At 32.1% G+C, this 57,671-nt stretch carries 48 protein-coding genes and 1 tRNA gene (1 of these 49 running past the window's edge); 20 read left to right on the forward strand and 29 right to left on the reverse strand.

What is annotated here, in order from left to right; all coding sequences use genetic code 11:
* The 3 genes from ACIQ2Z_RS00005 to ACIQ2Z_RS00015 all read right to left on the reverse strand — a co-directional run.
* On the reverse strand, positions 1 to 646 hold a 646-nt coding region (locus tag ACIQ2Z_RS00005; RefSeq protein ID WP_396182127.1), incomplete at its 3' end, for a hypothetical protein.
* Between the two features lie 4 nt (positions 647 to 650).
* Positions 651 to 1,844, reverse strand: coding sequence for a hypothetical protein (locus ACIQ2Z_RS00010; RefSeq protein ID WP_396182128.1), 1,194 nt, complete (start codon positions 1,842 to 1,844; stop codon positions 651 to 653).
* A gap of 20 nt (positions 1,845 to 1,864) precedes the next feature.
* A complete protein-coding gene (locus ACIQ2Z_RS00015) occupies positions 1,865 to 3,172 on the reverse strand; it encodes an OmpA family protein (protein ID WP_396182129.1) in 1,308 nt (435 codons plus the stop codon).
* Positions 3,173 to 3,306: 134 nt separating this feature from the next.
* Between ACIQ2Z_RS00015 and ACIQ2Z_RS00020 the strand changes: the two genes are divergently transcribed.
* Both ACIQ2Z_RS00020 and ACIQ2Z_RS00025 read left to right on the forward strand, forming a co-directional pair.
* Positions 3,307 to 3,849, forward strand: coding sequence for a sigma-70 family RNA polymerase sigma factor (locus tag ACIQ2Z_RS00020; RefSeq protein ID WP_396182130.1), 543 nt, complete (start codon positions 3,307 to 3,309; stop codon positions 3,847 to 3,849).
* A 3-nt stretch (positions 3,850 to 3,852) separates the two neighbouring features.
* Positions 3,853 to 4,557 (forward strand): tol-pal system YbgF family protein, encoded by a 705-nt coding sequence (locus ACIQ2Z_RS00025; RefSeq protein ID WP_396182131.1) that lies wholly within the window; start codon positions 3,853 to 3,855, stop codon positions 4,555 to 4,557.
* Here the strand turns inward: ACIQ2Z_RS00025 and ACIQ2Z_RS00030 are convergent.
* A complete protein-coding gene (locus ACIQ2Z_RS00030) occupies positions 4,537 to 7,596 on the reverse strand; it encodes a CHAT domain-containing protein (RefSeq protein WP_396182132.1) in 3,060 nt (1,019 codons plus the stop codon). The two genes, ACIQ2Z_RS00025 and ACIQ2Z_RS00030, sit on opposite strands and share 21 nt — an antisense overlap.
* Before the next feature lie 120 nt (positions 7,597 to 7,716).
* Between ACIQ2Z_RS00030 and ACIQ2Z_RS00035 the strand changes: the two genes are divergently transcribed.
* From ACIQ2Z_RS00035 to ACIQ2Z_RS00045, 3 genes are read left to right on the forward strand one after another with little or no spacing between them, the layout of a single operon-like run.
* Complete coding sequence (locus ACIQ2Z_RS00035) at positions 7,717 to 8,577, forward strand: MBL fold metallo-hydrolase (RefSeq protein WP_396182133.1); 861 nt, start codon at positions 7,717 to 7,719, stop codon at positions 8,575 to 8,577.
* 57 nt (positions 8,578 to 8,634) lie between these two features.
* Positions 8,635 to 10,236 (forward strand): S8 family peptidase, encoded by a 1,602-nt coding sequence (locus ACIQ2Z_RS00040; RefSeq protein WP_396182134.1) that lies wholly within the window; start codon positions 8,635 to 8,637, stop codon positions 10,234 to 10,236.
* 5 nt (positions 10,237 to 10,241) lie between these two features.
* Entirely contained in the window at positions 10,242 to 12,128 is a 1,887-nt protein-coding gene (locus ACIQ2Z_RS00045) for a M1 family metallopeptidase (protein WP_396182135.1), read from the forward strand.
* A gap of 107 nt (positions 12,129 to 12,235) precedes the next feature.
* Here the strand turns inward: ACIQ2Z_RS00045 and ACIQ2Z_RS00050 are convergent, their stop codons facing one another.
* Complete coding sequence (locus ACIQ2Z_RS00050) at positions 12,236 to 13,519, reverse strand: porin (protein ID WP_396182136.1); 1,284 nt, start codon at positions 13,517 to 13,519, stop codon at positions 12,236 to 12,238.
* 152 nt (positions 13,520 to 13,671) lie between these two features.
* Positions 13,672 to 14,715: an isoaspartyl peptidase/L-asparaginase family protein gene (locus ACIQ2Z_RS00055; RefSeq protein ID WP_396182137.1), complete on the reverse strand. Its 1,044-nt coding sequence runs from the start codon at positions 14,713 to 14,715 to the stop codon at positions 13,672 to 13,674.
* Between the two features lie 99 nt (positions 14,716 to 14,814).
* On the opposite strand from ACIQ2Z_RS00055, the gene rnpA reads away from it, so the two are divergent.
* The 3 genes from rnpA (at position 14,815) to ACIQ2Z_RS00070 (ending at position 17,790) form a co-directional block, all read left to right on the forward strand.
* Complete coding sequence (gene rnpA / locus ACIQ2Z_RS00060) at positions 14,815 to 15,192, forward strand: ribonuclease P protein component (RefSeq protein ID WP_396182138.1); 378 nt, start codon at positions 14,815 to 14,817, stop codon at positions 15,190 to 15,192.
* Positions 15,193 to 15,331: 139 nt separating this feature from the next.
* Positions 15,332 to 16,969, forward strand: a complete 1,638-nt coding sequence (locus tag ACIQ2Z_RS00065) for a S41 family peptidase (protein WP_396182139.1) — start codon at positions 15,332 to 15,334, stop codon at positions 16,967 to 16,969.
* On the forward strand, positions 16,966 to 17,790 hold the full coding sequence (locus ACIQ2Z_RS00070) for an OmpA family protein (protein WP_396182140.1): 825 nt from the start codon (positions 16,966 to 16,968) through the stop codon (positions 17,788 to 17,790). Before ACIQ2Z_RS00065 ends, ACIQ2Z_RS00070 begins: the two co-directional genes overlap by 4 nt.
* On the opposite strand, the gene ACIQ2Z_RS00075 is transcribed toward ACIQ2Z_RS00070, so the two are convergent.
* The 5 genes from ACIQ2Z_RS00075 to ACIQ2Z_RS00095 form a co-directional block, all read right to left on the reverse strand.
* Positions 17,787 to 18,233, reverse strand: coding sequence for a GNAT family N-acetyltransferase (locus ACIQ2Z_RS00075; RefSeq protein WP_396182141.1), 447 nt, complete (start codon positions 18,231 to 18,233; stop codon positions 17,787 to 17,789). The two genes, ACIQ2Z_RS00070 and ACIQ2Z_RS00075, sit on opposite strands and share 4 nt — an antisense overlap.
* 30 nt (positions 18,234 to 18,263) lie before the next feature.
* Positions 18,264 to 19,235, reverse strand: coding sequence for a DUF4837 family protein (locus ACIQ2Z_RS00080; protein ID WP_396182142.1), 972 nt, complete (start codon positions 19,233 to 19,235; stop codon positions 18,264 to 18,266).
* A gap of 29 nt (positions 19,236 to 19,264) precedes the next feature.
* A complete protein-coding gene (locus ACIQ2Z_RS00085) occupies positions 19,265 to 21,193 on the reverse strand; it encodes a LysM peptidoglycan-binding domain-containing protein (protein WP_396182143.1) in 1,929 nt (642 codons plus the stop codon).
* 100 nt (positions 21,194 to 21,293) lie between these two features.
* Positions 21,294 to 22,481 carry a phosphoglycerate kinase gene (locus tag ACIQ2Z_RS00090; protein WP_396182144.1) on the reverse strand — a complete coding sequence of 396 codons (1,188 nt, stop codon included), beginning with the start codon at positions 22,479 to 22,481 and terminating at the stop codon, positions 21,294 to 21,296.
* 87 nt (positions 22,482 to 22,568) lie between these two features.
* Positions 22,569 to 24,455 carry a hypothetical protein gene (locus tag ACIQ2Z_RS00095; protein ID WP_396182145.1) on the reverse strand — a complete coding sequence of 629 codons (1,887 nt, stop codon included), beginning with the start codon at positions 24,453 to 24,455 and terminating at the stop codon, positions 22,569 to 22,571.
* 212 nt (positions 24,456 to 24,667) lie between these two features.
* On the opposite strand from ACIQ2Z_RS00095, the gene ACIQ2Z_RS00100 reads away from it, so the two are divergent.
* Both ACIQ2Z_RS00100 and ACIQ2Z_RS00105 read left to right on the forward strand, forming a co-directional pair.
* Positions 24,668 to 25,816, forward strand: a complete 1,149-nt coding sequence (locus tag ACIQ2Z_RS00100) for an ATP-binding protein (RefSeq protein ID WP_396182146.1) — start codon at positions 24,668 to 24,670, stop codon at positions 25,814 to 25,816.
* A 4-nt stretch (positions 25,817 to 25,820) separates the two neighbouring features.
* Positions 25,821 to 26,204: a DoxX family protein gene (locus ACIQ2Z_RS00105; RefSeq protein ID WP_396182147.1), complete on the forward strand. Its 384-nt coding sequence runs from the start codon at positions 25,821 to 25,823 to the stop codon at positions 26,202 to 26,204.
* Here the strand turns inward: ACIQ2Z_RS00105 and ACIQ2Z_RS00110 are convergent.
* The 4 genes from ACIQ2Z_RS00110 to ACIQ2Z_RS00125 form a co-directional block, all read right to left on the reverse strand.
* Entirely contained in the window at positions 26,201 to 28,489 is a 2,289-nt protein-coding gene (locus tag ACIQ2Z_RS00110; RefSeq protein ID WP_396182148.1) for a helix-turn-helix domain-containing protein, read from the reverse strand. The genes ACIQ2Z_RS00105 and ACIQ2Z_RS00110 overlap by 4 nt on opposite strands.
* 128 nt (positions 28,490 to 28,617) lie before the next feature.
* Entirely contained in the window at positions 28,618 to 31,233 is a 2,616-nt protein-coding gene (locus ACIQ2Z_RS00115; protein ID WP_396182149.1) for a hypothetical protein, read from the reverse strand.
* 28 nt (positions 31,234 to 31,261) lie between these two features.
* Positions 31,262 to 32,059, reverse strand: a complete 798-nt coding sequence (locus ACIQ2Z_RS00120; protein ID WP_396182150.1) for a GLPGLI family protein — start codon at positions 32,057 to 32,059, stop codon at positions 31,262 to 31,264.
* 59 nt (positions 32,060 to 32,118) lie between these two features.
* The gene (locus tag ACIQ2Z_RS00125; RefSeq protein ID WP_396182151.1) at positions 32,119 to 32,349 is read right to left on the reverse strand and encodes a hypothetical protein; all 231 of its coding nucleotides are present in this window, start codon (positions 32,347 to 32,349) and stop codon (positions 32,119 to 32,121) included.
* Between the two features lie 113 nt (positions 32,350 to 32,462).
* Between ACIQ2Z_RS00125 and ACIQ2Z_RS00130 the strand changes: the two genes are divergently transcribed.
* Positions 32,463 to 32,702, forward strand: coding sequence for an XRE family transcriptional regulator (locus tag ACIQ2Z_RS00130; RefSeq protein ID WP_396182152.1), 240 nt, complete (start codon positions 32,463 to 32,465; stop codon positions 32,700 to 32,702).
* Between the two features lie 56 nt (positions 32,703 to 32,758).
* Here the strand turns inward: ACIQ2Z_RS00130 and ACIQ2Z_RS00135 are convergent, their stop codons facing one another.
* The 5 genes from ACIQ2Z_RS00135 to ACIQ2Z_RS00155 form a co-directional block, all read right to left on the reverse strand.
* Positions 32,759 to 33,334 (reverse strand): OmpH family outer membrane protein, encoded by a 576-nt coding sequence (locus ACIQ2Z_RS00135; protein ID WP_396182153.1) that lies wholly within the window; start codon positions 33,332 to 33,334, stop codon positions 32,759 to 32,761.
* A gap of 237 nt (positions 33,335 to 33,571) precedes the next feature.
* Entirely contained in the window at positions 33,572 to 34,417 is an 846-nt protein-coding gene (locus ACIQ2Z_RS00140; RefSeq protein WP_396182154.1) for a class I SAM-dependent methyltransferase, read from the reverse strand.
* Positions 34,418 to 34,540: 123 nt separating this feature from the next.
* Positions 34,541 to 36,412 (reverse strand): tRNA uridine-5-carboxymethylaminomethyl(34) synthesis enzyme MnmG, encoded by a 1,872-nt coding sequence (gene mnmG / locus ACIQ2Z_RS00145; protein ID WP_396182155.1) that lies wholly within the window; start codon positions 36,410 to 36,412, stop codon positions 34,541 to 34,543.
* A 54-nt stretch (positions 36,413 to 36,466) separates the two neighbouring features.
* Positions 36,467 to 36,889, reverse strand: coding sequence for an rRNA maturation RNase YbeY (gene ybeY / locus ACIQ2Z_RS00150; RefSeq protein WP_396182156.1), 423 nt, complete (start codon positions 36,887 to 36,889; stop codon positions 36,467 to 36,469).
* Entirely contained in the window at positions 36,882 to 40,274 is a 3,393-nt protein-coding gene (locus ACIQ2Z_RS00155) for a hypothetical protein (RefSeq protein WP_396182157.1), read from the reverse strand. Before ACIQ2Z_RS00155 ends, ybeY begins: the two co-directional genes overlap by 8 nt.
* Positions 40,275 to 40,385: 111 nt before the next feature.
* On the opposite strand from ACIQ2Z_RS00155, the gene ACIQ2Z_RS00160 reads away from it, so the two are divergent.
* Both ACIQ2Z_RS00160 and gltX read left to right on the forward strand, forming a co-directional pair.
* The gene (locus ACIQ2Z_RS00160) at positions 40,386 to 41,414 is read left to right on the forward strand and encodes an alkane 1-monooxygenase (protein WP_396182158.1); all 1,029 of its coding nucleotides are present in this window, start codon (positions 40,386 to 40,388) and stop codon (positions 41,412 to 41,414) included.
* A gap of 70 nt (positions 41,415 to 41,484) precedes the next feature.
* Positions 41,485 to 42,990: a glutamate--tRNA ligase gene (gltX, locus tag ACIQ2Z_RS00165; RefSeq protein ID WP_396182159.1), complete on the forward strand. Its 1,506-nt coding sequence runs from the start codon at positions 41,485 to 41,487 to the stop codon at positions 42,988 to 42,990.
* 33 nt (positions 42,991 to 43,023) lie between these two features.
* On the opposite strand, the gene ACIQ2Z_RS00170 is transcribed toward gltX, so the two are convergent.
* Positions 43,024 to 43,680, reverse strand: a complete 657-nt coding sequence (locus tag ACIQ2Z_RS00170; RefSeq protein WP_396182160.1) for an outer membrane beta-barrel protein — start codon at positions 43,678 to 43,680, stop codon at positions 43,024 to 43,026.
* A gap of 74 nt (positions 43,681 to 43,754) precedes the next feature.
* Between ACIQ2Z_RS00170 and ACIQ2Z_RS00175 the strand changes: the two genes are divergently transcribed.
* Positions 43,755 to 44,723 carry an SPFH domain-containing protein gene (locus ACIQ2Z_RS00175; protein ID WP_396182161.1) on the forward strand — a complete coding sequence of 323 codons (969 nt, stop codon included), beginning with the start codon at positions 43,755 to 43,757 and terminating at the stop codon, positions 44,721 to 44,723.
* Positions 44,724 to 44,752: 29 nt separating this feature from the next.
* On the opposite strand, the gene ACIQ2Z_RS00180 is transcribed toward ACIQ2Z_RS00175, so the two are convergent.
* Complete coding sequence (locus tag ACIQ2Z_RS00180; protein ID WP_396182312.1) at positions 44,753 to 45,211, reverse strand: helix-turn-helix domain-containing protein; 459 nt, start codon at positions 45,209 to 45,211, stop codon at positions 44,753 to 44,755.
* A gap of 60 nt (positions 45,212 to 45,271) precedes the next feature.
* Here ACIQ2Z_RS00180 and ACIQ2Z_RS00185 point away from each other — a divergent pair, with 60 nt between their 5' ends.
* Positions 45,272 to 45,685: a hypothetical protein gene (locus tag ACIQ2Z_RS00185; RefSeq protein WP_396182162.1), complete on the forward strand. Its 414-nt coding sequence runs from the start codon at positions 45,272 to 45,274 to the stop codon at positions 45,683 to 45,685.
* Positions 45,686 to 45,690: 5 nt separating this feature from the next.
* Entirely contained in the window at positions 45,691 to 46,128 is a 438-nt protein-coding gene (locus ACIQ2Z_RS00190; protein WP_396182163.1) for an RDD family protein, read from the forward strand.
* A gap of 563 nt (positions 46,129 to 46,691) precedes the next feature.
* Here the strand turns inward: ACIQ2Z_RS00190 and ACIQ2Z_RS00195 are convergent.
* Positions 46,692 to 48,374, reverse strand: a complete 1,683-nt coding sequence (locus ACIQ2Z_RS00195) for a glutamine--tRNA ligase/YqeY domain fusion protein (protein WP_396182164.1) — start codon at positions 48,372 to 48,374, stop codon at positions 46,692 to 46,694.
* A gap of 630 nt (positions 48,375 to 49,004) precedes the next feature.
* Here ACIQ2Z_RS00195 and ACIQ2Z_RS00200 point away from each other — a divergent pair.
* The 3 genes from ACIQ2Z_RS00200 (at position 49,005) to ACIQ2Z_RS00210 (ending at position 49,910) form a co-directional block, all read left to right on the forward strand.
* Positions 49,005 to 49,364: a type IX secretion system membrane protein PorP/SprF gene (locus tag ACIQ2Z_RS00200; RefSeq protein WP_396182165.1), complete on the forward strand. Its 360-nt coding sequence runs from the start codon at positions 49,005 to 49,007 to the stop codon at positions 49,362 to 49,364.
* Positions 49,365 to 49,376: 12 nt separating this feature from the next.
* Positions 49,377 to 49,736, forward strand: coding sequence for a dihydroneopterin aldolase (gene folB, locus ACIQ2Z_RS00205; protein WP_396182166.1), 360 nt, complete (start codon positions 49,377 to 49,379; stop codon positions 49,734 to 49,736).
* A gap of 103 nt (positions 49,737 to 49,839) precedes the next feature.
* Positions 49,840 to 49,910: transfer RNA gene (locus tag ACIQ2Z_RS00210), tRNA-Cys, on the forward strand.
* A 498-nt stretch (positions 49,911 to 50,408) separates the two neighbouring features.
* Here the strand turns inward: ACIQ2Z_RS00210 and ACIQ2Z_RS00215 are convergent.
* The 5 genes from ACIQ2Z_RS00215 to rnr all read right to left on the reverse strand — a co-directional run bounded on the left by ACIQ2Z_RS00215 (position 50,409) and on the right by rnr (position 55,642).
* Positions 50,409 to 51,056, reverse strand: a complete 648-nt coding sequence (locus ACIQ2Z_RS00215; RefSeq protein WP_396182167.1) for a hypothetical protein — start codon at positions 51,054 to 51,056, stop codon at positions 50,409 to 50,411.
* A 55-nt stretch (positions 51,057 to 51,111) separates the two neighbouring features.
* A complete protein-coding gene (locus tag ACIQ2Z_RS00220) occupies positions 51,112 to 51,798 on the reverse strand; it encodes a LysE family translocator (RefSeq protein ID WP_396182168.1) in 687 nt (228 codons plus the stop codon).
* A 72-nt stretch (positions 51,799 to 51,870) separates the two neighbouring features.
* A complete protein-coding gene (locus ACIQ2Z_RS00225; protein ID WP_396182169.1) occupies positions 51,871 to 52,542 on the reverse strand; it encodes a head GIN domain-containing protein in 672 nt (223 codons plus the stop codon).
* Positions 52,543 to 52,611: 69 nt separating this feature from the next.
* Positions 52,612 to 53,034 (reverse strand): hypothetical protein, encoded by a 423-nt coding sequence (locus ACIQ2Z_RS00230; RefSeq protein ID WP_396182170.1) that lies wholly within the window; start codon positions 53,032 to 53,034, stop codon positions 52,612 to 52,614.
* Between the two features lie 430 nt (positions 53,035 to 53,464).
* Entirely contained in the window at positions 53,465 to 55,642 is a 2,178-nt protein-coding gene (gene rnr / locus ACIQ2Z_RS00235) for a ribonuclease R (RefSeq protein ID WP_396182171.1), read from the reverse strand.
* Between the two features lie 109 nt (positions 55,643 to 55,751).
* Here rnr and ACIQ2Z_RS00240 point away from each other — a divergent pair, with 109 nt between their 5' ends.
* Positions 55,752 to 55,988 carry a DUF2007 domain-containing protein gene (locus ACIQ2Z_RS00240; protein ID WP_396182172.1) on the forward strand — a complete coding sequence of 79 codons (237 nt, stop codon included), beginning with the start codon at positions 55,752 to 55,754 and terminating at the stop codon, positions 55,986 to 55,988.
* A gap of 738 nt (positions 55,989 to 56,726) precedes the next feature.
* On the opposite strand, the gene ACIQ2Z_RS00245 is transcribed toward ACIQ2Z_RS00240, so the two are convergent.
* Positions 56,727 to 57,671, reverse strand: the 3' portion of a protein-coding gene (locus ACIQ2Z_RS00245; protein WP_396182173.1) for a lycopene cyclase family protein. 207 nt of this gene lie beyond the right edge of the window; the window shows 945 of its 1,152 coding nt (coding positions 208-1,152); its start codon lies off the right edge, out of view; the stop codon is at positions 56,727 to 56,729.

The raw sequence follows: 57,671 nt of genomic DNA on the forward strand, positions 1-57,671 counted from the left end.
CTGACATTTCGGTTGTGATTTGAAATTCTAAACCTTTATAGAATACTTTTAGTTCTTTATATTTATTGTTCCAAACAGCGTACTCGCCAACACCTTTAATTTCATCAAACGAAAGTCCTTTTGCCATATCGCTTGCCATTCCTTTCGCCATATTGGCTAGCGAAGCATCGACTTTTCCTTGTTGTTGCATTTCGTTTGCTTTTTCACTCATCGCTTTATTGGCATTGGCAAGTTCTTCGGCAGTTGGTGTATGATAATTGAATTTGAATTCTTTCAAAGTGGTGTTTTTTACCCAAGAAAGTTGAATGAAATCAGCTGTTGGAATATCCATCATTTCGCTGTTCATTGGATTTTTGATTTGCTTGTTTCTTCCTTTTTTCCATCGATAGGAAACCGAATGTGTAGCAGGACTTTTTAATACTTGATTATAGTCTTTTTCGGCCTCTGTTGAGGTATAACCCGAAACTTCTGAAGCCATTTCTAAGGTTAACAATTGATCTAATTTTCCATTAAATTCATCGGCAGATTTGCCAACAACTTCATCAATAGCTTGGTTGGCTTGACTTTCGAGATTTTCTTTTTTATCGCCAGTACAGGTAAAAGCAAAAAGGAAAATGCTTAGTAAGGATAGGAGTGCTGTTTTCATTTGATTAAAGTTTTGTAATTTTGAAATTATAATAACCCGCACCACCAGTAAAAATAGTTGCACCATCTGCAACAAAATCTATTCTAATATTTTTATTAAATTCGATGTTGTCAAGGCGATATATTTCTTTTTTCTTTCCATAATCTATATTGGCTCCAATTTGTCGGTTTTTGGCGTGAATATATACTTCAAGTTCATATTTAATAGCTGGATTTGTTAAATCAGCGTTTGGAATGATAAACTCTCTAAAAAATTCTGGGCTATTTGGAAAGGTGTAACTATCCGTTTTGATAACTTTAGTACCGTTTTCAGTTTGATTAAAAACATCCGAAGGTTTGTTGCCAAAATTTTGTACTTGTTCTCTGCCAGATGTTGTAACTTTAAATAATTTGAAACCCCAAAAGCCATAGATATTTTCTTTGTATGCTTCTATGTTTACAGATGAAACAATAAACTTTGTAGTACCTGAATTAGTTGTTGCAGTAGTACTCGTAGTCACCACAACCTTATTATTCTTAACATTTTTTGTCCCGTTCCAATTTCCATCAGTCATGGCTGCTGTCCAACCCCATTTTCCTTTGAACGTGTTTCCTTCAAAATCAAATTCAAAATGACCTGTTTTTTTGGTGGTATTGTTGTAGAAAGTTCCTTTTAATTTTCTGGTTTGTGTATTGTAAATGCCATCAACTGTGCCAACATTTTTATAGGTTCCAGTTACTTTGTTTCCTACTTGTTGTAGTATTAAATTGCCATCGGTAGTATTCCATAAACCATTAAAAACGGCGGTTTTAGTATCTGTTGGCGAAGTATTATTCGCTTTTGTTCCATCCCAAAGCCATTTGGCATCAAAATCAAACTTCATTTGAAAAATAGCATCATTAGTAATGTCATTTAAAGTGATGTTGTTATCGTAATTAAAATGACCTCTTATGTCTTTGCTACTCGTTGTCTTTTCAAAATAAAACTTTCCTCTATCGGCACCATTATGAAACAATCCACAAAGTCGTGAACCACCATTGAATTTTTTTTCGACAGCTAGGATTGTGCCACCATTAGCATAATCACCATAAATAAATCCATTTTCGGTAACTAGTTTTAAATCACCATATTTTGTGCTAAATGTTCCTGTCCATTCTTGTGCAAAAACGCACAGTTGTGTTAAAAAAATAAGGACGAATGTGCTATACAATTTTTTCATTTTTTAATGTTTTTTAGTTATTATAATTTTATAAATTCTACTCTTCTGTTTTCTGCCTTTTCTGATGCAGTAGCGTTTTTGTTGAGTGGTTGGCTTTCGCCTTTTCCATCCGTTTCTATTCTTGAACCATCAATACCATAGAAGCTCGACAACGCTGTTTTTACTGCTGCAGCTCTTTTTTGAGATAAAGCTAAATTGGCAGTATCAGCACCATCACTATCAGTATGACCAATTATTTTTACTCTAACTATTGGGTTTTCTTGTAATGTAGTTGCCATTTCTTTTAGCACGGTTCCGCTTTCGGGCTTGATATTATCACTGTTCACGTCAAATAAAATTCCGTTGGTTACAAATCTTCCTTCGGTAATAAGTTTATTTCGATTATCAGCACCAGCAACTGCGAAACGAATGTTAGTTAAGTAAACTTCACATTCTTCAAAAAAACTTCTAAAAAAGGCAAAATCATAGGTGTTTTTATCTGCAAAAAATCTGGGAACGTCAAACAACTTGTCTTCATTTACATAAACCCGAAGGCGTCCCTCTTGCCTCCAAACAGATACTTTTGCAAAATTTTGGTCATTTCTGGCGTCCCATTGCGGCATTTTTACACTATTATTGATTTCAGTTCCAGATATTGGATTTACATAAATTGAAGCTTCACCAGCGCCAGGATGCAAATAGACAATAGAGTTGCCTTTGCTGAAAAACATATCTAGCATCAAATTATCGGGTACGGTACTAAAATTGAGCCCAAAACCCGAATAATTATTTGTTGGATCTTTATCTATACCTATTTCAAATTCTAACGTGAAGTTATCTGGAAGCTTTTTAATGTTATCCGGAACAAAAGCACCATTTTTGGTCATATTGAGCCATTTTTCGTTTTTCTCATCAACATTTACTATTTCTCCGCTAGCATTGGTGTTGAATTCCATTGGAAAATCGCCAACGGCTAGTCGTTCAAAATTGTCGAAATACAATTGTTTTTCACCTGCAACGAAATCAAATTTCGAGTTGGATTTAACTGATTTTGAAGCTTTAGTTGGATTATTTTCCTGACTTTGTTGTTGATTTTGTTCTTGGTTTTCCGATTGGTTTTCTTTTTGCGGTTCGTCGGTTTTCTTTTTCTTATCTTTTTTCTTAAAGATATTATCAATTTTATCCTCAACCTTATTTAGAGCGCCATCTACTGTTTGGTCACCTTTTTGCTCGCCTCGTTGATAGGTTTTGTCTTTGGCATTTTTAAGAACTTTTTCTCCCACTGTTTCTTGTGAATAACTGGTTACTGTCGTAAAAATTAGCAACATCATGGTAATGAGTGTTTTCATAATGGTATTGTTTTTTAGTTGTTAATTACAATTCGTTTTTAGTTTAGTGCTAAGAAGAAAAAAAAGTAAACATCGATCTAAAAAAATTATTTTTACATTGATAAATGTTTACTTTTGATTAAATACTTGCACTAATGGGTAAACCAAATCATCTGTTGATTATTGAAAAGCTTAAAAAAGGCGATGAAAAAACCATTCATTCTATTTATGTAGAAAATAAAAATGGGTTTTCTCTTTTTGCAGCACGATACAATTTACCGGCTGATGATGTGCTTGACACTTACCAGGACAGTATTATTGCCTTGTGCGAAAATGCCAAAAAAGGAACGATTGATACTTTAGAAAGCAGTATATCAACTTATCTTTTTTCGATTGGTAAATACATGATTTACAAAAAATTAAAATCGAAAAATAAAGCGGTTTCTATAGATTATGATGCACAGTTGACACAAGTAATTGAAGATAATGAGGAAGACGAAAACGATAATGAAATGATACTTTTACAAAATAATTTTAAAAAATTAGGAGAGCAATGTCAAAAAGTTTTACGCCTATTTTATTATGAAGAAAAAAAACTAGATGCCATTCAAATCGAATTAAATTATACCAATAAAGACGTTTTAAAAAGTCAAAAATCACGTTGCTTGAAGCAATTGAAAGATTTGATAAAGAAATAAAAAATGGATAAAGAAACACTTATAAGCAACTATTTTGAAAAAACGCTTTCCACAGAAGAGCAAATACAATTTGATTTTTTGATGGAAACCGATGCTGATTTCGCTAAAGAAGTTGCCTTTCAAAAAAAGGTAAAAAGAGCAATTACCTCAGCTGAAAGAACAGCATTAAAGAAAAAACTACAAGCATTTGAAGAAACAAAACCCAAAGTAAAATCCTTCAAAGTTTGGTATGCTGCAGCATGTATTGTTTTGATTTGCGGTTTAGGATTTTATTTTACACAACAATCAACTACAACTATTTATGACGATTATTACCAATCTTATCCTAATGTTGTAGCACCAACGGTTCGTGGAGAAAATAGCAATGACATCAAATCAGAAGCTTTTTTTGAATATGATAACGGAAATTATGCCAAAGCGCTCGAATTATTTTCTAAAATTTATGATGTAGAACAAGATGATTACGCCTTGTTTTACAAAGGATTATCTTTGATGGAGCTACAGAAAACTAAAGACGCGATTGCAACTTTTAATCAATTTGACGTAAAGAAAAACAACAGTTTTACGCCTTTTGTAAAATGGTATTTGGCGCTATCATACATAAAAGAAAATCAGCTAGAAAATGCCATTCCGTTATTGAAATCACTTTCTGAAACGGAAAACCAGCAACAAGAAATGGCGAAAAAATTATTGTCTGAATTGGAGTAATTTTTTTCTGAAAACAAATCCAAGAATAACGATTAAAATTCCTCCAGCAAGAACAATCCAAACCCAATTATTTATTGGATTTGCTATAGGTGAAACATCGCCATTTACAACAAATCCTGCCCAATAAAACGGATGTTGCTTCATAGGATTGTTTGCCAAAAATTGTTTTTTAGCGTTTGCTAAGGCTTTGTCTTTTGGTTGCCCTTCTTTTAAATTTTTATAAAAAGAAACAATAATCTCCGAAGTTTCTTTGTCTGGAACTTGCCACAAACTATATACAGACGATTGTACACCTGCATAGGTTAATGCACGTGACAAACTCATTATGCCTTCACCCGATTTTAAATTTCCGTTTCCAGTATCGCATGCGCTTAAAACAACCATTTTTGCTGGAAAATTAAGTTGGTACAATTCGTTGAAAAACACTTTTTGATTGTTTGTAAAAACCAAAGACGATTGATTGTAATCATTTTCCATAAGGGAATGCATGGCCAAATGATGAAAATTGTATAAGGTAGTCGATTGCAAAAAATTGGCACGTGTCGCTTTTTCGTTCAAAAATAATTCTCCTTCAAATAATTCACTCACGGCTTTAGCTTCATTTTTGGCTTCGATCAAATCAAACAAATTGCCCCTTCGTAGACCTCTACTTTGATTCGCTGTTGGAATTTTTGAATAATTGGGTGCAAAAGATACAAATCGGTTCGAGTCGACTCCGTTCATTTTTTTTTGCAAAAAATTCCATAATTTGATGGAATAGGCATAACTAACTAAATGATATTCTGCCACCCATTTGCGGTTTCTGTCTTGTAAACTTTCGAAGGAAATTCTGTTTAAAAAATCTTCCGGAATGATAATAAGCGACGCGTCCAATCGATTTTTTAAAATGGGTTGAAGTAGCTTTTCATGTAATTTCCCAGCACTTTCTATGTAATCATTTGTAATTAAACGAATGCTTTTTAGATTTTGCTCGACCAATAATTTTAAAGATTGAGTTGTTGATAAATAGGTTAATCCGACGGTGTTTTTGTCTATGATAAAAGCAAACGTTTTGGCATCCGTAACCACGTATTTAATCATCAATTGATTGTTTTTCAACTGATTTTGAATCTCATTCACATCAAAATTATTTGATTTAAATTGCTGATATGACGGGTCGAATTTATTTATTACATTACGTTTTTGCTCAATTTCCCTATCGATAGCTAATAAGCTTTTGTCCAACTCTCCTTTTTGAACTTTGGATTCTTTGGTTTCTAACAAACTGTTTTTTTCAAATACCAATTGGTTGTATTCCTGAATCAAAGCTGGCGGAACTTTTAGATTTTGACTGTTTTTGGATTCGAAAATATTCCATAAATGCTGCGATGAATTATTTTCAATTCGATTTAAAATAGCTTTAATTTTCTTGATGTCGTTCGGATTGATTAGCAATTGCGTTTGCAAAAGTCCTGAAGCAATTTCTTTATTAAATTCGTTCAAACGATAGTTGTATTTTCCTTTTTGATAAAATTCGCTGAACATGTCTGAAACAATAAAATACAGATTATTTGCAGTAATTAAATCGTCTGTACTTTTGTTCTTTTCATAGCTTTTATAGTATATGTTTGCTGTATTTAAAACATTTCTAATAAAAACATCGCTGTTGAACTTTTTGAAATCAGCGTATTTTAAACTTTTTAAATTCTTGAGTGTTTTTTGTTTCGCTAATAACTTTTGATACGACTTTAAAAAGATAGTCTTCGACTCATTGTCTTGATTTAAATTATGATGCAACGTGGCTTCCAACACTTCAATCGTAAAACGTGAAGCATTGAAAAAAGGCTCTTTTATTTTTTTGGATTCCTCAATGATGGCGAATGCTTCTTTATATTTTTTATATCGCGCATAAGCATTGGCTAGTTTTAAACAGGCAACCAATTCATCGTGTTTGGATTCACTTTTGCGCGCTATTTGAAGTGTTTTTAAGTTGAATTCGATGTGATTTTTGCTGTTCACAGCATCGTCGACTGCTTTGGAAAAATACACCTCTTCATATGCATACCGACTGAGCAACAAAGTATTATCCTTCTTTTTTCGGTCATTCAGATATTTATCAAAAACTAAAGCTATCGAATCAAGGTATTTTTTAGCTTCGGTTTCCTTTTGGTCTAAAAGATTCATTCTAAGATTGGATAAATAAAGCAGCGATCTAAAATGCAAATTCCAATTTTGCAGCGTTCCGACATCGGTTGTTGCAAATTCTTTGCGTTTGAACCACTTGTAAAAATTTTGATTTAGATAGGTTAAAATTTCCCTTGCTTTGGTTTCATCTCCATACTTCAAACTTTCCCAAATAGTGTTATTAGCCGAATTAACTACGTAAGCCTTATCTGCTCTATCCGATTTAATGTGAAGCGCTAAGCTTTTGGAATAGTGATGTAAAGATTGGTTGTAAAAGTGCAAATTAGAATACGATACTGCCAAAAGATTGTGAACATATCCCAATTCTTCATACTCTGTAGGTGCCAATTTATAAATGGATTTTAGTGCTTTTTCTAAGGAAACAATCGATTGCTCGTAGTTTCTCATGCGCCTTTGAACATCGCCAATGTCAATCAGAGAAAGGTATAAATTGGCATCTACTGGAAGGTTTTTTAAAGTATAATCATAACATAGTTTTAAGTATTTGAGTGCTTCGTCCCAATCATCTAAACAATATGACAATTCTAAATAAGTGTTACTGATTAATTTTTTGTTTTGAGGAGTTGGTTTTAATTTTGAATGAAATGGAATGACTTGCTTAAAATAAAGTGCCGCTTGTTCATCATTTCCTTTATTTACCTCATTTAACGCTTTACAGTAAAAATAATTTGCCGAATAAAGAGCTGAATTCTTGTCGTTTTGGTTGTTCAACAATTGTTCCCAAATACGAATTGATTCGTCGAATTTTTGAATATTGGTCAGTGAATCTGCTTTTTTTTGCAACAACTGATTTGCAATATTTTGACCGTAAAAAACAACGGGTACGACTAAAAATAGAATACAAAGTTTTTTCATTTTTAGCTATGATTTAACTTATTGGTGTTCGTTTCACTAAAAAGTAAACATTTATGCTATAAAAGTAAACATTGTTTTCGGATTCTTAAAACAGCAATAATTATCTTTGTAAAAAAAACAATGAAAATCTACCCTATAGAAGCAGGTAATTTTAAACTCGATGGTGGCGCTATGTTTGGTGTGGTGCCCAAAACTATTTGGAATAAAACCAATCCCGCAGACGAAAACAACCTCATCGATATTGCTGCCCGCTGTTTATTAATTGAAGAAGGAAAGCGATTGATTTTGATCGATACTGGAATGGGAAGTAAACAATCGGATAAGTTTTTTGGTTATTATTCACTTTGGGGGGAACATTCTTTAGATAAATCTCTGGCTAGCTATGGTTTTCATCGTGATGATGTGACGGATGTTTTTATGACGCATCTTCATTTTGACCACTGTGGAGGTAGCGTAAACTGGAACAAAGACCGCACAGGCTATGAAGTCGCTTTCAAAAATGCAAAATTTTGGACAAATGAAAATCATTGGGAATGGGCTACTAAACCCAATTCACGTGAAAAAGCTTCTTTTCTGCACGAGAATATCATTCCAATGCAAGAAAGTGGTCAGTTAAATTTTATTAAAAGACCCAACAGTGATTTTGGTTTTTCGGAAGAAATGGATTTCGGTATTTTTTATGCTGATGGTCATACTGAGAAGCAAATGCTTCCACATATCAAATACCAAGATAAAACCATTGTTTTTTGTGCCGATTTATTGCCAACTGCTGGACATTTGCCTTTGCCTTATGTGATGGGTTATGACACCCGACCACTGTTAACATTGGATGAAAAAGCTAAATTTATGAATATTGCTGCTGAAGATAATTACTACTTATTTTTAGAACATGATGCTCACAACGAAATCATCACTGTTGAAAAAACAGAAAAAGGCGTTCGCTTAAAAGAAGTTTTCAAATGTGAAGATGTCTTAAGATAGTGTTAATCTCCTAATTATACTTTAATAAAATTATATTTTTACCTCAAAATTTTCAAAATGAATCATTTAAAGTACATTGCTATTGTTGCCGTATCAGGTTTGCTATTAACCGGTTGCGGAACCTCAAAAAATATTTCTTACACACAAATTAGTCCGATTTCTGCAGAAACAGTTCCCTTAAAAAACAGTAAAATTACAGATGCGGAATTACTTCGCTGGAGTCATTTAGACTTGCTAAAGGATACTATTCCCGGAATGAGTGTAGATCGTGCCTATGAAGAATTATTAAAAAACAAAAATGGACAAAAAGTCATTGTTGCCGTAATTGATAGCGGCACCGATATTGAACACGAAGATTTAAAAGGTCGGGTTTGGACCAACCCAAAAGAAATTCACGGAAACGGAATCGACGATGACAAAAACGGTTATGTTGATGATATTCATGGTTGGAATTTTCTAGGAAACATTGTGAATGAAAATTTAGAGTTAGTTCGCATTCTGAAAAAAGGAGACGATGGCTCAGAAACATTTAAAAAAGCCCAAGAAAAATTTGAAGAAAAAGAACAGGAAGCTCTTCAGGGTAAACAACAGTTAGAGTTTATTCTAAATGCTGACAAAGCTTTGACAGAGCATTTAAAAAAGGAAAACTACACCCTTGAAGATGTCAAGTCTATATTAACAACAAACCCGACTTTAGGAAATTATAAGTTGTTGATGACACAAATTCTTTCCAATACACCACGCGAAGAATTTATCAAAGAATTAGATGCTTATCAAGAACAAATTTTTGATATGTTGAATTACAATTTAAAGATGGATTATGATGGTAGAAAAACCTTAGGTGATAATGCTGAAGATTTTTCAACAAAAAATTACGGCAACAATCAAGTTTGGGGTCCGGATAAAAAACATGCGTTGCACGGAACTCACGTTGCCGGAATCATTGCACAAGTGAGAGGTAACAATTTAGGAGGTGATGGTGTAGCAAGTAATGTGGAAATTATGGCTATTCGTGCCGTTCCAAACGGAGATGAATATGATAAAGATATTGCGTTGGCCATTCGTTATGCCGCTGATAATGGTGCAAAAGTCATTAATGGTAGTTTTGGAAAAGGATTTTCTCCTCAAAAAGAATGGGTATACGAAGCCATCAAATATGCTGCTAGTAAAGACGTGCTTTTTGTGCATGCAGCCGGAAACGATGCAGAGGATCTGAATGTTGTTGAAAGTTATCCAAACGACCGTGAAGGTGAGGCAGAAATCGCGTCAAATTTTATCAAAATTGGTGCATTAAATTATGAATATAGTACACGATTAGTAGCTGATTTTTCTAATTATGGCAAAAAAGATGTGGATGTTTTTGCTCCTGGGGTTAAAATCTATGCTACGGTTCCCAATAATGAATTCAAATATGAACAAGGAACTTCAATGGCTTCGCCAAATGCTGCAGGAGTTGCCGCGTTGATTCGTTCGTATTATCCTAATTTAACGGCTGCTCAAGTAAAACAAATCATGATGGAAAGTGGTGTGGCAATACCAAAAACAGTAGTCGTTGGTAGTGATGCATCCAATAAAATTCCCTTTAACGAATTATCTGTAACCGGAAAAATTGTGAATGCCTACAATGCCCTATTAATAGCTGATAAAATGTCAAAATAAATTCTATGAAAAAAATTGCGTTCTTAATAACATTATCTATTGCTAACATTCTTTCTGCGCAAAACAATCCAAATCCGGGTTATTGGCAACAACAAGCTGATTACAAAATGGAGGTTTGGATGGATGTTAAGTCATTTCAATATACCGGAACTCAAATTCTAGAATACACCAATAACTCCAATGATACTTTGAAAAAAGTGTTTTTTCATTTATTCCCGAATGCTTTTCAACCGGGAAGTGAAATGGATATTCGATTGCAAACGATTACCGATCCTGACAAACGGATGATCAAAACATTCAAAGTTGAAGAAAAAGAAGTAAAAGAAAGTCGGATTTCTACTTTAAAACCGGATCAAATTGGGTATTTAGACATTAGAGACTTTAAGCAAGATGATCAAATTGCATCTGTCAAAGTTGTGGGAACCATTTTGGAAGTAACATTAGTAAAACCTATTTTGCCAAAATCGAAAACTACATTTTCTTTAGATTTTGATGGACAAGTTCCGGAACAAATTCGTCGTTCGGGAAGAAATAGTTCTGAAGGAGTCGCTTTGTCAATGACACAATGGTACCCAAAAATTTGTGAATTCGACTTTGAAGGTTGGCATGCTGATCCCTATATCGGAAGAGAATTTCACGGTGTTTGGGGAAATTATGATGTCAAAATTTCCATCGATAAAAACTATACCATTGGAGCTTCGGGCTATTTACAGAATAAAAATGAAATTGGTCATGGCTATCAAGATACCGGTATTGAAGTAAAACATTCAAAAAAAACCAAAAACTTGACCTGGCATTTTGTAGCACCAATGGTGCATGATTTTGCTTGGGGTGCCGACAACAATTTTATTCACGACAAAATCATTGGAGAAAATGGCGTTGAATTACATTTCCTCTACAAAAATGACCCTGAATACATTAAAAATTGGAAGGATATGCAGCCAAAAACGGCTGAATTATTATCCTTTTTCAATAAAGCTATCGGCACCTATCCGTACAAACAATATTCCGTCATTCAAGGCGGTGATGGAGGAATGGAATATGCCATGTGCACATTAATTACCGGAAAACGTTCGTTACCAAGTTTGGTAGGAGTTACCGCTCATGAAATGGCACATTCTTGGTTTCAACATATTTTAGCAACCAACGAAAGTAAACATGAATGGATGGATGAAGGATTTACTTCTTTCATTTCAGATTTAGCAATGACTGAAGTAATGCCTTCTAAAAACAAAAAAGACGATGAAAATCCGTTTTTAAGCAGCTACAATAATTATTTTTACATGGTTACTACCGGTAAAGAGCAGCCGCAATCCACACATGCTGACCGTTACGACGAAAACATGGTTTACGGTATTTCATCTTACAGCAAAGGAACCGTTTTTTTAACACAATTAGGTTATTTAATTGGTGCCGAAAACATGATGAAAACCTTAAAACGCTATTATCACGATTATAAATTTACCCATCCAACACCAAATGATTTTAAACGCACCGCAGAGCGTGTTTCCGGAGCTGTGTTAGACTGGTATTTAGTTGATTGGACCCAAACCACCAACACTATTGATTATGGTATTAAAAACATTGATGACAGCGGTAAAATCACTTTAGAACGCATCGGTAGAACACCTATGCCTTTGGATATTTTAGTAGTTTATGAAGATGATTCCATGGAAAGTTTTTATGTGCCAAATCCACTAATGCGTTTTGAAAAAGAAAATCCGTATCCGCAAATAAAAAGAACCGTTTTGAAAGACTGGGACTGGGCGTATCCAACCTATGAATTCTCGCTTTCGCAAGGAAAGGCCAAAATTAAATCGATGTTGATTGACCCAAGTGGCTTGATGGCTGATGTAAATAAGGAAAATAATTACTACGAAAAAGTAAGATAATTATTAAACAGAAATAGTATAGAAGGGTTGAAAAGATTTCAGCCCTTTTCCATTTAAAAAAGTGAGTGATTTTTATCTTTTAAAACTTAAAATCTCATAAGAATTAATTAGTAAATCCATTGCAATCTGAATTGCAAACTATTGGTTATTCCTGTTACTCCATTTTTATCTAAATTACTAACTCCATAGATAAATCCTGCCTTCCAATATTGAGTAGCCCACCAATTTAGACCTAAATTATAGCGATTATTGATTCCACCATTAATCGTTCTTGTTTGTAAATCGTTTCTACCAATTCGGGATACTATTTCCCAAGCACCATATTTCCCCGTTGGTTTTATTCTTCGAGCATAAGCTGCTTTCATATCATATGGGCGCTGTTCGCCACTCAAAACATAACTGCCTGTAACATAAAAACCACTAAACTGCTCTAATCCTGAAGTTGTTGTTGCTGTCCAGTTATGAACATATTCCATCAAAACAGAAAAATTTTCCAAACTCCACAATTGTTCAAAATTTAAATTCCATTGGTGTTTAGCTTCCATATTTCCAGTATCAACATAATTATCTGAAATATTTGATTCGTTTTTACCTTTGAGTCGAATCACTCCATTTTCAGCCTCCACATATCGGACGCCAATTCCCATGTGCATAAATGTTTTCCCTTCATTTTCCCATTTAGGCAAACCTGTAACTCTTGCAGTAAATGTAGTTGCCCCTTCATCAAGATCTTTATCATTTCCTGGCCACTGATTAAAAACCCCTGCAGAAATGGTCATCCGGTCTTTCATTAAAAAATGGCGGTAAATTATTCCGTTATTTCTACTGTTAAAAAACGGATTCAAGAGTCTTTCAAAATGAGGTAAATTGGCAGCATCACCTACCATCTCATATACAAACGTTTCTTTTTGTTTTCCCACATGAAGTTCCGAATGTTCCCCAATGGGAATAATCAATTTAATATCTGTAAAGCCAAATGCAGCTTGGTCTTCTTTTCTATCTAGTCCTCTGTATTCATAACTAAGTAAATAACTCCATTTCTTTTTAAAGTTGATTTTTCCTCGAAGCATAACCCTTGCGCTTCTTATATCCCATCGGCTTTCTTGGGGGCCTACTTGATTTTCGCTGTCATTGTCTTGATAAATTGCATTGTAATCTAAAATGGGGGCAAACCCAAGTTTAGCAGAAAACCATTTGTTTCTGGTTTTTGACCATCTCATTTCTTTATGCGAAACATCGGGAATAAAATACGATTTTGTTGAATCCGCTAATACTTGTGTTTGGGTATCATCTACATAATCGGTATGTTGAGCAATTGCAGTGGAGTTACAAAATAAAAAAACAAATGTTAGAAATAAAATTAAATTAAATTTTTGACTTAATAATTGCATCGTGTTTTTGTTTAAAAAGGTTTAAAAAAAGAATTACTTTCCAAAATATTCTGATAGAATAAAACAAAACTGGTTGTTTTCAAATGTTTTTAATTTCATGATTTTATCAGCATACTTTTAGAATTAAAGGAATAAAATTAAGAAAAAAACCTTTACTTATAAATTTCAATGATTTTTTTTCCATTTATATCAATAGCAGCCCGATACATTCCTGCGGTATTGAATTCCATCACAATATTTCCCTCTTTATCAATGGCAATAATTCCGCCATCACCGCCCATTTCAGGCACTTTTTTCTGAATGGTTTCTTTTGCAGCTTCACCTAAAGTAACCTTTTTATATTGCATTTGAGCGGCAATGTCATAGGCTACCACATTTCGAATAAAAAACTCACCCCATCCCGTAGCTGAAACTCCGCAAGTAGCATTATCAGCATATGTTCCGGCTCCAATAATAGGAGCATCACCCACTCGCCCATATCTTTTGTTTGTCATTCCACCGGTAGATGTTCCGGCGGCTATGTTTCCTTTTTTATCTAAAGCTACACAACCTACCGTACCAAATTTTTGATTTTTTATCAAAAGATCATAATTTATGGCAGCTGCATGATCTAACTCTATTTTCTCTCGTTCTTTTGCTTTTTGCAAACCTTCCCATCTTTTTTCTGTGAAGAAATAAGACGGATCTACTAATTCTATTCCGTTTTGCTCGGCAAATTTTTCCGCACCCAGACCAACCATCATCACGTGTTCAGAAACTTCCATAATGGCTCTTGCCAAGGTAATCGGATTTTTTACACGGGTAACACTGGCAACTGAACCGGCAGCTTTTGATTTACCGTCCATAATTGAAGCATCCAATTCATTTTTCCCTTCGTTGGTAAAAACAGCACCTTTTCCCGCATTGAACAGTGGTGAATCTTCTAAAATCATGATGGCTTGTGTGACAGCATCTAAACTGGTTCCTCCGTTTTTAAGAATTTCATAACCTTTGGAAACGGCTAGATCTAACACACGATTGTACTCCGCTTCCAAAGAATCCGACATGTTTTCCTTTAAAATGGTTCCGGCTCCCCCGTGAATGACGATGCAGAATTTTTCTGAAGGTGTGGTTGCAATTTCAGTTGCTTTTTCTTTTTTGTCACAACTTGTGCATAAAATAGCTACTACTATTGTAAACAGTGGAAAATTTTTCATTGCTTGTCCAAATTATATTTCACTAAAGATAGAAAAAAAATGAATTTATACCATTTAATTTCTTCTGATTACCTTTGCTGTTGAAACTTAAAAAGTCCAATGTCGTTCACTTATCCCAAACACGAAAAAATTAAGAGTCAAAAGCATATTGATTTGCTTTTTTCTGAAGGAAAATCGGTTTCCAAATATCCGTTGCGGTTGGTTTACGTTCCTGTAGAATTAGAAGATGAGGAAAAAATTAAATTTGGAATTTCGGTTTCTAAAAAACATTTTAAACTTGCTGTTGATAGAAACTATTATAAACGCCTGCTTCGTGAATGTTATCGATTAAATAAACATCTTTTATTAGAAAATTTAGATAAACCATATGCTATTATGTTATTCTACCAAACAAAAGATGAGATGCCTTTTGAGGAAATGAATGAAAAAACAATTTTGCTTTTTGAAAAATTTATTAAAGAAATAAAATCCACCTAATGTTTGGCTTGTTATTTGTGCTTTCAATTATTCGAAAAAGGGTTTAACGTATTATCAACTGTTTATCTCAATTTAATACTTAATTTAGTTGCCCTATTCTTTTTGTAAAAAATATTAAAAAATAATACTATAATTTCTTATGCTTTCAAGATTTAAAAAACGCTATATTATTCCGGTTATTCTTTCCGGATTTTTATTTACAGGAGTCGGATTCAAAGAAGATTTTTTTGAAATTGCTAAACAAATTGAAATTTTTACCAATTTGTTTAAAACGGTCAACATGAACTATGTAGACGAAACCAATCCGGGTGAAATGATGGATAAAGCTATTAAAAGTATGCTAGCCGATTTAGATCCGTATACTAATTATTTCAACGAAGCTGATGTGGTTAAATTCAAAATCAACAACACGGGTGAATACACGGGAATTGGTGCAATGATTACCCGTAAAGAAGGAAAAATCATTATTAAAGAACCTTATAAAAACTATCCTGCCGATAAAGCCGGGCTTAAAGCAGGCGATGAAATTATACAAATTGGCGACGTAGAGCTAAAAGATTACAAAGAAGATGCTTCGGCATTAATGCGAGGAGCAAAAAATGCAAAAGTGGAAGTAAAATTTATCCGACAAGGCAAAATAAATACTGCCACTCTAATTTTAGATGAAGTAGAAGTAAAAGCGGTCCCGTTTTATGGGAAAGTTGATGAAAAAACGGGTTATATCGTGCTTTCTCAATTTAACAGAAAAGCCACTTTTGAAACCCAAGCTGCTCTATTGGATTTAAAAACCCAAGGTGCCGAAAAAATCATTTTAGACCTTCGTGGTAACCCCGGCGGATTATTAGGAGAAGCCGTTAATATCTGTAATCTTTTTGTACCCAAAGGCGAAATTATTGTGACGACTAAATCAAAAATTGAAAAACACAATCAAACCTATAAAACGGCACGTGATCCTATTGATTTAGATATTCCATTGGTTATTTTAGTGGATGGAAAAAGTGCTTCCGCCAGTGAAATTGTTTCCGGTGCTTTACAAGATTTGGATCGTGCTGTTGTAGTTGGAAGTCGAAGTTTCGGCAAAGGATTAGTTCAACGCCCATTAGATTTAACCTATGGAACACAAGTGAAAGTAACTATTTCGAGGTATTATACACCTTCCGGAAGATGTATTCAAGCATTGGATTATTCCAAAAAAGATGCAGAAGGAAAAGCTATAAAAACTGATGCAAAAAACTTTAATGCTTTTAAAACCAAAAAGGGAAGATCGGTTTATGATGGCGGTGGAATTCAGCCGGATGTGGAATTAGAAGAAACTAAATTAAGTTCCATTACGGAAGCACTTCAAAAGAACGATGCTATATTTAATTTTGCTACTTCTTATTATTATAAAAATCCTGCTTTAGGAAATAAAATTCCAACAGTTTCTGATGCAGATTTTACAGATTTTAAAAGCTTTTTAAAGAAAGAAAATTTCTCTTTTGATACTGAGACTGAAAAGCAATTGAAAAAAACATTAGAAACGGCTCAAAAGGAAAAAATAGAGGAAAATATTAAAGTAGAATACCAAAATTTAATGACCGCTTTACGCAAAAGTGAGGAAATTCAATTGAATAAAAATCAGACTGAAATTAAAAAACTCATACTAGATGAATTGATAAAACGTTACCAATACAAAGAAGGACTCTATCAATACTATATTCAAAATAATAGTGAGGTTAAAAAAGCAACTTCGATTTTAGCCAATCAAACAGAGTATAATAAAATACTTAAAAAATGATAAAACAGGGGTTTGCATTTTTTCTGCTTTTCATCAGTTTTTCTCTTTTTGCTCAAGAGGAAATGGTACAATCCATCTATTTTGATACGAATAAATCGGATGTTGATTTAAAACAAACCACACAAATGGTTGATTTCATTAAAAAAATTGACAGTACACGGATTGAAAGTATTCAAATTTTTGGTTATTGCGACGACGTTGGAAAAGATGATTATAACAGAAAATTATCGACTGAAAGAGCCAATAAAGTAAAATCGAAATTTATCGACAACGGTATTACCAATAAAATCATTGTAACCATAGAAGGGAAAGGAAGAATCTTAATTGAGGATGATATTGTTGATAACCTTCCGGCTGTTCGTTCAAAAAACAGACGTGTTGATGTGGTACTAAATTTAAAGCCGTTGCCTAAGGAAGATTTAAAAATTCCGGGAGTTTATCCAACGTTTACTAAAGACAATATTGTGGGTGACCGAATTGTGCTTTCTGATATGCTTTTTGAAAGAGGGAGCAGCGTTTTAACAGTGAAATGCAAAAATGAATTAGATAAAATGGCCAAACTTCTAAATAAATTCAAAAATCTCCATATAGAAATACAAGGGCATGTATGTTGTACGCCTCCTAACCATAAAGAAGCAATTGATAAAGCCACCAAAAAAAGAAAATTATCTCAAAACCGAGCTGAAAGCGTTTATAAATACTTGATTAGTAAAAAAATTGCCAAAGACCGATTAACTTTTAAAGGATATGGAAATACTGTTTCGTTAGGAAAAAGCCCGGAATTGGATCGTCGGGTAGAATTAGTGATAACGAAACTTTAGCTTTTTTTCATTTCAATATGCGGAATATCATCTTCGAGATACATTTCGCTGGTTTGAACAAATCCTAAGTTTTCATAGAACTTTTTCAAATACAATTGAGCTGAAATCGTGATATTAGTTTCATTTAAAACTGTTTTTGTCACCTCAATGGCTTCCTGCATCAAATAGTAACCCCATTTTCTGTCGCGATAAGATTGCTTGACAACTACTCTGCCAATAGAAGCGACTTGAAAATAATCGCCTGGTTTAAAAATTCTGACATAGGCCACAATTTCTTCTCCAAAAGTACCTAAAAGATGAACAGCTTTCTCATCTTTCCCGTCAATATCCTGATAAACGCAATTTTGCTCTACCACAAAGACCTCACTTCTCAATTGTAGCACATTGTAAAGTTCTGTTAGCGAAAGCTCGTTAAAACGCTTTATTTTGAATGTTAATTGCATAAAAAAGGGAAGCTAAAACTTCCCATAAATTTATAATAGTTTAATCGATTTAATTATCGATTCTAATTCGTGCATTAAATCTCTTTTTGACTGAGATGGATTGTAACAAAACCCTTCAATAATTAAATAACGTTTGTTTTTTTCGTCTTTTATAGCATAATTAATAAACGGTCCAGCCATAAAATCGTTTTTCAACTCCCAAGTTCCTTTGGTTTCATAGGTTTTTTTACCATCTAAAATTGTGTAAAAGAAATAGGGTGAATATGCCGCTTCAGTAACCATAAACGTATTTGGTAACGTTCCCTGAATATGCCTTTGACCTATGGAATCACGCATTTGAATGATATTGGTCATTGTATTCGAATCTTTCTGAATAGTGCTCAGGGGAACTTCGTATATCAATAGACTGGCATTTCCGGAGGTAAGCTCTTTTCGAATCCAAAAAAACTTATCCTCTTCAATAATATAACGGTAGGCCGAAGGCAACTTTAAACTCGCTTTAAATTTGGTTTTTATTTTCGTATCGGTTAATAAGGATTTTGCAATACGTTTTTGATTTTCAGCTATTTCTGTTTTCTTGAATTTTTTTATGATTTCCTGCGAATGGGTTTCTAATAATTTAATAATTTCAGAAACAGAACTACCTGAAATATGAGCCACATTTTGAGGTTGTGCAAACTCGTTTTGTTTTAATTGAAATGCGTTGTTCTCTTTTTTTAAAACCACCAAAATATTTCTGCTGTTGGTCATAAAACCTTCAAATAAATTGGGAGCATATTGTTTGATTGTAAACAAAGGTTCTTCTTGAGGCAAACCATCTACCGGAGCGGCAAATATATTACGAATGCTGTCGCCCACTTCACCATTCCACAATTGATTATCAATAATCACAGAAAGGTGATTAATTTTACCGGATGATTCTTTATAGGCTGTCCCGGACTTTTCCTCTTTACAAGACACTATAAAAGTGGTACAAAAAAGGAGAATAAAAATATTTTTCATGATAATATTTTAATAGGAATGGGCGATTTTTATCCGCTGATTTTTAGTTTCATTCCCGGTTTAATATTTCCACCACTAATACCGTTCCATTTTTTTAAATCAGAGACTGTAACACCTTTTATTTTTTTAGAAATACTAAACAAAGAGTCGCCTTTTTTCACAATATAAATATCTTCTTTATTAAAAGTAGAATGTTTTTCAGGTTTTTGAGTTTTAACCTCGGTCACTATTTCTTCTTTTTCCGAAACAATAATTTTTAAAGTTGACCCTAATTTTACATTATAATCCTCTAAATTATTCCATTTCTTGATATCATCAATCCCTACTCCGTATTTTTTGGCAATTGTACTTAAATTATCTCCGCTTTGAACGACATAATTTTCGGTTTTTTCTTGATTTATAGCCTCCGAAACTAACAATTTTGAACCAAGTTGAATATCTTCATCTTTTAGGTTATTCCATTCTTTTAAATCCTCTTTAGTAGCGCTGTATTTTTGAGCAATACTATATAGATTTTCTCCTCTTTCTACTAAATGAAATTTAGTGGAATCTTTATCTTCTTCAGATTTTGACTTAATGGTATCGTTTGAAATGGCTACTGATTTATCAGCTGTTTTCTTAGGAGCTATTGCCACAGCTTCATCCGTTATAATTTTCAAACTTTTACCGGTTACTACCTTATTTGATTTTAATTTATTCCATTTTTTTAATTCAGAAATAGTAACGCCATATTTTTTAGAAATTCCTCCTAATGATTCTCCTTTTCTTACTTTGTGGTATTTTGTTTTAGATACCATTCCTTCTGAAACATATGCCTCACTTGCTGTAAAAGGTTTTTCTCTTTTGTTGAAATCATACTCAGTGTATGCGTAAATTTTACTTTCATTTGAAGTAAAAACAGCCACTTTATCGATTGGTAATCTTACAAAATGCTTTTTATTGGTTATATAGGGTACAAAATCACGTTTGTATTGAGGGTTTAAAAACCGCAATTGCTCAACTGAAATACTCAATAAATCCGATAGTTGTTTAAAAGTCATTTTGTTTTTAACCATTATGGTATCTGTTTCAAAATGATTTACAACCGCTTTATTAGGTTTTATGCCATGTTCTTTGTGAAACTCAAACACATACATAGTAGCGATGAAAGCCGGAACATAACCTTGAGTTTCTTGAGGTAAATAGGGTCTGATGTTCCAATAATTTTGTTTTCCACCGGAACGACGAATTGCTTTACTTACATTTCCCGGGCCGGCATTATAAGACGCCAAAACCAAATCCCAATCTCCAAAGATGGCATACATTTTCACCATATATTGACAAGCCGCTTCCGTTGCTTTCAACATATCGCTTCGTTCATCTGTATAAGTTGTAATATCTAAGTTATATTGCTTTCCGGTTCCATACATAAATTGCCACAAACCGGTAGCCCCGGCTTTAGAAACAGCTAACGGATTTAAAGCCGATTCAACAACGGCTAAATATTTAATTTCTAAGGGAACATTGTATTTAGCTAATGACTCTTCAAAAATTGGAAAATAGTATTGCGACAATGACATCAATCGCTCGTATGCTTTTTTTCTGTTTTTAAGATAGTGCTTAATGATGTTTTCTAAACCTTTGTTGTATTCAATGTGAAAAGCTGATTTAGAATCTAAAATTTTCAATCGTTCTTTCAATAAATCGGTTGATAAATCATAGTCTACATTATTTTCAGGATTTACATTTTGGATATCTGCAATCATTTCATTAAACAAATCCTGGTTGCTTAATTCACTCATCCAACGTTCGTCTACACAAGAAGCAACTTCATGCTTAACAAAGCTTTGTTTAATAGAATCTAAATAAGAAATTTTAGTTTCAACTTTTTGATTAATGCTCACTATTGTAGTATCTTGAGCATGAAACAAAGTAGAAAAAAGTAAAACGGTGGCGAGTGTGGTATTTCGTAAATTCATTGGTTATAGGTAATCTTTTATTTATCAGATGATTATCTGTTCTTGCAAACATAAATATATACAACGATAAAAACTGTTTATTTATTGTTAAAAGTGCTCTTTAATCTAAAATTGCCGCAATTCCCGGCAAGGTTCTTCCTTCAAGCATTTCCAACATTGCTCCGCCACCGGTGGAAACATAACTCATTTTATCTTCTAATCCAAATTGTTTAACCGCAGCGACAGAATCGCCTCCACCTACTAATGAAAATGCACCTTTAGCGGTTGATTCTGCAATATAATTCCCTAAAGCGATCGTTCCGTGAGCAAAGGCTTCCATTTCAAAAACACCTAGAGGACCATTCCATAAAATGGTTTTTGAATTCATAATCACGGCTTTAAAATTCTCCAGTGATTTAGGTCCGGCATCCAATCCTTGCCATCCGTCCGGAATTTCACGCACATCAACAATCTGTGTGTTAGCGTCGTTTGAAAAAGCGTCTGCAACAACTACATCGACCGGAATATGAATATGTACATTTTTTTCTTTAGCCAAGTGTAAAATATCCAATGCTAATTGTAATTTATCATCTTCGCAAATTGAATTGCCTACTTTTCCGCCTAATGCTTTGATAAAAGTAAAAGTCATTCCGCCTCCAATAATCATGTGGTCAACTTTGTCTAAAATATTTTCGATGACCGTAATTTTTGATGAAACTTTTGAACCACCAAGTACTGCTGTTACCGGTTTTACACTATTTTTCAAAACCTTATTTAAACTTTCAATTTCTTTAGCCAACAACATACCAAAACATTTTTTATTTGGAAAAAACTGAGCAATTATGGTTGTAGAAGCGTGAGCTCTGTGAGCAGTTCCGAATGCATCATTCACAAAAATATCACCTAAAGAAGCTAATTTTTTTGAAAATTCTAAATCTCCTGCTTCTTCTTCATTATAAAAACGAAGATTTTCTAAAAGTAATACTTCGCCTGCTTTTAAATTATTAGTCGTTTTTTCAGCAATTTCACCAATACAATCTGATGCAAATTGAACCGTAACACCTAAAACTTCTGAAATTTTTGCCACAATATGACGTAAAGAAAATTCGTCTTGCACCCCTTTTGGACGACCTAGGTGTGACATTAAAATGACACTTCCACCATCTGCTAAAATTTTATCTATTGTAGGTTTAGCAGCCTCAATTCTGTTGGCATCCGTTACATTAAATTTTTCATCTAAAGGCACATTAAAATCAACTCTAATTAATGCTTTTTTGTTGTGGAAATTAAAATCAAAAAGGGTTTTCATTTTTATAAATTTTAGTTGTTATGTCAAATTTTCACAAATATAATTTTTTAAAAATTAACTATATTTTATATGAATCATGTTTTGGTTTTATTCTGTAATATTGACAATTAAAATCCACAATTCCTCAAAATATGTGTTTTTTAGTTTAGATTCCCGCAATGCATCTGCTTCCGCTCTCGTATTTACAAAATCCAGATAAACATATATAAAGTTATTTTCAGGACTGGTAAAATAATTAGGGTCGAGTCCGCTATCCCTTAGTCTCATCATAAATTTAGCGGCATTTACTCGTTCGTTAAAAACATTGGCTACCAAATAATAGCCTTTAGGCATGTCAATGTTGTTTAATCGCTTAACTGAATTATTGACTGAATTTTCAGGAGAATTAGATTTTTTTTCTTCCTTTTTAAAATCGGTAGTAGAAACTAATTTAGTATCAACCGGTTTTTGTTTCTGATTTGATTGAGCAAAAAGATTCTCGCTTTTCTCTAAATTTATAGTCCCGGATGAGGTCACAACTTTTGCTTCAGGTGATGTTTTGGCAACTTCCTTTTCCTTATGCTTTGAATTTGTGTTTGCCACAATATCCGTTGGGCTTGGAACTGAAGATGTGTTTGGTTTTGCTGACTTATCTTTTGATTTTGAGACGGCTTTTACTTCTGGTTTCAAACTTGTCTCGGTTTCATCAACCTTTGGCTTGAATGCATTTTCGGCAATTGTTTGAGGGCTTGGTTTCTGAATAATTTCTTTATTGGTGGTTTTATCAACCAATTTGAATTTTTTGTCTTCAAAAACCACTTTAGTATTTTCTTTCGGTTGTTCAATTTGAATTTTAGACGGTTTGATTTCAATGTTTAACGCACAGAAGAACATGTAAAAAACATCGCCTGAAGATTTGAAACTAATTCTGGCATCTTTAGCATTATTGCCTATTTTAGAATTGTTTGGATTGCGTAGAGTTGTAATCAGCGCATCATATCCCAACGTATTTTTACTGTCCGGAATTCGATATTGAAAATTTTCGTCTTCAATTGTAATAGAGCTGTCAAAAAAATTGCTGTATTTTCGTGTCCCGGTTTTAACATTTGAAAGACTGGTATTTGTAGAGGAACTAAACATTAATAAATCTCCATCCACATTAAAATCACCTTCCAAAGCAGAACAGGCAAGTTTTACAACAACATCTCCTTCCTGTTGAGTTTCAAAATTTTTAAAATTAATGTCAACTTTTTCACTGGATGCTCCGGCAAAACCATCGTAAGAACTGATATACTTTTCGGTCATGGATAAATCTTCATACACAAAAATAATTGTCCACCCTGCAGCTGAACCTCCAATTAATGTGCCTTGCGTTGCTTTTATGTTTGCAACGGTATAAAACCCAAATGGATTTTCTAATTCTTTCACATACGGTGTGATATCAGCATAAACAGTATAAGGAGCGACTTCTTTGAGGTTTTTATCTTTTATTCCATCAAAAATAATTTCTCCTTTAATCGATTTATATTCTTTAAGAGTTGGAAATTTGACCAAAACTTGATCAAAAAACTCTCTTGTTTTATCAAAAGCAACAAATTTATCATCTCCTTTTTTATAGCCACTTTCATATTTATAGGTTGCAGACCAATATAGACCGGCATAAATGATTTTTTTCGATTCTTCATTCTTCAAAAACAAAGCGGCACTACTGGAAGAAAAAGTTTCCTTATCTGTATCAATATCAATATATTCCATATCCATTTCATCATTTGAAAGTGTTTCAAATGTTTTGTCATTAAATGGCATATTTGTAGAATTTTTTTTATCAATCCTATTTAGTACAGAATTGGCAATAATAGTCATATCTCCTTTTACATTGACTTTGTAACGTTCTTTAAACGGAACAGCCAATTGTGCGTTACTCCAAGAGGAGAAAATTAAAAAAACAATAAAAAGTGCGTTCTTACATCTTTTTAGATTCATATACGTACTCATATTTGAATGATATAAAGCTTTGGGGTTCAACATTCACGATGACAAAGGTAATAAAGTGAACGACAAAAAGGCTTGTTTTGTAGATTAAAGTAAGAAAATGATGTGTTTTTGTATTAGTTATTTATATAATTGCCTTTTTAAGTTAGATTTTAAAGTTTGAATCTGTTTAGCACAGCATTTTTTTGGGCAAAAAAATAGTTTATATTTGCTTTATGCGGTTTTCAGAAATACTAGGACAAGAACTTATCAAAAATCACCTTACTCAAAGTGTTCAATTGGGAAGAATTCCGCATGCTCAACTTTTTGTAGGCCCGGAAGGATCAGGCACTTTGCCTATGGCTATAGCTTACGCTCAATATCTTTTATGCTCGAATAATGGAGCTGAAAATTCTGGTGGAAATGAATCTTGTAATTTAAAATTTCTTCATTTTGCTCATCCTGATTTACATTTTATTTATCCCACAGTTACTACTGAAGAGGTAAAATCTAAGCCCAAAAGCATTGATTTTATTAAGGAGTGGCGAGAATTTTTAAATCAGAATACGTATGGTGGCCTTTTTGATTGGTTTAAAATACTGGATGTTAAAAACAAACAGGGAGAAATTAGGGTCGACGATGCTCAGGAGATTGTTAGATCTCTTTCTCTAAAATCATATGAAGGCGGTTATAAAGTCATGATTATTTGGATGGCCGATAAGATGAATATTGAAGCCTCCAATAAATTATTGAAAATTTTAGAAGAACCCACTGACAGAACTGTTTTCATTCTAATTACCGAAAAGGAAGAAGACTTAATTCAAACAATTCGCTCACGCTGCCAGGTTTTAGACTTTAACGGATTACCAGAACAAGTGATTGCTGAAGCGTTAGTAAAACAAGAGAAATTAGACCAAAATACCGCTTCAAAAATTGCTCGCCAAGCACAGGGAAATTACAACAAAGCTCTGAAATTAATTAGTGAAGACAACGAGGATTTTCCTTTTGAACAATGGTTTGTAATCTGGGTTCGTGCGGCTTTTAAAGCGAAGGGAAATGCCTCGGCTATTCATGAATTAATTGAATGGAGTGAGGAAATAGCAAAAATGGGGCGTGAAACGCAAAAGAAATTTTTGACATATTGTTTGGAAATGTTTCGTCAAGCCTTATTGTTAAACTATCAAGCAACTTCATTGGTTTATTTAGAACCAAAAGTTGAAAAATTTAAATTGGAAAACTTTGCCCCTTTTGTAAACGGTAATAACATTATAGACATTTACAAAGAACTAAACGATGCTATTTACCACATTGAACGCAATGGGAATGCAAAAATTATTTTAACTGATTTATCTATCAAACTAACCCGTTTAATACATAAAAAATAAACAGATGAACAATCCCGCTTCTTTTTTAATATTACTTTTTTTGGCGATTACTTTTTTGCAATCCGGTTACGATAAACTCTTTTATTGGAACGATAATTTAGGATGGTTGAAAGGCCACTTTTCCAAAACAATTCTCAAAAATATGGTTCCGTTAGCGTTGGCTAAAATATTGATTTTAGAACTTATTTCAGGGATTTTAGCCATCGCCGGAATGGTTCAGTTACTATACAACGGTGAGCGTGAATACGGTTTTTATGCTGGCGTGATGAGTTGTGTTACATTGATTTTTTTACTTTTCGGACAACGATTAGCAAAGGACTATGACGGTGCAAGAACTATTGTGATTTACTTTGTTCCGGCTGTTTTGGTAGTTTATTGGCTGAATTAAAATTGTTGATTCAAACTCGCCTTATATATCCTTAACTCGCCCCACGTAAATCGATCACCAACTTCTTCTTTTAAAGCATGCAAACTTTCTTCATTGTAACCTTTAAATGCAGCAGATAATTCCTCTATTTTGGTTTGAGAAAGCACATCGGTGATGGATATGGTTTTGGCTTCAATTAGCTTAGCTAAATGACTCTGAATAGTTTGTGGCGTTAATACACGAATTTTAGCAATTTCCTCTATAGCCATTTTTTGTTGCCAAAGTTCAAACGTTTCGTGAACCGTTGATTTTTTAGGTTCTTTTGTGTTTGCATTTTTCTTTTTAGTAAGGTATTGATAATGGTCAACTTCCTCTTCTTCAGCAATTAAGTCAACTTTAATGGTTTTAAAATGTTTTTGAACGGCTTCCATTTTTAAACTTCGGTAATTTTTAATGGCCTCTGAATACAAATTTTCCTTATTGATTTCTTTACCATCCGTTAGAATTTTTATCATTCGAACAGCCTTAAATAATTGAAGAATTGATTTAGTTAGGTTTTCTTCTAATTCGCTTAATTCAGTAAAGTACTCTTTTACACGTTTTTTTCTTTTTACTTCTTCCATTTTCAATAGTAAATCGAACAAAACCGAATCTGTTTTTGGAAAAAAATAATCAAACGCTGCCTTAATTCGTTCTGAAATAAACAAAATATCAACTTCCTTCGCTTGAAAAAGTCGATTTAATTGCAATCGGAATTTTTTGGCCGGTTCTTCTAACTCGCTAATTGCATTCTCTTGAATTTCAGCCCATTTTTGATGTTTACTTTTCTCAGATTTTTCCGCATTTGCCAAATAACTAAAACGATGATTTCGCCAATCTTGTGCTAATTCAGTCCAATCAAAACTATTTTTGATGTATTCATGAATGAATCGTTGCGTTTCTTTTTGTAGCGTTTTTACAATCGTTTCATCGTCGGCTTTATTTTCTGCATATTGCATTACTTCCTGGTCGTTTGAAATGCCATTCATTTGAATTGGTTTAAGCAAAATCAGTCCGTCTAACGAGCGAAGTCGTGATAAAGCAACATACGCTTGTCCCGGCAAAAAAACCTGCGAGACATCAAGAACAGCTTTGTCAAACGTCAACCCCTGACTTTTATGAACAGTTATAGCCCATGCCAATTTAATTGGGAAATGCACAAACGAACCAAGTACTTCTTCGTCTATTTCTTTTGTATTTTGATTAACGGAATACCGAATATTTTTCCATTCATATTTTTCGACTTCTATGATTTTGTTTTCTTCCGGAAAATGAATAATAATTTCGCCTTCAGACAATGATTTGACAAAGCCCATTTTGCCATTGAAATAATTTTTTTCAGGAGATAAATCGTTTTTAATAAACATGATTTGAGCCCCAACTTTCAAGTGCAAAATTTCTTCAACCGGATAAATTTTTTCAGGAAAATCTCCCACAATTTCGGGTTTAAATCGAAAACATTTCTCTTTAATTTCGTCTAAAGAAGCTGCATTTATTTCGTCTGCTTTTGCATTGTGTGTGGTTAATGTAATATAGCCTTTATTAGATTTTATATCGAATTTTGGATTTACAAAATCATTTAAAATCATCATATCCTGTGATGAAATCATATTGTTTCGCAAGTTATTTAATACCGATATAAACCGCTCGTCAGATTGACGGAAAATCTTAGTTAATTCGATATAAAGCGGTGGACTTTCTTGAATTACTTTTGCATTAAAAAAGAAAATTCCTCTATAATAATTTCTTAAAACCCGCCATTCTTCATTTTTTACTACGGGCGGTAATTGCAGTAAATCACCTATAAATAGAACTTGAACACCCCCAAAAGGAAAATCTTTTCTTCTTATTTTTCGAAGGGTAAAATCAATTGCATCTAACAAATCGGCGCGCAACATGCTGACTTCATCAATAATAAGCAATTCCATGTTAAGCATAACGCTTTTCTTTTGTCCGCTCATTCTAAAATGCTTGACCAACGTATTTTTGGTTTCAAATTTTTGATAATCAGAGATGCTTGAACCGGGAATATATTCGGGAATAAAACCACTAAACGGTAGTTGAAACATGGAATGAATCGTAACTCCTCCTGCGTTTAACGCGGCAATTCCTGTGGGAGCGACTACCACCGTGTTTTTGTGAGTAGTTTGAATAATCTGTCGTAACAACGTAGTCTTTCCTGTTCCGGCTTTTCCGGTTAGAAAAACAGACCGTTGTGTTTGATTAATAAATTGAAGTACTTGGCGTGCATCGTTTGTAATTTCCATGTGGCGTTGAGTTTAGAGATGTGAAAATACAAATTTTTGGATAATTTACAAATTCATTATTCGATTTTAAATTATCATTAGAAGTAAAAACCTTCTTAAATAGAAAATCTTTTTAATTTGTTATATTGTTAAATTTTAAAATTGAATGTAACTAAAGCATAACGAGGTAATAATTTTGATTGATATAATGTCGTGGAATAGTCGTTATTTGAATAAACGCTGAACAATTTTTTATTCAATAAATTATTACCTTGAATGGAAAATGAAAAATTATTTTTTTTATTGTTGAATTGGAGATTAGCATCTAAAAATGAAAAATCTTCATTTTGACTTAAATCAAATTTATAGTATTCATAACCTGTCTTGAAAACAACGTTTTTCCAAGGTTTAATAATAATATTAAAAAGAGATGAGAAAGACTCTCTTTCAGATCTAAAACCGTCATCAGACTTCGAAGTTGATCCAATGTAACTGAGTTTGGATTCAAAATTTACAGGAAAATTTAATATTGTAATCAAAAAAAATGAACCACCTACGTCGTTTAAATTATTTTCTCTTATTTCAAAATTTGTAATTGAATTAAAATAACTATATAACGAATGATATAAATTGCATTTTATATTTATTCTCAATGGTTTAATGTACTTTTCAATATTAAAATCAATCTTTTTAGTTTCAATTTTTTGTGGACTTTGAAAAGATGTGTAAGTTATAAAATTTGAACTAAAATCAATTTTTGTAAGAAAAGTATTTGATGTGGTCGAATAATTTAAATTCAAATCATATAAAAACAATTTATTCATATTTTTGAATTTATAACTTAAAATCGCTCTTTGATTTTTTATTAAGTCTAACGAAGGTAGATTGTTTTTTATGGAAGTATTATCTAGGGTAACATAATTATTAAAAATATTGTCTTGATACGGAGTATTGCTCTGAACTTCGTAATTTAATAATAAAGAAGAGTTTTTGGAAATATTTAAATCAGTAATTATTGAATAATTTATGGCTAATTTTGATTCTACAGCACTCACATTTTCATTAAGACTAATGTTTTGATTATAATGGTTAGCAGAAATAAATGCTCTTGTCTTAACATTTTTAATTTTAAAAGAAGTTGTAAACTCTGAAAAAAAAGTTTTTATTGAGTAATCTACATCATTCAAAAAACTTAAGTTCAGAATACCATCTTGTGTTAAGCTCGATTGAAAGGGTAGTTTTTTATCCGAATAACCGAAAAAAAAAACATTTTTAATGTCATTTATTTTAAATAAATATTTAATTTTTGTGTAGATTATTTTGTTTTGAAATTCGCTATCCTGTAAGTTATTTGTTGTGCTTAAATTGTTCTCAAATAAATTTCCTGGACTTGAAAACATTCGTTGAGGTATTTTATTGATTGAAAGACTATTGTCGATTTTAAATACATTATTGTTATTTATTTTATAAGTGTATTCGATGTCAGATTTTAAAAACTGATTATTTGTTTTAATATTAGAATTATAATTTTCAGAGTTCAAAATGGTTTTAATTCCTGAATCAACATTTTCGTTAAACCAATTTAATTTATATTCTAGTAAAGAATTGTTATTAACATTATAGGATAGTTGATTCTGAACTTTGAAAATCTTTGGATTTCTAAAATAATTATTATCTAGCTCGAATTGCTGATTTAGTTCATTATTTTCAAAATAATTTGTTTCAATCAACTCATCAATATTAAACATATCCGCAAAATAATTTAGATTAGTCTTTACTTTAATTCTCTTTGAAATTTTGAAAATTGAATTAAAACTAGCAAAAATTGATTCATTATAATTTGTTCGTTTAGCTGGAAGTTGATTAAAGTAGTTTGATTCGGAAATGTTTTTTGTTGTCTTAAAATTTTCATTACAAAAGCGTGTGTCATAATTTTCAATTTCATCATAACGATAATCGATAGAATTTACACCAAAATTTTGATAGGCTAAAATCCCAAAACATTTAATAAACTTATTTACTCCTAAAGTAGTAATTTCGTTTGCACTTAAAAATTTTTCTCCAAAACCATTTTTTAGTACAACTTCATTTGAAAAATCAAATTTATTTTTTTTTAATGTTAAATTTAAAATGGTTTTGTCAGAATCTTCAATGTCTTTAAAGAGGGGATTGTTTGAAAAATTTTCTATTGCTTGAATTTCTTCAACCATATCGATAGATATGTTTTTGGTGCCTAAAGTATAATTTGAACCGAACAAATCATCTCCATCTAATTGAACCAACTCAATATCTTTTCCTTTAAATTTTATTTGTCCTGTAGATTCATTTACTGTAATTCCTGGTAATTTTTTTAATAAATCTTCAACTTTATTTTCTGTCCCATTTAAAAATTTTTTTACATCATAAACTGTTGTGTCTTTTTTCTCGGTAACGGGTTTTTCTTCTATTAATTCAACTTCATCCAATGCTATATCTTTAAAAGCAACAACAGCCTTGTAGTCATTAGAAAAATATAAAACTTCAAAAACTTGTGTTTCACAAAATATACATGAAATTTCTAGAAAAAAAGGAAATTTAAGTTTGGAAATAGGCAATTCAAATTTACCCTCTGAATCAGAATAAGCATAAGTTAAGAGAGCACTTTTTTCTATGCTTTCCCAAGAATAAATCGCTACATTTTCAACAGGATTATTTTTAGAGTCAACAACAATTCCTTTAAAGTCTTGTCCAAATAAATCATTTAAACAAACTAGGAAAAATGACATTAATAAGCAACTTATTTTTAAATTCAATTTAATTATAACGATATTTTTTTAATTCATTTATTAAAGTTGGAGGTATATCTAACAACTTCTTGATAACGTTTGAATTTGACAAGTCATCATTGACCGTTGTTGTAGAACCGTCCTCTATATCCATTTTTTTAACCGATGCTATCCAGCTTATTTTATGATTTACTTCAAACTCAGTAATTTTTTTTTCATATTCCTTGTAGTTATACATAACCTTTTTGTTAAGTACATAACTTTTATATTTTTCAATTTCTGAATCATCTGCAACTCTACTTATTTTATTTAGCTTTATAGAAAAATGTCCACCTTCTTCTATAGCTTCGACTATCAACCCAGGTAAATTATGCAATTTCATTGGTCCAAATTTTACTGGCATTTCGTATGTAAACCAAGCTATATAATTTCTACCATTTAATATTAACCGTGCCTCAGTACAATTATACTTGCCTATTTTTTTCTTTTTTTCAGAATTAATTTTCCAATTGATTTTACTTTGATATTCATCATAATATATGAGTTCTCTATTATGAACAACAAATCTGTAATAGACCTTTTCATTATTAGTATAACAAAATTTTGATAAAGGATCGTTTTCAACATGATATACATCACCTGTTGGCGTATCAACAACACCTGTCTCTCTGCTGTCGTAAATTTTAAAAACTGATTCGTTTCCTTTAATATATAAAGAACTTGGGATTGTAACATTGTTTTGATCTGTATAAGTATAATCTACCTTTAGACCGATATTTTGACTAAATAGTGTAAAAGGGAATAAAAATAAAATAAAATATTTCATATGGATTAAATTTATAAAAATTAGCAGAAAATTATATCAATCTTCTGCTAATTTAAAGATTACTGCTGTGGTAATGTTGCTATTGTTTTATCAGAACAAGGATGTGCATTACAATACCTTCTTCTTGCCATACCGCATAAATCTTGCGATGCATGACCACAATTAGTAAATTCCCCAACAGTACAACAAGCTACTGCTTTTTCTTTTTCTTCCGGGTTAACTCTCTTAGAATTCAAGGCAAAAGTAGTTGTTCCCACAACTAAAACTGCAATTAAGATAATTTTCTTCATAAAATTACTTTTTATTGTTAAATGATTAAACATAAAACAAATATAAACCAATTTTCGGATAAAACTCCGAATGTAAAATTATTTTATTTTAAACAAGTTGATTTAATTGCTTTGTGCAAAATCAACTCGATTCCATAAAGGAAATCCTTATTTCAAGAATCTATGCTCTCTTTATAGAAAAATATAAAGGGAACAAATTAAAATTTGCCAAAACTGTAGGTTGTGATGAAAAAACAATAAGATTAATCTTTGACTTTAAGCAAGGTATGACTTTAAATTTGTTTTTTAAAATTGCTCATGCTTTAGAAATTGAACCCAGTGAATTAATTAAAGGTCTAAAAATAGAAAAATAATTAAAACAAAAAACCTCTCGACGAGGAGAGGTTTAAGTATTGAAATAATATATCAATTATTTTTTAGCTTCAGCCGTATCTTTTTTCTTAGTTTCAGTTGAAGAGTTTGCTTTGTATTTATCGTTTAGCAATTTAATGATCTCTTTTGTGATATCATATTCCTCTTTTGCATACAAAACAGAAGCAGCATCACCTGTGCCATATATGTAATTATATCCTTTTTCTTTACCGTAATCTTTTATGAATTTTTTTACATCTTTTACTAAGCTATCCATCTCTTTTCCGCTCTCTTCTTGTAATTGCCGTAAGATAGCTTGTTGAGCATAAGACAACTCTTGTTCTTTTTTCTGTAATTCAGCTCCTTTTTGTTGAGCCCATTGCGGTCCATAAGTTTGAGCATTTTTTTGAAAACTAGAAGCTTCATTTCTAAAACGAGCTACTTCTGCTTCTAATTGCTTGCCCATTTCTTCCCCTTTTGATTTATATTTTGCTTCGATATCTTTTGCTTCGGTATATTCTTCAAGAAGATTTGAAGTATCAACATAAGCCGTTTTGAAATCTTTTTGTTCGGCTGCTTTTTCACAAGATGCTAGGGCCAAAAGTAAGCCAATAACTAAAATTGATTTTTTCATTATGATTGTCTGATTTATAAAATTTTGGTAAAAGTAGTAATTCCAAGTGAACTAACAAATTTGATTTATTTTAATAAATTTCAATACTATAATTAATATTTATGCTTTTAAGACTTTTTATTGGTATTGGTGATAAGAAATGGCCTTCATATTTTGAATTAAATCAACAATTTTAAAACAATTGTGGAAATGTTGATTTTTTGTAAAAAGGTTAGTTAATTGCGTTTAAAATTAGTTTTAGCTGTTTTTAAAGATGTAAATATGGGATGAATATTCTTTTGTTTGCCTTCCCGTGAGATTTGATTGTAATCCAACCCAAAAAGCGGAGAACACATTCATTTTTCCGGTTTTGTACTTTTCAGATAACAAACTCACATAAAAACTATCAAACCACATGGGTTGCATTTTTAAAAGCTTTAGATTCTCATGAGCGAAAAGTTTTTGCATTGCTGTTTTTGAGAAATGCCAAAGATGCCTTGGCACATCATAAGCTGCCCAAAATTTTCCATAATGAGTTGCATCAAATGATTTATAATTAGGTACCGCAATAATTATCGTGCCATTAGGTTTAAGCAATCGTTTTAACTCTTTGATTTGAAATTCTATATCTGGAACGTGTTCTAAAACATGCCACATAGTAATTACATCAAAAAAATGGTCTTCTAACTCTGAATAATCATCTACAATGCATATTCCTTTTTTCTTTGAGATAGTTTTTGCTTTACTATTAGGTTCCATCCCAACCGTTTTCCATCCTCTACTTTTGGCAACTAATAAAAAATCACCGGTTCCGGTTCCAATATCTAAAACAGTTCCTTTTCCTGTGTGCCAATATTCTATAAGTTTTACTTTATCATTTAAAGCTTTCTTTTTAATAAATTGGTAAACTTTTTCAAACAAAGTTCGTTGTCCATCAGTATGGGAAATATAATCCTCACTTTCATAATAGTTAGGAAGCAATTCTAAAGAAGGCTGTGGGTATGTTTTCAGTAATTGAAGATTTTCATCTAATAACAATTCAAATTCCTCTCCTGATACAGAATGATCTTTTACTTTAATGTAGGCTTGTTTTAAAAAATTCATTTTTATAAAAAAAGTGTTTTTATGTTTGCAACACTTGTGTTTATTAGGTTACTTGAAATAGTTTCACGTGGAACAATTTTATTAAAATTCAAATTAAGCAATTAAGTGAGCCCTATTTACTCCTTACCTTCCCATATAAATTAATAAAATAGAAATGTCGCTAGGAGAAACTCCACTTATTCTGGAAGCTTGTGAAACAGTAACCGGACGAATCTTTTTGAACTTCTCTCTTGCTTCATAAGACAATGATTTAATTTTATCGAAGTCATAATTTTCAGGTATTTTCACATCTTCTAATCGTTTTAATTTGTCTGCATTATTTCGTTCTTTTTCAATATAACCATTATATTTAACTTGGATTTCTGCTTGTTCTACTGTTTCGTCATCCAATTGGTTTGTTGAAATATATTCCTTTACTTTCTCAAACTTTACAATATCTTCTAATTCAATTTGAGGACGGGAAAACACTTTATACATTTTATCAGATTGCACCATTAAGGCACTTTCTTTCTCTTTTAAAACCGGATTAGCTTCTGCTTGTGTAATACTTGTTTCGCGGAAAAAATTAACCATCTTCTCAGCTTCTTTAAACTTATATTCCATCCTTGTTAAACGCTCTTGAGAGGCTAAACCTAGAGCAAAACCTTTTGGCGTTAGTCTTTCATCTGCATTATCTTGACGTAATAAAGTGCGGTATTCTGCTCTAGAGGTAAACATTCGGTAAGGCTCTTCAGTTCCTTTGGTGATTAAATCATCAATTAAAACACCAATATAAGCTTCATTTCTTTTTAAAATAAAAGGCTCGCGTTCTTGCACTTTTAAGGCAGCGTTAATACCCGCCATTAAACCTTGAGAGGCTGCCTCTTCATATCCAGTTGTTCCATTGATTTGTCCGGCAAAAAACAGCCCTTCAATCAACTTGGTTTCTAATGTATGTTTTAATTGAGTCGGTGGAAAATAGTCATATTCAATAGCATAACCGGGTCTGAAAAATTTTACTTTTTCAAATCCCTCGACAGAACGCAAAGCTTTAAATTGAACATCTTCCGGTAATGATGTAGAAAACCCATTGACATATACTTCAACCGTATTCCATCCTTCTGGTTCAATAAATAATTGATGCCTGTCTTTATCCGCAAAACGATTAATTTTATCTTCAATAGACGGACAGTATCTTGGACCCGTACTTTGAATTCTGCCATTAAACATTGGTGAACGGTCAAAACCTTCTCTCAGTATGGCATGAACCTCCAATGAGGTGTATGTCATCCAACACGATTTTTGTTCCACTAATGGTTTTGACGAATCTAAATAAGAAAATTTATGTGGCTTTTGATCTCCCTTCTCTTCTCTCATTTTTGAATAATCTAATGAACGACCGTCCACTCTGGGTGGAGTACCGGTTTTCATCCTTCCTGATTCAAAACCAACCTTGATTAAATCTTCTGTAATGCCATAAGCGGCACTTTCTCCAGCTCGTCCGCCACCAAATTGTTTTTCTCCAATATGAATTAATCCGTTTAAAAAAGTTCCATTGGTAAGCACAACTGTTTTGGCTTTAATTTCAATTCCAAGAGAAGTTCGAATTCCTTTAACAACGTTATTCTCAATAATAAGTCCCGCTACCATTTCTTGATAAAAATCAACATTTGGTGTGTTTTCCAACATCAAACGCCATTCTTCTGCAAAACGCATTCGGTCACTTTGCACACGTGGTGACCACATGGCTGGTCCTTTTGATTTATTCAACATTTTAAACTGAATGGCCGTCTTATCAGAAACAACACCTGAATAGCCACCCAATGCATCGATTTCACGCACTATCTGCCCTTTTGCAATTCCGCCCATTGCTGGATTACAAGACATTTGACCAATAGTTTGAAGGTTCATCGTAACCAACAAAGTTGTACAGCCCATATTAGCCGAAGCCGCAGCCGCTTCTGAACCTGCATGACCTGCACCAACTACAATTACATCATATTTTTCTTGAAACATAGTTTTATTTAAAGTAATTGTTCCACGTGAAACATACCGTAGAACAAAATAAATTTATGACTGTTCCACGTGGAACATCTTCATTTTTTGTTCTTCTTTTTGACGCATTATTTTTTGTTCTTCGGAACTTTTATCTTTATAGCCACAATAGTGTAAAATACCATGAGCCATAACTCTTTTTAGTTCTTCTAACAAGGAAATATTAAAATCCATTGCATTGTCTTGTACTCTTTCAATAGAAATGAAAATATCGCCTTGTAAAAAATTTCCTTCGCTATAATCAAAGCTAATAATATCAGTAAACGTATCGTGATTTAGGTACTGAAGATTGATTTTATGTAGATAATCATCATTACAAAAAATGTAATTAATCTGTCCTTCCAATTTATTTTCAGATGTAATAATTTTGGTTATCCAATTTGAAAATAACTTTTCGTCTCCTAATTCAAAATCTGTCTCGTAATTAAAGCTAATCATTTTTTTTAAAATATTCTTGAACCTTTTGGTTATAATTGGGCCGCAAAGGTAAGCTTTGTCTATTTAATATTTCAACACTATTTAAATATTGTTGTAATTCAGGAGAAAGAGGTTTAACAGCATTATTATATTCTTTTTTATTCGTTTCAAATTGACGCTTAGTGTCTTCACCTTGCTGTTGTAGTGCTTTTTCTAACTTAAGCATTTCATAATTGATGTTTAACATACGTTGCAAAACCTCATTTTTGAATCCTTTGTTCAACATTTGTTTTTCTGCATCCTTCATTTGATCTAAAACTTTTTGACCACTAGGTGTCAATCCTTGTATCTCTAAAGCATCTTGAAGTTGTTGCCGTAGACGTCTTTGTTCTTGATAAATCTCCATTAATTCACGAGCATTTTCTTCTCCGTCACTATTGTTTTGGCCACCACCTCCAGAACCTTCACCTGGTTTTTTCCCTTTTTGGTTTCCTTTACCTTTTTCCCCTTCTTTGCCCCCAGGTTTCTCCCCTTCATCACCTTTTTTGCCATCTCCCGGTTTTTCACCTGCTGATTCACCAGGTTTGTCTCCAGGTTTATCTCCTTTTTCCATTCCCTCTTTCATCTTATCAGACAATCCTTTTTGTTTTTGAATAATGTCCGGCAATTGCATATCTCCTTGACCTTTGCCGGGTTTTGGTTTTCCGGCACCAGCACCGGACATCGACATTTGCATGCTGTTTAAAACATCTGAAAGGAAATCAGCTAAGCGATTAGAAGCCGCAACCGTATATTGTTGATGTGAAACTCCTTTTGAGATAATTACTTCCGCTAATGACTCTAGCGATTTATCGACATTGTATTGAACATTGCCAATTTCTTCTGTAACTTTTTCTGTAATCATAGCATTTCGCAAAGACATCGCAAATAAACTATCGTCAACATGCTTAAACTGTTGTTTTAGATCTTGTTGTTGTTTTAAGTATTTGTTATAGGATGGAGCACCTTTTTTTAAAGTTTTAAATTGTTTCATTAAATCTTCTTGTGAAAAAGAAAAAGCTAATAAATTGTCTAAAATTTGACGCATCATTTTTACATCTTCTTCTAATTGTTCCATTTCACCTCCAGCCATAGATTCCATCATTTGCTGGCTCATTTGTTTCATTTTTTGAGAGGCACTTTTTTGCTTTGGCTTGGCTTTCTCTTTTTGTTGTTTCTGAAGTTCATCTGAAGCCTTTTGCATATCTTCTTTTATGCTTTTTTCTTGTTTTTCGTCAGAAGGAATATCAACAGGGCTTTTGAGTTCTTTGTTGTCCTTTTCTAATTCGCGTAATTCTTCTTGGATTTTCTCAAATTCTTTATTGATATCATTTTGTTTTTCTGCAGTATTTTCTTTCTCTTGCTTAGCTAAGTTATCTTGTTTTTCTGCTAATTTATCAAGCTTACTTGCTAATTGTTCCGCCTTTTTTTCTACATAATATTTCTTAGTCAACTCAACCAACTGTTCTAAGTTTTTGGTTTGATTTTTTGTGCTTTGTTTGATTTTGTCCATTTTATCAAACATTTCCACATCGTTTAGTTTTTCGGCCAATTTTTCGAGTTCGTCTAATAATTTTTGGTTTCTATCAGCTTCTTTTTCAGCATTTTCTGCTCGTTTTTCGAGTTCTTTCTTAAACTCATCTTTATTGTCTGATTTAGCATTTTTGAGGTCTTCTTGGAGTTTTTTGGTAAACTCTTTCATCATTTCTTCCTGTTGCTTTTGACGTTTGATGAAATCGTTAATTTTTTGTTTGTCTTTAAACTCCAGGTTGTTTTTTTCTTTGCCCATTTTTTGGATTTTATCCAACTCAGACAATTGTTTATCTTGATTTTTAAGCGATTTTTGAAGGCTATTAATATTATCATTTTGCTCTTTCAACTGCTCATCTTGTCGTTCTTCTTCCGTGTTAATTCTGTTTGAAAAAGTAGATGACTTTGAACTCTTAAAATTATGCAAAGCATCATTATCAAAAACTTCAAAATAGTATTCATAAGAAACACCTTCTTCCACAGGAAGATTCCCCGGGAAAGTAAAAATGAATTGATCAAAAACATCCTTCTTAACTGGAAGAACAGATTTTAAGGCTGCTTTATCATTGTTTTGAGGATAATAAACAATCTGAAGTTTATGTAAACCAATATCATCAGAGACTTGACCAATTATTACATTTTTGTCAACGTGCAAACTGTCAGGAGCATTATTTACGGTAATAATTGGATATTGATCTTTAACAGTTGTAATTTGATAATTTAATTTTTCGTAATGCTTAACTTTAGAATTTGATGTAAGTATTTGATATTCTGTGTTTTGATTTATGTTTTTATTATATTTAAATAAATTCTCCTCTTTTGAAAAAGAAATAAGCAATTGGCCATCAGAAAATTGAATTTGATTAGTAGCAAAAGCTTCGACTTTCCAGCTCACTTTTGTTCCTTCGGGCACAATAGCATTACCGGAACCTTTAATGATTTCTGTTTTTCGATTTAAGTAGCCTGGAAATTGTAAAGTCATTTCAAAATTTGAAATAGTTGGAACAGCCACAACCACTAATTCATAATCTGAAGATGAAACAGCGTTTGCTTCAATATGAAAAGTGACATTTTTATTTGGTTTAGAAAAGATATATTCAAAAACTCCGGGCTTGGTGCTTTCCATAAAATAACTTTCATCACCAATAAAAATCATTGCGTTTTCGGGCACAATTTTACCTTCGGATTTTACTTGTAATATAAAATCTTGACCTTGTTCTGTTTGTAAATTATCGTTTAATACTTCAAAGGAAAATGGTGCAGGCGGTAAAAATTTTTCATTATAACGAACTACTCTATTCATGCTTTCCGCAATAATATTGCTATTTCCGGTTAGTATAAAAAAGAACAAAAACAACAAAGGAATAATTGCCCAAGGTAAATATTTTGTATTCTTTTTAAAATTAATAGCATTACTAAACGGAATAGGCTGCAAAGATTTAGCCTTTTGTTCAATCGAGGCAATAAGTAATTCCGTTTTGCTGTTATCTTCCGCTAATTGTAAAAAATTAGTAAGTTTATCACTAACTTCCGTAAAATGATTGCCAATGATTTTGGAAGCTTGAGTATAATCAATCCCTTTTTGAAGTTTGATTAATTTAAATAAAGGAAACAAAATAAATCGAGCCAAAAGAAATAACTCCACCAGAATAAACAACCAAAATAAGATGGTTCTGCCGGTTGGTTTTAACCAAAGAAAATACTCAATGAATAGCGTAAAAAACATATATATCAAACCCAAACCAACAAAGAAAATTAATCCTTTGAGGAGTTCGTTAGTATAATATTTTTTGATAAATACTTCTAACTTTTGATATATCAATGATTTTGTTTCCAACTTTAAACTGCTTTTACTTATAACCGATAAAAGTACAATTTTATTTTTTAGCTAAAAGTTAAATGTTTTTTAAAGAAATTGGTAATTTAGTACCTTAATTACAATTGCATTATGAAATACTTGTGGGCATATAGCATTCCTATTATTGGAATAACAGGCATCTATCTTCAAGGGATATGGTCATATCTTTTAGTGGTTTTTATCTTTGTTTTCATTCCTTTGTTAGAATATGTCCTTCCATTAGATATTTCCAATTATTTAGAAGAAGAAAAAGAAAAAAGACTAAAAGACAAACTCTATGATTGGTTACTCTATATCAATATACTAATTGTTTATGGTTGTCTATTTTTTACCTTTCAAATCATAGAAAAAAAAACTTTGGCACCCTATGAATTAGTGGGGATCGTTTTAAGTTTAGGAATAATCCTAGGCTCTAACGGTATTAATGTTGCCCATGAGCTTGGCCATAGAAAAAAATTATTTGAACGGATTTTGGGCAAAATACTGCTTGTTCCTAGTCACTATACGCATTTTTTTGTAGAGCATAATCATGGTCATCATCTAGATGTTGCTACTACGGAGGATCCTTCTACGGCAAAATATAATCAAAATTTATATTCATTTTGGTTGCAATCTGTTTCAGGAACCTATGTCAAAGCATGGAAAATTCAAAAAAAATTGAATAAAATTAATAAAACTCATTTCTTTTCTTTAAAAAATGATATGCTATGGTTCACTATTGTTCAAGTTGTATATCTATTAAGTGTCTATTTCTACTTCAACTATAAAGTTACTGTATTGGCTTTTATTGCAGGTATTGTTGGGTTTTTACTCCTAGAAACGATCAATTATATTGAACATTACGGATTAAAAAGAAAAAAAATGCCTTCCGGGAGATATGAGAGAGTTACTGAAAAACACTCCTGGAATTCCAATCATACATTAGGAAGAATTCTTTTATATGAATTGACAAGACACAGTGACCATCATTACAAATCAACAAAAGAATATCAAATTTTGGAATTTCATGATGAAAGTCCACAATTACCGTTTGGATATCCAACTTCTATGGTTTTATCCTTTATTCCTCCGCTTTGGTATTCGATAATGAACAAGAGAATTCCGGAAGAAATGAAATAAATAGTTTACTCACATTTGATTCAACTGAAAAAGCAAACTAAATCTTATCTTTGCAAAAAATTAAATCAAAATGTCAAGACCTGTTCGCGTTCGTTTTGCACCCAGTCCTACCGGCCCATTGCATATTGGTGGAGTAAGAACCGCTTTATTCAATTATTTATTTGCAAAAAAAAACAACGGTGTTTTCTATTTACGAATTGAAGATACCGACCAAAATCGCTTTGTTCCCGGTGCGGAGCAATATATTTTTGAGGCGTTGGAATGGCTAGGAATTTCACCTTCTGAAACGGTAGGAAAAAACGAAAAATTCGGTCCATATCGTCAGAGTGAGCGAAAAACGCTATACAAACAATATGCCGATCTATTGATTAATTCGGGTTGGGCATATTATGCTTTTGATACGGCTGCAGCTTTGGATTTACATAGAAAACAACACGAAGAACAAGGAAAAACATTTATTTACAATTGGCATAACCGTGAAAAATTAGATACTTCATTGGTCATTTCTGACGAAGAAACGAACAAAAGAATTGCTGCCGGCGAAGATTTTGTCATTCGTTTTAAAACACCAGTGAATGAAGTTTTAGAATTGAAAGACATCATTCGTGGAGATATAAAATTTGACACTAACTTATTGGATGACAAAGTTTTATTTAAAAGTGATGGAATGCCAACTTATCATTTGGCCAACATTGTAGATGATCATTTAATGGAAACCTCACACGTAATTCGCGGTGAAGAATGGTTGCCTTCTCTCCCACTTCATCATTTGTTATACAACGCTTTTGGATGGGAAGCTCCTGAATTTGCTCACTTGCCATTGATTTTAAAACCGATTGGAAACGGAAAATTATCCAAACGAGATGGCGATAAAATGGGCTTTCCGGTTTTTCCGTTGGAATGGAAAACGGAAGAAGGTATTTCATCCGGTTATCGTGAAACGGGTTATTTTCCAGAAGCGGTTATTAACTTTTTAGCTTTATTGGGTTGGAATGACGGAACTGACCAAGAACTATTTTCATTAAATGAATTAGTAGAAAAATTCGATTTGAATCGCGTGCACAAAGCCGGAGCCAAATTTGACCCGGAGAAAAACAAATGGTTTAATCATCAGTATTTACAAAAGCAAAGTGATGAAGAATTGGCAAAAATCTTTTCTTCTATTTTAAACGAAAAAGGAATTTCTATTGAAAATAATAAACTCATTAAAATCGTTTCTTTGATTAAAGAACGAGCAAATTTTGTGTCCGATTTCTGGGAATTAGCTGATTATTTTTTTGTGGCTCCGTTATCGTATGATGAAAAAGCATCCAAGAATTGGAAAGAAGAAACGCCTCATTTGATGCAAAATGTGACTGTCTTTTTAAAATCGATTGAGGATTTTAATTCTGCCAACATAGAAACAATTTTAAAAGACTGGATGACAGGGAATAAAATTGGAATGGGCAAAGTGATGCAACCGCTACGATTAAGCTTGGTGGGAGCTTTAAAAGGGCCTCATTTGTTTGATATAATTGAAATGATTGGGAAGGAAGAAACGGTTAAAAGAATAGAGAAAGCTATTATTATATTATAAAACAAAAAGCTTAGAAAATTTCTGAGCTTTTTGTTAGAAATAAAAGATAATGTTTCCGGCAATTACGCCCAAATTCCCTTTCAGTTTTCCATCGGCTAAAAGAACAACTTCTTCCTGCTTATTCAGATTATTCAAAATATTAGTCACTCCGTATTGATAACTCAAACTCAAACGAATATTTTCAACACCACCGGAAATTCCGGCGTAAACATTAAAATTAATGGGCGTAATGTCTTCAATGTCTTTAACCCGAAGCAATTCATTGCCCACTATAAAATTATTTTCGTCAGAATCGTTGAACTTTAACTTACTGTTCACTTGCAATACCGGACCAAAATCTAACGAAACCGGACCTCCACCAATTTTGTAACACAACAATAAATGAATTTGAACGGCCATCATTTTTAAATCTACATCTTTTTGAGAAATACCGGAAAATGTTTCAATAGCAAATTTATTTTCGGAGAAATTCATTCCGTAAATCATTGAAAAATTGTTGTAGAAATTTCCACGCATAGACAATCCTCCTGTCCAACTCGTACCGGGTTTTATAGTAAAATTATCGGTGTACAAATCGGTTTGATTTATTCCTAAACTAATTCCGATATGGTTATAATCACCTTTGCCATATTGAGCCGAAATTGTGCTTGTAAAAACAAGAAAAACAAGTGCTAAAAAGTATCTTTTCATGATTTATTTATAAAGTTGTAACAAACGTACGAGAAATTTCGTATCATTACATATAACCTAAAAAATATTTTTCTATGTTTACTTACATTTTTATTGCTATTGCAGTATTATTGCTTTTGGCTTCATTTTTCACCGTTAAACAACAATCGGCTGCGGTGATTGAGCGTTTTGGAAAATTCAGTAGCACCAGACAATCCGGTTTACAACTTAAAATCCCTGTGATAGATAGAGTTGCCGGTCGATTAAATTTGAGAATTCAACAATTGGATGTGATCATCGAAACCAAAACGAAAGACAACGTGTTCGTAAAAATGAAAGTGTCAGTTCAGTTTAAAGTTATTCAAGAGAAAGTATATGAAGCGTTTTATAAATTAGAATATCCGCATGACCAGATTACATCGTATGTATTTGACGTGGTGCGTGCCGAAGTTCCAAAATTAAAATTGGATGATGTTTTTGAACGTAAAGATGATATTGCCGTTGCTGTAAAACGTGAGTTGAACGAAGCGATGACAACTTATGGGTATGACATCATCAACACGTTGATTACCGATATTGATCCGGACATTCAAGTAAAAAACGCGATGAATAGAATCAACGCTGCCGACCGTGAAAAAACTGCTGCAGAATATGAAGCGGAAGCAGGAAGAATCAGAATTGTAGCGAAAGCAAAAGCGGAAGCTGAAAGCAAAAGATTACAAGGTCAAGGTATTGCTGATCAAAGAAGAGAAATTGCCAGAGGTTTGGTGGAAAGTGTGGATGTGCTGAATCGTGTTGGGATTAATTCGCAAGAAGCTTCTGCGTTAATTGTTGTTACACAACATTATGATACATTGCAAGCAATTGGTGCCGATACAAATTCGAACCTAATCTTATTACCAAACTCACCACAAGCCGGAAGTGATATGCTAAATAATATGGTAGCCAGTTTTACCGCTAGTAACCAAGTTGGTGAAGCGATGAAAAAAGGAGCTATCAAAAAAGCGAATAAAAAGAGTCCACCGAGAGATGAGTTCGGTTCGACAGAAGAAGATGATGAATAAAACGAGAGAGACCTTAGGGTCTCTTTTTTTTATTTATGATTCAGTTTTCTTAAGAATTCTATTTCTCCTTTAAGATGATTATTTTCCTCTTTTACTTGATTCATATATGCGTTTAATAATTCTCTACTTTCCTGATTTAAATTTTGAATCTCTTGATAAATAATAGAATTATCATACAAATTTTGTTTAAAATATTTTTCAGTTTTTACCTCTAATAAATCTTCAATTGTGGTTTCTAATATTTTTGAGATTTTGTCTAGTCTCTCTAACGAAAGTTTAGTTTTATTGGCTTCAAGCTTCGCATATGAAGCTTGACTCATTTTGAGATTAAAAGCCATATACTCATGCGTATATCCTTTTTCTATTCTATGCTTTTTAATTTTGTTTAAAACTTTTTCTTCAATATCTGTGTCAATATAATTTTCAATAATCGAATATTTTTTAATGTAAAAGTAATAATTATATCTTATTTTGAATATTTTTTTAATTTATTTTTTTTTAATTTACTAAATTATATAAGCATTTATTAATTTTTAAATTATTTACCTATGAAAAAATTATTTTTATCATTAGTTTTGTTAGTCGTGTTTTCTTATTCATCAACAGCTCAAGTCGCCTGTAGAGATTTTTCTATAGGTTTAGGAGGATTTTTTACAGTTGGCACAACTGTTTATGTTTGTTGTGGTGGTCCTTATTCCGGTGGTGGTGTTCATGGCTGTAGTTTTGTAAATAAACGAACATTTGAAATGTGGACTAGTGCAGCACCTATAACTATGAGGTATGACGGTATACCTTTAAAAGAACTATATCCTGGAAAGGATTTAACTGGTGTAACTTATGTTATTGTAGAAACGAGTTCTAGTTCTAAGCTTGAAGATGGTTCAACCATGAGTATCAAGAAAGGAAAATACATGGTAAATAACGAGGGATTAGTTTTTTTAGAAATCGATGTTACTAAATAAATTTTATGGGTAAAGTATTAATGTTAAGAATTGGGGCTTTAGTAGTTGATTATATTATATATTCAATATTCATTAGCTTATTTTTTTCTTTAACAAAACTTGAAAAAAGAATTTCATTAGGGAGTGATTTTTTAGGTGATTTGGAAATCAACTATTCATTAGAAATTACACATTTTACATTTCTAGCTTATTTTCTTGTTTTTGATTTTTTCTTTAATGGAACTACAATTGGTAAGAAAGTATTAAATATAATAGTGGTAAATAAAAATGACTTTAAATTTCTAAGTTTAAGTAATCGAATTAAACGAACTTTACTAAAATTCATTTCTGTTTTAATATTTCCTATAACTATAATACTTTATCTTATAAATAATGATTTAATTCTTCAAGACAAATATTCTAAAGGTATCACTATTATAAAAGAAAAAATTAAATTGATTTAGTTTTTTCTTAAAGTTTACAAAATACCTTAATTAGTTATAAAGATGGATTTTAAAAAATATAAATTATTAATCTTTAAGAGACCTTAGGGTCTCTTTTTTTGTTTTTAATGGCACACGGATTTATTGGATGAAATAGATTTTCTCACAGAAAACACGGAAAACGCAGAAATTTTCGTTTTTGTTTTCTTAAGGATGGAAAAGCGGTTAGAAAATCATTAAAAACGAATTAGAAACGTTTAAATTCACTTTCATTGAATAAGGCTTCAATTAACATTGCCTTTTGTTTTTTCTTCCTAAAAAAAGCTCTAAAAAAGCCATTTTTGATTGTTTTTGATAATAGAAATTAAAAATCAATAGAAAATAGTAATAATAGAAAAAGTCACAGTAATTTGTGGCTTTTATAGTTTTTATTTATAAAGTTCTATCGCTGTGTCATTTCGACGATAGGAGACTCGAGCGATAGCGAACAGACAATGCAAATCACATAAAGTTGATAAACGATTTTTAATTTACGATATGTGATTTCTCCTATCGTCGAAATGACACACTCGCTGAAAAAATTTTTACTCCTTCGCTTCCACTTTTGCCCAAGTATCTCTCAAACCAACGGTTTTATTAAAAACCAATTTTTCTGCAGAAGAATCTTTATCCACACAAAAATAACCCAATCGTTGAAACTGAAATTTATACTCCGGTTGAGCAGATTTTAAACTTGGTTCAACATATCCGGTTATTACTTCTAATGAATTAGGGTTGATGTATTCTTTAAAATCAACTTCTTTGTCACCATCCGGATTTTCGTGCGTAAATAATCGGTCATAAATGCGAACTTCTGCTTCTATTGCATGTGGAACAGAAACCCAATGAATGGTTCCTTTTACTTTGCGTTGACTGGCTTCTGTACCACTACCCGACTTAGAATCAACATCATACGAAGCATGAATTTCGGTGATATTTCCCTCAGCATCTTTGATAACATTTTCACCTTTGATGATGTAGGCATTTTTTAAACGCACTTCTGTTCCCAACGTTAATCGGAAAAATTTCTTATTGGCTTCTTCTTGAAAATCTTCTCTTTCGATGTATAATTCTTTTGAAAAAGGCACTTTTCTATACGTCAAAATCTCTTCTTCCGGATTATTTTCGGCTTCCAACCATTCTTCTTGGCTATCCGGATAATTGGTAATTACTAGCTTAACCGGATTTAAAACCGCCATCACACGAGGAGCAGTTTTATTCAAATCTTCGCGAACACAGAATTCTAAAAGCGAAACATCAATTAAATTGGTTCGTTTGGCAATACCAATCGTTTTGGCAAAATTCCGAATGGAAGCAGGGGTATAACCTCTTCTCCTCATACCGGAAATCGTACTCATGCGTGGATCATCCCATGCTGTAACGTGAACTTCTTGAACCAATTGCAACAATTTTCGTTTACTTACTACCGTATGCGAAAGATTTCTTCTGGCAAATTCTCTTTGTTTCGGACGGACTTTTGATGAGTCATATATTTGATCTAAAAACCAATCATATAATTCTCTGTGTGGCAAAAATTCTAATGTACAAAGTGAATGTGAAATACCTTCTATATAATCACTTTCTCCATGAGCCCAATCATACATTGGATAAATACACCATGTGTCTCCTGTTCTATGGTGATGTTTATGCAAAATTCGATACATAATCGGATCACGCATCAACATATTTGTAGAAGCCATATCGATTTTAGCCCGTAAAACATGTGTTCCTCCCGGAAATTCTCCGTTTTTCATACGTTCAAAAAGGTCAAGATTCTCTTCAACCGAACGATTTCTAAATGGACTATTTGTTCCTACTTGCGTCGGTGTACCTTTTTGTTTTGCCATTTCTTCAGAAGATTGGCTGTCGATATAGGCTTTGTCTTTTTTAATAAACTCGACAGCCCAATGGTATAATTCCTGAAAATAATCGGACGCAAAACGTTCTTCATCCCACTGAAATCCAAGCCATTGCACATCACGTTTGATGGCATCAACAAATTCCTGTTCTTCTTTGGCGGGATTGGTATCATCAAAACGCAAATTCACGGGCGATTGATATTCAATTCCTAATCCGAAATTTAAACAAATAGCACTGGCATGACCCACATGAAGGTAGCCATTTGGTTCCGGTGGAAAGCGAAAACGAAGCTTTCCTTTCGGAAAACCATTTTTTAAATCTTCTTCGATTATTTGTTCAATGAAATTGAGTGACTTTTCTTCTGACATAACCAATAAATGAGCGACAAAAATATGAAAAAAATAGCTTTCTGCGGAAAATGATTTGTTGAACTCGAGTAATTTCTAATGTTGTTGTAATAAAATTAAACATTGCCGAAAATTTTTTCACTCTCTCCCAAAGGTATTTTGTGTAAATAGGGTTAGAGTTAAACACCATCTTCAAACACAATTGAGGTTGCGGTAATCATGACCCATGGAATTAGTTAAAAAATACCGATCCTATTCCGGCAATGCTAGTTTACTCTATACCAAAAATGCATTTACTAATTCATCAACTGGAAATCATTCAGCAACAGTTCTTAATGAGGATACTTGTTCGAAAATAAATAGATTTACATTTCAAAATATATTCTGATTGCTTTGGCTTTTGCTTAAACGTATTAAAATCAGTTGACAACATCAAAATTCGGAGGTAGCGGAAATTACACCTACTATCTAAACGGAGTAAACTATGGAAACAATAATATTTTCCAAATTGATGCAACCGGAATCTAAATGGAGGTTGTAAAAGATGAAAACAGTTGTGCGCAAGTTATAGGTTGCGGTTTTATCAAATAAAAATCTAAGTGTTTTTGGTGCTATTCAACCTGTTCAACTTCTTAATTATCAAGTGTTTTTATGGATTATAAATGGAAAAATTCTTCCAACAGTAATTTTAATCTGGCGCCTTCTATATTGTTTCACTATTTAGAAAGTTATAAAAGATACTCTACCAACTTGACTTTGAAGCTACGTTTTTATAACTTTGATTATTATTATTATTATTGGGCAGGGATATCTTATCGTTTTTTGAATGACCAATTGTTAGAACCTTTAAATATAGGTCCGAAGTTAGGTTTAAAAAGAAGCAATTTTTATTTTGCTTATTCCTATCAGGTTACGTTGAACAAATTGATTAATTATAATTCAGGAACACACATGATTACAATTGGATTAGATGTATTCCAAGGAATCAGCAATTGTCCTTTTACCTATTAAAAACATAAAATTATGGGCACTATTCGGTTACAAAACATTCGCACCTTTTCTTTTCATGGTTGTTTGCTTGAGGAAAGCAAAATTGGCTCTGATTATTCAATTGATTTAGAAGTAAAAACCGATATGCGAAAATCAGCTATCTCTGATAATTTACATGACACGGTAGATTATGTTTTATTAAACCGAATTGTATTGGAAGAAATGGCCATTCGTTCGAAATTATTGGAACATGTAGCTCATCGAATTATTTCGAGAATTTTTAAAGAGATTCCTTCTATAGCTCGGGTTATGATTGAGGTATCAAAACTCAATCCACCCATTGGTGGTGATGTGGAAGCAGTTACCATTCAAATGGAGGAATATAGAAGTTGATTTTGTTTTAGTTTTCAAGTTTCAGGTTACTTTTTATAAAAGTTTTTTGACTTTAAACTTTTTAACTTTAAACTTTTTATTTACATTTGCCGTCCATACATTAGGCGTTGTGGCCGAGCGGCTAGGCACCGGTCTGCAAAACCGTCTACCCCGGTTCGAATCCGGGCGATGCCTCTGAAACCTTCAAGGAAACTTGGAGGTTTTTTTATGCTAAATTTTTAGAAAAAATTAATTAAAGATAGTGCAAAACCGTCTACCCCGGTTCGAATCCGGGCGATGCCTCTGAAACCTTCAAGGAAACTTGGAGGTTTTTTTATGCTAAATTTTTAGAAAAAATTAATTAAAGACGATGCAAAACAGTCTACCTCGGTTCTCCTGATAGCTATCGGGAGGTCGATGCCTCTGAAAGAGTTACTGAAAAGTAGCTCTTTTTTTGTTGTAAATTTTTAGAAAAAATTAATTAAAGATAGTGCAAAACCGTCTACCCCGGTTCGAATCCGGGCGATGCCTCTGAAAGAATTACCAATTTGGTAGCTTTTTTTTGTTGTAAATTTTTAAAAAAAATTAATTAAAGATAATGCAAAACCGTCTACCCCGGTTCGAATCAGTTCCGAATCTTCGGAAGATGCCTCTGAAAGAGTTACTTAAAAGTAGCTCTTTTTTTGTAAAAAATTAATGTGATATTCTAACGTGAATCTCTCCAGCACTTTGAAAACTGCCGAATAAGCCTTCAGTATAGTTTATATTATGAATTTTAAACTCAAAGTTGTTTTTTAATTTTTTAAGCTGATTGAATGTTCCTTCGTCAATTTTGTTTCCAGCTATCTCTAAATTCATAGTATTATCAAATTTAATACTAAAACTCGATACTTTCATCTTCTGTTCAATTATAAAATCTTCAAAATAAACAGAAATTTCAGCATTTTGTAATTCTGATATTTGCATGATAACAATACAGTCTTTGCAATTTCTTTCATTTATTCTTCCTTGAACTTTTCCTATATTTAATATCCTAAAAACATGCTCTTCAACTACTTTTGAATCATCATCTAAAATAATTTCCAACGTAACAACCATTTCATTTCCAGCTCCAGGAACAATATAATATTTTCCATTTTCTTTTTTTACACCTAATCCAGAAATGGTATATGATTTTGCATGGGGTACGGCAATTTCAATTGGATTTCTAACGCCACGGTATACTACATTCATTTCCGTAGCAGCAATTAGTCCTAAATTGCTTTTTTTAGCAACCAAAGTGTCTTGAGCAAAACCAAAAAAATATGTAGTAAATAAAAGAGTAAAGAATGTAAATTTCATTTGAACTTATTTAATAATCAAACGTATAAAAAATATAAATATTTCAAACTTAAATCTACTTATACTCCTGTTTCTCAATACCATCCAACGTATTAATCAGCTCCTTGTTTTTAGGAAGCCAACCTTGAATCATTAAAAGCAAACCGGAAACCATTAATACAATACTGATTAACTTTTTGATTTTGATAATGTTGTGGGGGTTCAAATAGGCACGTAGTTTTTTGGCTAAGACGATTTTAAAAAGGTCGGTTACGAAGTAACTAAGCAAAACAGATGCAAAAAAAACAATCATTCGGTTTTGTTCCATGTCCAGTTTTGGACCAATAGTGATAATGATAGCCAACCAAAATGCGAGTACGCCAATATTGATAAAATTCAATAAAAACCCTTTGGCAAAAAGTCCGAAATAATCTTTACGGATAATTTCTACAGCCACTTCGTCTACCGGTAATTTGGATGTTTTACGAAGTTTAAAAAAAGAAATAACACCGTACGTCAGCATCAAAATTCCACCAAAAACAAATAAAGCGGGTTGGTCTTTTATACTGGTAATTAAGCGATAACTACTAAAATAGGCGATGGTAATAAAAACAACATCTCCCAGTAAAACACCTAAATCAAAAGTCACAGCGGCCCGAAAACCTTTGGTAATACTGGTTTCCAATAAAACAAAAAAAACGGGTCCAATCATAAATGACAGAAAGAAACCCAAAGGAACAGCCGCTAAAATATCATCAATCATAAAAGTCTTTATAGTTGTTTTGACCGGACGTCGAGTAAAACAAATATAACTTAAATTTTATAAATTGATAAACTATCGCTTCACTTCTGTAATAGTTCCGCCAATTACGACTTTCTGATTAATTTGTTTTGGACTGCCGTGAATAAAGATATCACCACCGGCACTGACTTTTGCATCGACAAAATCGGTTGCAAAAATGGTAGCACTTCCACCAGCTTTTAAGTTGACGGTAGTTTGTTTACTGATAAACTTTTCTGCATCAAGTTCAGCTCCGGATGTTAAAACAGCATCTAGATTATCAGTAGTTCCGGTAACTTTTATTTTACCACCGGAATTGATTTTTAAAGTTGTCTTTTGCACTTCCAAAGCGATTCGTATTTCCGCTCCTTCCTTGGCATTCAAACTAAAATTAACGGTCTTAATTGGTGTTTCAGCAATTATATACGAACCTTCGCTGGCTTCTACAGTTTCGAGTTTTTGGTAGTAAACAGTTGCTTCAATTTCTTCGCCTTGTAGTAATTTTTGCAGCGGCATTTTTATTTTTAATTCGCCGTTTTTATTGATTACTTCTACTTCCGAAGCTCTGGATCCTTTGATTTCCACTTTACTTTCCGTACCTGGAATTAATTGAACAGATATCTGATCAAAAACTTTTACCGATGTAAAATCTCCCGGTTTTTTGGTTACGGTTTGAGCAAAAAGGGAAGAAGTAGTTAAAATAAAAAGTAAGATGATTTTTTTCATGATGAGATGATTTTGATAATTGATGAATTTAAATAAAACATCAAAATAAAATATATAGTTGTTTATTTACTAGATCAATTCAACTTCAAAAAGAAGTTCTTTTACTCTTGCTCCTCTAAATCCATTTGGGTATAAATAGAAAACAACATTTTTACAATTATTTATATTTAAGTAATGTATTATTTCTTCAACAGAAAACTTAACTAAATATTCATTTTCTATAATATCTGAACCTACAATATATTTTTCTTCACATTCTACCGTAAAAGAACCAATACAATCGTGACATTTTGTATCAGTGTAATATTTTATAGAAATAGTATCACCAACTTTGAAATCACTTCTTTTTAGAACTAATTTTTCTTTGTTATTGTATTGATTATATTCTTTAAGTTTCTTATTGTTATAATAAACATGCCAAGTATTAATTGTATCCGCTTTTGACTGAATATTTATTGATATTAAAAATGAAATTAAAAAGAAATACTTCATAAATAAAGTTGAATTAAAAAGCTACAAATTAAAAAACCTTACAGGATAATTAATAAGCCATTACTAATTTTTTAAAAATTTATCTATTAATCATACTAATAACAAACCATAACACTAAAAGAACAACTAAAATAAGACCAATAATATTTACAATCTTCCTGTTTTTTATATACTTTCTTAAAAATAAATCAATTAATAAACCAATAATTCCTATAATAGATAGTCCAATAAAAGCTAGAAATTTGTAATTACTAGAATCATTTATTAAAAAGTAAAGAATTATTAAAAATATAAACCATAAAATGGAAGCTGTTGTTAAAACTGTTGGGAATTTAATTTTTTTCATTCAACATTAAAAGATATTTTAATACCTACAAGCTTCTATAAATCTAGCAGGAAAACTGCCAACTAAAAACTGCCAACTGACCACTTATTCATTCCTTCTAATAAAATGAAAATCCAATTGCTTCTTCACTAAGTCGGCATTTTTAACTTTAACGTAAACTTCGTCACCTAATTGTAAAATACTCTTAGAAACTTCACCTACTAAGGCATATTGTTTTTCATCAAATACATAATAATCTTCTTTTATTTCTCGAATACGCACCATTCCTTCACATTTGTTTTCGATGATTTCTACGTAAATTCCCCATTCGGTTACACCTGAAATAACCCCTATAAACTCTTGATCTTTATGGTCTTGCATGTATTTTACCTGCATGTATTTGATACTGTCGCGTTCCGCTTGTGCTGCCAAATTCTCCATTTCAGAGGAATGACCACATTTTTCTTCAAAAATATCCGCATCGGCTGATTTTCCTCCATCTAAATAAAACTGCAACAAACGATGCACCATCACATCCGGATACCGACGAATAGGCGAGGTAAAATGCGAATAGTAATCAAAAGCCAATCCGTAATGACCAATATTTTCAGTAGAATAAACCGCTTTACTCATACTTCGTATAGTCAATGTATCTACTAAATTTTGTTCTTTTTTACCATTCACATCATTCAATAACGTATTTAATGACTTGGAAATATCTTGTTTTGATTTGAAATTAATACTGTATCCAAACTTCGAAATAACCGTTTGTAAATTGATTAATTTATCTTCATTGGGTTCATCATGAATGCGATACACAAATGTTTTCTTTTGCTTACCTATAAATTCAGCCACTTTTCTGTTGGCTAATAACATGAATTCTTCAATCAAATGATTGGCATCTTTTGAAACTTTAAAGAAAACACCCACCGGTTCTGCTTCTTCATTCAAATTGAATTTTACTTCTACTTTATCAAAAGAAATCGCACCATTTGCCATTCGTTTTTGACGAAGAATTTTAGCTAATTCATCTAATTTCAATGTTGCTTCAACAACAGGTTGTGGCGTATGATACTCTTTTCCGGTTAAGGAAATTTCAGCCGGAATAATGGCATTTTTAGTTTCAATAATGTGTTGAGCTTCTTCATAGGAAAAACGTTGATCGGAATAAATCACTGTTCTTCCAAACCATTGATTGACCACTTCTGTTTTAGGAGTTATTTCAAAAATTGCAGAAAAGGTAAATTTATCCTCGTGCGGATTCAGCGAACACGCGTCGTTACTTAAAACCTCAGGAAGCATAGGAACAACACGATCGACTAAATAAACCGATGTAGCTCGTTTATAGGCTTCGTCATCTAAAATAGTTCCTTCTTGCAAATAATGAGATACATCGGCAATGTGAATGCCTATTTCAAAATTTCCATTGTCTAATTTTTCAAATGATAAAGCATCATCAAAATCTTTTGCATCTCGTGGGTCAATTGTAAACGTTAATGTTTTTCGCATATCGCGACGTTTAGCAATTTCTTCTTCGGTAATAGACGTATCAATTTTATTTGCATACGCTTCTACTTCAATAGGAAAATCATAAGGTAAACCATATTCTGCCAAAATAGCGTGTATTTCTGTATTGTGTTCACCTGGTTTTCCTAAAACTTTAATCACTGATCCAAACGGACTATCCGCTTTTGTTGGCCAATCTTCCATTTTCACTAACACTACATCTCCGTGTTCAGCGTCTCCCATTTTATTTTTAGGAATAAAAATATCGGTATACATTTTTGCATTGGCTGTTGTAACAAAAGCAAAATTCTTTTGTACATCAATCACACCCACAAACTCCGTTTTGGCACGTTCTAAAATCTCTAAAACTTCTGCTTCAGGTCTGCGAGAACTTCTACGATTGTAGATATACGCCTTTACTTTATCATTATCCAATGCATGATTTAAATTAATAAAAGGCACAAATACATCCTCGTCCAATTCATCGCAAACAAAATAACCGGTTTTACGGGAAGTCATATCAATAGTTCCTTCGTAATATTCAGATTTTGAAACCATTTGATATTTACCAACTTCAACTTCATGAATCTTATCTTGAGATTTTAATATTTTTAAATCTCTAATAATTTCATTTCTGCTTTTAGTATCACTAAGTTCTAAAATTGCTGCTATTTGTTTATAATTGAATGACTTACTGGTCTCTTTAGACAGAATTTTAAATATCTGTGTTGTAAAATCTTTATTCTTGTTTGCTAATTTTTTTGGTTTCTTACTCATAATTCTTTTCTAATAAAGTTGAAAATTACGAATAAGATAGGAGAAAATAGAATTTGAATTAGAGATTTATTGAAAATATAACTTTTGTATCTTTATTAAAATTTTAAAGATGAAAGAATTTATAACCGTTGCAATTTTTAATTTACCCACAGAAATTGCTGTTTTAAAATCTATTTTAGAAAACGAAGGAATTCAATACTTTTTTGAAAATGAAACCATTGTTTCCATAGATCCGTTTGCCAGTATTGCATATGGCGGTATTAAATTGAAAGTACATGCGGAAGATGCTGCTTTTGTAAAAGAGATTATTGATAATTTAGATAGTCATTTGCGGGTTGTGGAATAGATGTTTCTCACAGAAAGCAAGGAAAACATAGAAATATCCTTTCTAATTTCTAAATTCTAAATTTGAAAGAACACAGATTTAAGAAATAGAAAAAATAAATCCTTCAAGACTTGAAACCTTAAACTTGAAACTTCTTCCATCTAAAACTCACATAGTTTTCAACATTTATTAAATACAATAAAAATAAAAATTAAATTAATTTAAAATTTATGATACTTATTATAGCGTGTTCATTTGTACAATAACTTTATACATTATACTTTACATTAAAAGTTGTTGTAAGTTATACAGACTTATTAACAGGCTTTAAAAAGGTTAAAATCCTTAAAATGAAGATTTTTTTTGTTTTTATTAACCGTTGTTAACATGCAATTCTTACTTCATTTTATTCATAACTTTATTGTTAAAATATGTTGAAAACTGAGTTTAAAAAGTTGATAATTTTAAAGTAAAAAATCATAACTAATCTTGATTTTTTCATTCCTTTTTTTCATTAGAAAAATTTTCTTTACTTCCTCAAAAAAGTTCTAAAATTCTATCTTAATTTATCAACACAGTATGTTAATTTAATGTTACCTCAGTATCAAGCAATTATGAAATACTGTTAACAAAAGAACTATTTAATGTTTATTTTATGATAAAGATAAGATTATCAGTTATTTAGTAATTTTTTTTTTTGCCGCTGATTCGCTGATTTTATATTGTAAAATTTAAAAATCAGCGAATCAGCGGCTCTTTTTATCCTTTTAATTTCCATACTGCCCGAAAAGTTGCTTTAATAAATAGCCATTTCGGCAAGGACATCATTACTTTTAAATCAGAAAATAGAGTGCCTTCTTCATTTAAAAATGTGAAGATTTCTTGCACTGAATTTTTTTCAAAAAGTGTTCCAAAAAGTTGAGCACCTAATTCGTTATTTTGGTGTAAAACTTCCAACAAAATTAAGTCATAGAACCAATAGCGGTTTTTTTGATGGAATTTGGTTAAGTTTTGACTAGTTTTTAGAAAATCAACCAATTTTTCAGATTGTTTTGTACTGTTGAAAAAAGTAAAACCTGTACTAGCTTTTGTCCAACCACCAGCTGTTCCGATAAATAAAATACGTTCAGAATTTTGTTTGTGAAAAGCAAAACACGTCATTGGTATATTTCCGGCTTCTTTTTCTACAATTTCATAATCGGTGATTCCCCGATTTAGAAGATACTGTTCTATGGCTTTTTCGTATTCTTTTTTTTCCAATAAATCTTCAGAAAACAGCGTATATTCAAACAAGGCTTCTTTTTTTGAAGTTGGCAGAACATACATAAAGCGGGTATTTCCGTTTTGTACAATCGTAAAATCCATGAATTTCACTTCTGAATCATCAAAAATTTCTTCTTTTGTTTTGATAAACCAGCCGATGAAATGTTGTTTTAAATACGGATACTTGGTTTGATTGAGAATTGTATTAACATCGAAAAAACTGTTCAATAGTAAATTACAAGAGTACGTTTGATTTTTTCCTAGAACTTCAACTGAATTTTCAATTGTTTTCCAACTTAAAATTTTATCTTTTTCAAAAGTAAAATTAGATTTTGATGAAATAGTGTCGAATGCCAGTTTGTAAAAATCACTACTTCGAATCATTTTGTACAAATACGGATGCATATCAAACGATTGTTGAAAATCTTTATTTCCTACGAA

The sequence above is a fragment of the Flavobacterium sp. genome, assembly GCF_044361015.1.
Classification (GTDB): Bacteria; Bacteroidota; Bacteroidia; order Flavobacteriales; family Flavobacteriaceae; genus Flavobacterium.

Bases quoted from the DNA above. Each gene is read 5' to 3' on its own strand.
- ACIQ2Z_RS00010 (WP_396182128.1), bottom strand. From the start codon at position 1,844: ATGAAAAAATTGTATAGCACATTCGTCCTTATTTTTTTAACACAACTG.
- ACIQ2Z_RS00015 (WP_396182129.1), bottom strand. From the start codon at position 3,172: ATGAAAACACTCATTACCATGATGTTGCTAATTTTTACGACAGTAACC.
- ACIQ2Z_RS00020 (WP_396182130.1), top strand. From the start codon at position 3,307: ATGGGTAAACCAAATCATCTGTTGATTATTGAAAAGCTTAAAAAAGGC.
- ACIQ2Z_RS00025 (WP_396182131.1), top strand. From the start codon at position 3,853: ATGGATAAAGAAACACTTATAAGCAACTATTTTGAAAAAACGCTTTCC.
- ACIQ2Z_RS00030 (WP_396182132.1), bottom strand. From the start codon at position 7,596: ATGAAAAAACTTTGTATTCTATTTTTAGTCGTACCCGTTGTTTTTTAC.
- ACIQ2Z_RS00035 (WP_396182133.1), top strand. From the start codon at position 7,717: ATGAAAATCTACCCTATAGAAGCAGGTAATTTTAAACTCGATGGTGGC.
- ACIQ2Z_RS00040 (WP_396182134.1), top strand. From the start codon at position 8,635: ATGAATCATTTAAAGTACATTGCTATTGTTGCCGTATCAGGTTTGCTA.
- ACIQ2Z_RS00045 (WP_396182135.1), top strand. From the start codon at position 10,242: ATGAAAAAAATTGCGTTCTTAATAACATTATCTATTGCTAACATTCTT.
- ACIQ2Z_RS00050 (WP_396182136.1), bottom strand. From the start codon at position 13,519: ATGCAATTATTAAGTCAAAAATTTAATTTAATTTTATTTCTAACATTT.
- ACIQ2Z_RS00055 (WP_396182137.1), bottom strand. From the start codon at position 14,715: ATGAAAAATTTTCCACTGTTTACAATAGTAGTAGCTATTTTATGCACA.
- rnpA (WP_396182138.1), top strand. From the start codon at position 14,815: ATGTCGTTCACTTATCCCAAACACGAAAAAATTAAGAGTCAAAAGCAT.
- ACIQ2Z_RS00065 (WP_396182139.1), top strand. From the start codon at position 15,332: ATGCTTTCAAGATTTAAAAAACGCTATATTATTCCGGTTATTCTTTCC.
- ACIQ2Z_RS00070 (WP_396182140.1), top strand. From the start codon at position 16,966: ATGATAAAACAGGGGTTTGCATTTTTTCTGCTTTTCATCAGTTTTTCT.
- ACIQ2Z_RS00075 (WP_396182141.1), bottom strand. From the start codon at position 18,233: ATGCAATTAACATTCAAAATAAAGCGTTTTAACGAGCTTTCGCTAACA.
- ACIQ2Z_RS00080 (WP_396182142.1), bottom strand. From the start codon at position 19,235: ATGAAAAATATTTTTATTCTCCTTTTTTGTACCACTTTTATAGTGTCT.
- ACIQ2Z_RS00085 (WP_396182143.1), bottom strand. From the start codon at position 21,193: ATGAATTTACGAAATACCACACTCGCCACCGTTTTACTTTTTTCTACT.
- ACIQ2Z_RS00090 (WP_396182144.1), bottom strand. From the start codon at position 22,481: ATGAAAACCCTTTTTGATTTTAATTTCCACAACAAAAAAGCATTAATT.
- ACIQ2Z_RS00095 (WP_396182145.1), bottom strand. From the start codon at position 24,455: ATGAGTACGTATATGAATCTAAAAAGATGTAAGAACGCACTTTTTATT.
- ACIQ2Z_RS00100 (WP_396182146.1), top strand. From the start codon at position 24,668: ATGCGGTTTTCAGAAATACTAGGACAAGAACTTATCAAAAATCACCTT.
- ACIQ2Z_RS00105 (WP_396182147.1), top strand. From the start codon at position 25,821: ATGAACAATCCCGCTTCTTTTTTAATATTACTTTTTTTGGCGATTACT.
- ACIQ2Z_RS00110 (WP_396182148.1), bottom strand. From the start codon at position 28,489: ATGGAAATTACAAACGATGCACGCCAAGTACTTCAATTTATTAATCAA.
- ACIQ2Z_RS00115 (WP_396182149.1), bottom strand. From the start codon at position 31,233: ATGTCATTTTTCCTAGTTTGTTTAAATGATTTATTTGGACAAGACTTT.
- ACIQ2Z_RS00120 (WP_396182150.1), bottom strand. From the start codon at position 32,059: ATGAAATATTTTATTTTATTTTTATTCCCTTTTACACTATTTAGTCAA.
- ACIQ2Z_RS00125 (WP_396182151.1), bottom strand. From the start codon at position 32,349: ATGAAGAAAATTATCTTAATTGCAGTTTTAGTTGTGGGAACAACTACT.
- ACIQ2Z_RS00135 (WP_396182153.1), bottom strand. From the start codon at position 33,334: ATGAAAAAATCAATTTTAGTTATTGGCTTACTTTTGGCCCTAGCATCT.
- ACIQ2Z_RS00140 (WP_396182154.1), bottom strand. From the start codon at position 34,417: ATGAATTTTTTAAAACAAGCCTACATTAAAGTAAAAGATCATTCTGTA.
- mnmG (WP_396182155.1), bottom strand. From the start codon at position 36,412: ATGTTTCAAGAAAAATATGATGTAATTGTAGTTGGTGCAGGTCATGCA.
- ybeY (WP_396182156.1), bottom strand. From the start codon at position 36,889: ATGATTAGCTTTAATTACGAGACAGATTTTGAATTAGGAGACGAAAAG.
- ACIQ2Z_RS00160 (WP_396182158.1), top strand. From the start codon at position 40,386: ATGAAATACTTGTGGGCATATAGCATTCCTATTATTGGAATAACAGGC.
- gltX (WP_396182159.1), top strand. From the start codon at position 41,485: ATGTCAAGACCTGTTCGCGTTCGTTTTGCACCCAGTCCTACCGGCCCA.
- ACIQ2Z_RS00170 (WP_396182160.1), bottom strand. From the start codon at position 43,680: ATGAAAAGATACTTTTTAGCACTTGTTTTTCTTGTTTTTACAAGCACA.
- ACIQ2Z_RS00175 (WP_396182161.1), top strand. From the start codon at position 43,755: ATGTTTACTTACATTTTTATTGCTATTGCAGTATTATTGCTTTTGGCT.
- ACIQ2Z_RS00185 (WP_396182162.1), top strand. From the start codon at position 45,272: ATGAAAAAATTATTTTTATCATTAGTTTTGTTAGTCGTGTTTTCTTAT.
- ACIQ2Z_RS00190 (WP_396182163.1), top strand. From the start codon at position 45,691: ATGGGTAAAGTATTAATGTTAAGAATTGGGGCTTTAGTAGTTGATTAT.
- ACIQ2Z_RS00195 (WP_396182164.1), bottom strand. From the start codon at position 48,374: ATGTCAGAAGAAAAGTCACTCAATTTCATTGAACAAATAATCGAAGAA.
- ACIQ2Z_RS00200 (WP_396182165.1), top strand. From the start codon at position 49,005: ATGGATTATAAATGGAAAAATTCTTCCAACAGTAATTTTAATCTGGCG.
- folB (WP_396182166.1), top strand. From the start codon at position 49,377: ATGGGCACTATTCGGTTACAAAACATTCGCACCTTTTCTTTTCATGGT.
- ACIQ2Z_RS00215 (WP_396182167.1), bottom strand. From the start codon at position 51,056: ATGAAATTTACATTCTTTACTCTTTTATTTACTACATATTTTTTTGGT.
- ACIQ2Z_RS00220 (WP_396182168.1), bottom strand. From the start codon at position 51,798: ATGATTGATGATATTTTAGCGGCTGTTCCTTTGGGTTTCTTTCTGTCA.
- ACIQ2Z_RS00225 (WP_396182169.1), bottom strand. From the start codon at position 52,542: ATGAAAAAAATCATCTTACTTTTTATTTTAACTACTTCTTCCCTTTTT.
- ACIQ2Z_RS00230 (WP_396182170.1), bottom strand. From the start codon at position 53,034: ATGAAGTATTTCTTTTTAATTTCATTTTTAATATCAATAAATATTCAG.
- rnr (WP_396182171.1), bottom strand. From the start codon at position 55,642: ATGAGTAAGAAACCAAAAAAATTAGCAAACAAGAATAAAGATTTTACA.
- ACIQ2Z_RS00240 (WP_396182172.1), top strand. From the start codon at position 55,752: ATGAAAGAATTTATAACCGTTGCAATTTTTAATTTACCCACAGAAATT.